The sequence below is a fragment of the Atlantibacter sp. genome, assembly GCF_032062175.1.
Taxonomy (GTDB): domain Bacteria; phylum Pseudomonadota; class Gammaproteobacteria; order Enterobacterales; family Enterobacteriaceae; genus Atlantibacter.
On the sequence record NZ_DAMBQK010000002.1, the window covers coordinates 265,806 to 323,476 of the forward strand.

At 56.1% G+C, this 57,671-nt stretch carries 49 protein-coding genes (1 of these 49 only partly in view); 32 read left to right on the forward strand and 17 right to left on the reverse strand.

What is annotated here, in order from left to right:
* The 4 genes from RT120_RS03525 to RT120_RS03540 all read left to right on the forward strand — a co-directional run.
* Positions 1–5,066 (forward strand): YadA-like family protein (locus tag RT120_RS03525; protein ID WP_312979427.1); only part of this gene is annotated, 5,066 nt, incomplete at its 5' end.
* A gap of 65 nt (positions 5,067–5,131) precedes the next feature.
* On the forward strand, positions 5,132–5,941 hold the full coding sequence (locus RT120_RS03530; RefSeq protein ID WP_312979430.1) for an OmpA family protein: 810 nt from the start codon (positions 5,132–5,134) through the stop codon (positions 5,939–5,941).
* 2 nt (positions 5,942–5,943) lie between these two features.
* Positions 5,944–6,936, forward strand: a complete 993-nt coding sequence (locus RT120_RS03535) for a hypothetical protein (RefSeq protein WP_312979433.1) — start codon at positions 5,944–5,946, stop codon at positions 6,934–6,936.
* Between the two features lie 93 nt (positions 6,937–7,029).
* Positions 7,030–7,764, forward strand: coding sequence for a hypothetical protein (locus RT120_RS03540; protein ID WP_312979436.1), 735 nt, complete (start codon positions 7,030–7,032; stop codon positions 7,762–7,764).
* Between the two features lie 7 nt (positions 7,765–7,771).
* Here the strand turns inward: RT120_RS03540 and RT120_RS03545 are convergent, their stop codons facing one another.
* Positions 7,772–8,353: a LuxR C-terminal-related transcriptional regulator gene (locus tag RT120_RS03545; protein ID WP_312979438.1), complete on the reverse strand. Its 582-nt coding sequence runs from the start codon at positions 8,351–8,353 to the stop codon at positions 7,772–7,774.
* A 469-nt stretch (positions 8,354–8,822) separates the two neighbouring features.
* Here RT120_RS03545 and RT120_RS03550 point away from each other — a divergent pair, with 469 nt between their 5' ends.
* Complete coding sequence (locus RT120_RS03550) at positions 8,823–9,692, forward strand: crotonase/enoyl-CoA hydratase family protein (RefSeq protein WP_312979441.1); 870 nt, start codon at positions 8,823–8,825, stop codon at positions 9,690–9,692.
* Positions 9,693–9,725: 33 nt separating this feature from the next.
* On the opposite strand, the gene RT120_RS03555 is transcribed toward RT120_RS03550, so the two are convergent.
* A complete protein-coding gene (locus tag RT120_RS03555) occupies positions 9,726–10,739 on the reverse strand; it encodes a LacI family DNA-binding transcriptional regulator (RefSeq protein ID WP_312979443.1) in 1,014 nt (337 codons plus the stop codon).
* 334 nt (positions 10,740–11,073) lie between these two features.
* On the opposite strand from RT120_RS03555, the gene ascF reads away from it, so the two are divergent.
* The 17 genes from ascF to RT120_RS03640 all read left to right on the forward strand — a co-directional run bounded on the left by ascF (position 11,074) and on the right by RT120_RS03640 (position 27,978).
* The gene (gene ascF, locus RT120_RS03560) at positions 11,074–12,531 is read left to right on the forward strand and encodes a PTS cellobiose/arbutin/salicin transporter subunit IIBC (RefSeq protein ID WP_312979445.1); all 1,458 of its coding nucleotides are present in this window, start codon (positions 11,074–11,076) and stop codon (positions 12,529–12,531) included.
* An 18-nt stretch (positions 12,532–12,549) separates the two neighbouring features.
* Positions 12,550–13,980 (forward strand): 6-phospho-beta-glucosidase, encoded by a 1,431-nt coding sequence (locus RT120_RS03565; protein WP_312979448.1) that lies wholly within the window; start codon positions 12,550–12,552, stop codon positions 13,978–13,980.
* A gap of 266 nt (positions 13,981–14,246) precedes the next feature.
* Entirely contained in the window at positions 14,247–15,218 is a 972-nt protein-coding gene (locus tag RT120_RS03570; RefSeq protein WP_312979449.1) for a phosphotriesterase, read from the forward strand.
* A gap of 8 nt (positions 15,219–15,226) precedes the next feature.
* Positions 15,227–15,958: a creatininase family protein gene (locus RT120_RS03575; RefSeq protein ID WP_312979451.1), complete on the forward strand. Its 732-nt coding sequence runs from the start codon at positions 15,227–15,229 to the stop codon at positions 15,956–15,958.
* The gene (locus RT120_RS03580) at positions 15,955–16,389 is read left to right on the forward strand and encodes a PTS sugar transporter subunit IIA (protein WP_125293281.1); all 435 of its coding nucleotides are present in this window, start codon (positions 15,955–15,957) and stop codon (positions 16,387–16,389) included. Before RT120_RS03575 ends, RT120_RS03580 begins: the two co-directional genes overlap by 4 nt.
* Positions 16,390–16,417: 28 nt before the next feature.
* Entirely contained in the window at positions 16,418–16,696 is a 279-nt protein-coding gene (locus tag RT120_RS03585; protein ID WP_312979453.1) for a PTS sugar transporter subunit IIB, read from the forward strand.
* 4 nt (positions 16,697–16,700) lie between these two features.
* A complete protein-coding gene (locus RT120_RS03590) occupies positions 16,701–18,011 on the forward strand; it encodes a PTS ascorbate transporter subunit IIC (RefSeq protein ID WP_312979455.1) in 1,311 nt (436 codons plus the stop codon).
* A gap of 11 nt (positions 18,012–18,022) precedes the next feature.
* The gene (locus RT120_RS03595; RefSeq protein WP_312979458.1) at positions 18,023–18,763 is read left to right on the forward strand and encodes an SIS domain-containing protein; all 741 of its coding nucleotides are present in this window, start codon (positions 18,023–18,025) and stop codon (positions 18,761–18,763) included.
* Between the two features lie 13 nt (positions 18,764–18,776).
* The gene (locus tag RT120_RS03600) at positions 18,777–19,529 is read left to right on the forward strand and encodes a GntR family transcriptional regulator (protein WP_312979460.1); all 753 of its coding nucleotides are present in this window, start codon (positions 18,777–18,779) and stop codon (positions 19,527–19,529) included.
* A gap of 236 nt (positions 19,530–19,765) precedes the next feature.
* Positions 19,766–22,153, forward strand: a complete 2,388-nt coding sequence (locus RT120_RS03605; protein ID WP_312979462.1) for a DMSO/selenate family reductase complex A subunit — start codon at positions 19,766–19,768, stop codon at positions 22,151–22,153.
* A complete protein-coding gene (locus tag RT120_RS03610) occupies positions 22,150–22,770 on the forward strand; it encodes a DMSO/selenate family reductase complex B subunit (RefSeq protein ID WP_312979464.1) in 621 nt (206 codons plus the stop codon). Before RT120_RS03605 ends, RT120_RS03610 begins: the two co-directional genes overlap by 4 nt.
* 2 nt (positions 22,771–22,772) lie before the next feature.
* The gene (locus RT120_RS03615; RefSeq protein WP_312979467.1) at positions 22,773–23,597 is read left to right on the forward strand and encodes a dimethyl sulfoxide reductase anchor subunit family protein; all 825 of its coding nucleotides are present in this window, start codon (positions 22,773–22,775) and stop codon (positions 23,595–23,597) included.
* Position 23,598: 1 nt separating this feature from the next.
* Positions 23,599–24,462, forward strand: a complete 864-nt coding sequence (locus tag RT120_RS03620; protein WP_312979469.1) for a 4Fe-4S binding protein — start codon at positions 23,599–23,601, stop codon at positions 24,460–24,462.
* Between the two features lie 9 nt (positions 24,463–24,471).
* Positions 24,472–25,074, forward strand: a complete 603-nt coding sequence (gene dmsD, locus RT120_RS03625; protein WP_312979472.1) for a Tat proofreading chaperone DmsD — start codon at positions 24,472–24,474, stop codon at positions 25,072–25,074.
* A 356-nt stretch (positions 25,075–25,430) separates the two neighbouring features.
* On the forward strand, positions 25,431–26,834 hold the full coding sequence (locus tag RT120_RS03630; protein ID WP_312979475.1) for a cytochrome ubiquinol oxidase subunit I: 1,404 nt from the start codon (positions 25,431–25,433) through the stop codon (positions 26,832–26,834).
* Positions 26,834–27,844, forward strand: coding sequence for a cytochrome d ubiquinol oxidase subunit II (cydB, locus tag RT120_RS03635; RefSeq protein WP_312979477.1), 1,011 nt, complete (start codon positions 26,834–26,836; stop codon positions 27,842–27,844). The genes RT120_RS03630 and cydB overlap by 1 nt, the downstream gene beginning before the upstream one ends.
* On the forward strand, positions 27,844–27,978 hold the full coding sequence (locus tag RT120_RS03640) for a DUF2474 domain-containing protein (protein ID WP_312979480.1): 135 nt from the start codon (positions 27,844–27,846) through the stop codon (positions 27,976–27,978). The genes cydB and RT120_RS03640 overlap by 1 nt, the downstream gene beginning before the upstream one ends.
* A gap of 128 nt (positions 27,979–28,106) precedes the next feature.
* Here the strand turns inward: RT120_RS03640 and ttrA are convergent, their stop codons facing one another.
* Genes ttrA through ttrB form a run of 3 tightly spaced genes read right to left on the reverse strand, consistent with a single transcriptional unit; the run spans position 28,107 to position 32,904 of the window.
* Positions 28,107–31,169: a tetrathionate reductase subunit TtrA gene (gene ttrA / locus RT120_RS03645; RefSeq protein WP_312979486.1), complete on the reverse strand. Its 3,063-nt coding sequence runs from the start codon at positions 31,167–31,169 to the stop codon at positions 28,107–28,109.
* Positions 31,162–32,166: a tetrathionate reductase subunit TtrC gene (ttrC, locus tag RT120_RS03650; protein WP_312979489.1), complete on the reverse strand. Its 1,005-nt coding sequence runs from the start codon at positions 32,164–32,166 to the stop codon at positions 31,162–31,164. Before ttrC ends, ttrA begins: the two co-directional genes overlap by 8 nt.
* Complete coding sequence (gene ttrB / locus RT120_RS03655) at positions 32,167–32,904, reverse strand: tetrathionate reductase subunit TtrB (protein ID WP_312979493.1); 738 nt, start codon at positions 32,902–32,904, stop codon at positions 32,167–32,169.
* A 164-nt stretch (positions 32,905–33,068) separates the two neighbouring features.
* Here ttrB and ttrS point away from each other — a divergent pair, with 164 nt between their 5' ends.
* Both ttrS and ttrR read left to right on the forward strand, forming a co-directional pair.
* Positions 33,069–34,796 carry a tetrathionate respiration histidine kinase TtrS gene (gene ttrS, locus RT120_RS03660; RefSeq protein WP_312979496.1) on the forward strand — a complete coding sequence of 576 codons (1,728 nt, stop codon included), beginning with the start codon at positions 33,069–33,071 and terminating at the stop codon, positions 34,794–34,796.
* Entirely contained in the window at positions 34,796–35,380 is a 585-nt protein-coding gene (gene ttrR / locus RT120_RS03665) for a tetrathionate respiration response regulator TtrR (RefSeq protein WP_312979498.1), read from the forward strand. The genes ttrS and ttrR overlap by 1 nt, the downstream gene beginning before the upstream one ends.
* 24 nt (positions 35,381–35,404) lie before the next feature.
* Here ttrR and RT120_RS03670 read toward each other — a convergent pair whose 3' ends face one another.
* The 3 genes from RT120_RS03670 to RT120_RS03680 form a co-directional block, all read right to left on the reverse strand.
* A complete protein-coding gene (locus RT120_RS03670) occupies positions 35,405–36,487 on the reverse strand; it encodes a malate/lactate/ureidoglycolate dehydrogenase (RefSeq protein ID WP_312979501.1) in 1,083 nt (360 codons plus the stop codon).
* A 70-nt stretch (positions 36,488–36,557) separates the two neighbouring features.
* Positions 36,558–36,974, reverse strand: coding sequence for a YeeE/YedE family protein (locus tag RT120_RS03675; protein WP_312979504.1), 417 nt, complete (start codon positions 36,972–36,974; stop codon positions 36,558–36,560).
* 10 nt (positions 36,975–36,984) lie between these two features.
* Entirely contained in the window at positions 36,985–37,413 is a 429-nt protein-coding gene (locus RT120_RS03680) for a YeeE/YedE family protein (RefSeq protein WP_312979507.1), read from the reverse strand.
* Positions 37,414–37,555: 142 nt separating this feature from the next.
* On the opposite strand from RT120_RS03680, the gene paoA reads away from it, so the two are divergent.
* The 5 genes from paoA to RT120_RS03705 are packed head-to-tail and all read left to right on the forward strand — an operon-like array spanning position 37,556 to position 42,876.
* Positions 37,556–38,239 carry an aldehyde dehydrogenase iron-sulfur subunit PaoA gene (gene paoA, locus RT120_RS03685; protein ID WP_312979510.1) on the forward strand — a complete coding sequence of 228 codons (684 nt, stop codon included), beginning with the start codon at positions 37,556–37,558 and terminating at the stop codon, positions 38,237–38,239.
* Entirely contained in the window at positions 38,236–39,201 is a 966-nt protein-coding gene (locus tag RT120_RS03690) for a xanthine dehydrogenase family protein subunit M (protein ID WP_312979512.1), read from the forward strand. Before paoA ends, RT120_RS03690 begins: the two co-directional genes overlap by 4 nt.
* Positions 39,191–41,380, forward strand: a complete 2,190-nt coding sequence (gene paoC, locus RT120_RS03695) for an aldehyde oxidoreductase molybdenum-binding subunit PaoC (protein WP_312979515.1) — start codon at positions 39,191–39,193, stop codon at positions 41,378–41,380. Before RT120_RS03690 ends, paoC begins: the two co-directional genes overlap by 11 nt.
* A 12-nt stretch (positions 41,381–41,392) precedes the next feature.
* Positions 41,393–42,331 (forward strand): XdhC family protein, encoded by a 939-nt coding sequence (locus RT120_RS03700; protein WP_312979518.1) that lies wholly within the window; start codon positions 41,393–41,395, stop codon positions 42,329–42,331.
* A complete protein-coding gene (locus RT120_RS03705) occupies positions 42,328–42,876 on the forward strand; it encodes a nucleotidyltransferase family protein (protein ID WP_312979521.1) in 549 nt (182 codons plus the stop codon). The genes RT120_RS03700 and RT120_RS03705 overlap by 4 nt, the downstream gene beginning before the upstream one ends.
* 9 nt (positions 42,877–42,885) lie before the next feature.
* On the opposite strand, the gene RT120_RS03710 is transcribed toward RT120_RS03705, so the two are convergent.
* Positions 42,886–43,350: a GNAT family N-acetyltransferase gene (locus RT120_RS03710; RefSeq protein ID WP_312979524.1), complete on the reverse strand. Its 465-nt coding sequence runs from the start codon at positions 43,348–43,350 to the stop codon at positions 42,886–42,888.
* 115 nt (positions 43,351–43,465) lie between these two features.
* On the opposite strand from RT120_RS03710, the gene RT120_RS03715 reads away from it, so the two are divergent.
* Positions 43,466–44,893, forward strand: a complete 1,428-nt coding sequence (locus RT120_RS03715) for a PLP-dependent aminotransferase family protein (RefSeq protein ID WP_312979527.1) — start codon at positions 43,466–43,468, stop codon at positions 44,891–44,893.
* 161 nt (positions 44,894–45,054) lie between these two features.
* Here RT120_RS03715 and RT120_RS03720 read toward each other — a convergent pair whose 3' ends face one another.
* The 3 genes from RT120_RS03720 to RT120_RS03730 all read right to left on the reverse strand — a co-directional run bounded on the left by RT120_RS03720 (position 45,055) and on the right by RT120_RS03730 (position 48,063).
* Positions 45,055–46,374 (reverse strand): glycoside hydrolase family 10 protein, encoded by a 1,320-nt coding sequence (locus RT120_RS03720; protein ID WP_312979691.1) that lies wholly within the window; start codon positions 46,372–46,374, stop codon positions 45,055–45,057.
* 119 nt (positions 46,375–46,493) lie between these two features.
* Complete coding sequence (locus tag RT120_RS03725) at positions 46,494–47,756, reverse strand: type II toxin-antitoxin system HipA family toxin (protein WP_312979532.1); 1,263 nt, start codon at positions 47,754–47,756, stop codon at positions 46,494–46,496.
* Positions 47,746–48,063, reverse strand: coding sequence for a helix-turn-helix domain-containing protein (locus tag RT120_RS03730; RefSeq protein ID WP_409515018.1), 318 nt, complete (start codon positions 48,061–48,063; stop codon positions 47,746–47,748). The genes RT120_RS03725 and RT120_RS03730 overlap by 11 nt, the downstream gene beginning before the upstream one ends.
* Before the next feature lie 192 nt (positions 48,064–48,255).
* On the opposite strand from RT120_RS03730, the gene RT120_RS03735 reads away from it, so the two are divergent.
* Entirely contained in the window at positions 48,256–49,050 is a 795-nt protein-coding gene (locus tag RT120_RS03735) for an OBAP family protein (RefSeq protein ID WP_312979537.1), read from the forward strand.
* Between the two features lie 14 nt (positions 49,051–49,064).
* Positions 49,065–49,229 carry a hypothetical protein gene (locus RT120_RS03740; RefSeq protein WP_312979540.1) on the forward strand — a complete coding sequence of 55 codons (165 nt, stop codon included), beginning with the start codon at positions 49,065–49,067 and terminating at the stop codon, positions 49,227–49,229.
* 141 nt (positions 49,230–49,370) lie between these two features.
* On the opposite strand, the gene RT120_RS03745 is transcribed toward RT120_RS03740, so the two are convergent.
* The 5 genes from RT120_RS03745 to RT120_RS03765 all read right to left on the reverse strand — a co-directional run.
* Entirely contained in the window at positions 49,371–50,402 is a 1,032-nt protein-coding gene (locus RT120_RS03745; RefSeq protein ID WP_312979543.1) for an HlyD family secretion protein, read from the reverse strand.
* 65 nt (positions 50,403–50,467) lie between these two features.
* A complete protein-coding gene (locus tag RT120_RS03750; RefSeq protein WP_312979546.1) occupies positions 50,468–51,487 on the reverse strand; it encodes an NADP-dependent oxidoreductase in 1,020 nt (339 codons plus the stop codon).
* A gap of 57 nt (positions 51,488–51,544) precedes the next feature.
* On the reverse strand, positions 51,545–52,168 hold the full coding sequence (locus RT120_RS03755; protein ID WP_312979548.1) for a hypothetical protein: 624 nt from the start codon (positions 52,166–52,168) through the stop codon (positions 51,545–51,547).
* Positions 52,169–53,779, reverse strand: coding sequence for a DHA2 family efflux MFS transporter permease subunit (locus RT120_RS03760; protein ID WP_312979551.1), 1,611 nt, complete (start codon positions 53,777–53,779; stop codon positions 52,169–52,171).
* On the reverse strand, positions 53,776–57,671 hold the 3' portion of the coding sequence (locus RT120_RS03765) for an amino acid adenylation domain-containing protein (protein ID WP_312979554.1). The gene runs 169 nt beyond the window's last position; 3,896 of the gene's 4,065 nt are visible here — the last part of the coding sequence; the start codon falls outside the window, past its right edge — the gene reads right to left on this strand; the stop codon is at positions 53,776–53,778. The genes RT120_RS03760 and RT120_RS03765 overlap by 4 nt, the downstream gene beginning before the upstream one ends.

Below are 57,671 nucleotides of genomic sequence, written 5' to 3' on the forward strand. Positions count from 1 at the left end.
TTCAGGGTGATATCACCACTATCCAGGGTGACGTGACGGATCTGGGCGACACCGTAAACAACATCTACAACACCGGTACCAAGTACTTCCACGCCAACTCCACCGGCGCGGACTCTGAGGCGCTGGGTGCGGATTCGGTGGCAATCGGGATGGGCGCAGTGGCGAACAATGCGAATGATATCGCGCTGGGCGCAGGCTCGGTCACGGGCGCAACCACCGGGACGGCGGGCGTCACCATCAACGGTGAGGACTTTGCCTTTGCGGGTGCGGCTCCGGCCAGCCAGGTGAGCGTGGGTTCGGAAGGGAATGAGCGTCTGGTCACCAACGTGGCAGCCGGTCACCTGTCTGCCGACAGCACTGACGCGGTGAACGGTTCGCAGCTGTTTGCCACCAACACGGCCATCAACAGCCTGGGCGACCAGGTCGACACCAACACCACCGACATCACCAACATTCAGGGTGATATCACCACTATCCAGGGTGACGTGACGGATCTGGGCGACACCGTTAACAACATCTATAACACCGGTACCAAATACTTCCACGCCAATTCAACCGGCGCGGATTCACAGGCGCTGGGTGCGGATTCGGTGGCAATCGGGATGGGCGCGGTGGCGAACAACGCCAATGATATCGCGCTGGGCGCAGGCTCGGTTACGGGCGCCACCACCGGGACGGCGGGCGTGACCCTGCAGGGCGTGTACTACACGTTTGCGGGTGCCAATCCGGCCAGCCAGGTGAGCGTAGGCTCGGAAGGGAATGAGCGTCTGGTCACCAACGTGGCAGCCGGTCATCTGTCTGCTGACAGCACTGATGCCATAAACGGCTCGCAGCTGTTCGCCACCAATCAGGCTATTAACGGGCTGGATCAGGGGGCGGTGAAATACGACACCCATGCTGACGGTACGGTGAACTACAACAGCGTGACGCTGGGCGGGGATACCTATGACAACAGCACTCACACGGGCGGCACCACCATCACTAACGTGGCGGACGGCGTGGCACCGAGTGATGCGGTGAACTTCTCGCAACTGACCGAGACCAACAACAACGTCACTGTTCTGGGCGATACCATCAATAACTTTGCTGGTGACCAGAGCGAAACCAACACCACCATCAATGGCCGCGGCATTCGCTATGTGCGCACCAATGATACCGGTCTGCCGCTGGCTGATGCCTATGCGACAGGCGCGGGTTCAACGGCGGTGGGTTACGAAGCGCAGTCTCAGGGCGACAAGTCCCTGGCGCTGGGTAACAAGGCCGTGGCAAGTGCGGCGGACGGCGTGGCGTTAGGCAGCGACTCTGTAGCTGATACCCTCGCAGGCATCTCGGGTTACGATCCGGAAACTGGCGCGGCCAGCCTCAGCACCTCTGCAACCTGGAGAAGCACCCTGGGCGCGGTAAGTGTGGGTGACGCAGCTAACGGCAAGACCCGCCAGATCAAGAGCGTGGCGGCTGGCAGCGATGACACCGATGCGGTGAACGTTGCGCAACTGAAGAACGTCTCTCAGGCCACTACCGATCTGGGCGATCGTGCTGTGAAGTATGATCTTAACGGCGATGGTACGGTGAACTACAACCACGTCACGATGGGCGGCGATACTTATAACAGCGCTACCCATACTGGCGGTACGCGTATCACCAACGTCGCGGATGGTATTGTCGACAGCGACGCGGTCAACGTATCACAGTTGAAAGCGGTGGCTGGCCACTACTACAGCTTCAATGATGATGGTAATCCGGAACACAACTATGTGAACGAAGGGGCTATCGGTCAGCGGTCAATGGCGGCAGGTATTGGCGCCAGTGCCGTGGGTGATAACTCTATTGTTATGGGTGTCGAGGCTCAAGCTAACGGGACGAACTCCCTGAGCGTGGGTTATGGCACGATTGTTAATGGCGACCGTTCCGGCGCGTTTGGTGATCCTAGCATCGTCAACGGCAACGACAGCTATTCACTGGGCAATGACAATACTATCGATGCCAACAGTGCGTTTGTGATCGGCAATAACGTCAGTGTGGCAGCAGGGCTTGATGGCACGGTTGTTCTTGGTAACAACTCGACCGCCAGCGCGGCAGTGGCGACCACGGGCACCACCATCGGCGGCGTTGACTATAGTTTCGCAGGTACCGCTCCGCAAAGCACTGTAAGCATCGGCGCGGCTGGCGCAGAACGTACGCTGACCAACCTGGCAGCAGGCCGTATTTCGGCTGAAAGCACTGATGCTATCAACGGCTCGCAGTTGTTCGCAACTCATTCAGCCATCAATACGCTGGATCAGGGCGCGGTCAAATACGACATCAACGTTGACGGTACGGTGAACTACAACAGCATCACGCTGGGCGGGGACACCTACGACAACAGCACCCACACGGGCGGTACCACCATCACTAACGTGGCGGACGGTGTGGCACCGAGTGATGCGGTTAACTTCTCGCAGCTGACGGAAACCAACAACAACATCACCAACGTGACCAATACCGTGAATAATTTCGCGGGCGATCAGGGTGATGATTACACCGAGATCAACGGTCGTGGTATCCGCTATGTACGTACCAACGATGCCGGTCTGGCGCTGGCTGATGCTTATGCCAACGGTCAGGGCAGCACGGCGGTGGGTTACAACGCACGCTCAACCGGTCTCGACAGCCTGGCGCTGGGCCGCGATGCGCAGTCCATCAACGACGGCGATGTGGCGCTGGGCTCCGGCTCGGTAACCGACGCTGCGGTAGCAACCACGGGTGTGCGTATTCAGGGCGTTGACTATGAGTTCGCAGGTATCAATCCGCTGAGCACCGTGTCTGTGGGCAGCCTGGGTCATGAACGCACCATCACCAACGTGGCGGCAGGTCGTATCACCGCTGACAGTACCGATGCCATTAACGGCTCGCAGCTGTTTGCGACCAATACGGCAATCAACGGTCTGGAGCAGGGCGCGGTGAAATACGACACCCATGTTGACGGTACGGTGAACTACAACAGCATCACGCTGGGCGGGGACACCTACGACAACAGCACCCACACGGGCGGTACCACCATCACTAACGTGGCGGACGGTGTGGCACCGAGTGATGCGGTTAACTTCTCGCAGCTGACGGAAACCAACAACAACATCACCAACGTGACCAATACCGTGAATAATTTCGCGGGCGATCAGGGTGATGATTACACCGAGATCAACGGTCGTGGTATCCGCTATGTACGTACCAACGATGCCGGTCTGGCGCTGGCTGATGCTTATGCCAACGGTCAGGGCAGCACGGCGGTGGGTTACAACGCACGCTCAACCGGTCTCGACAGCCTGGCGCTGGGCCGCGATGCGCAGTCCATCAACGACGGCGATGTGGCGTTGGGCTCCGGCTCGGTAACTGAAGCCGCAGTGGCCACTACGGGTGTACGCATCAATGATGTTGATTACGGCTTCGCGGGCATCAATCCGCTGAGTACCGTCTCTGTGGGCAGCCGCGGTCATGAACGCACCATCACCAACGTGGCGGCGGGTCGTATCACCGCTGACAGCACCGATGCCATCAACGGTTCTCAACTGTTTGCTACCAATTCAGCGATTACTTCGCTGGATCAAGGCACGGTGAAGTATGAGATCAACGAAGACGGCACGGTGAACTACAACCACATCACCCTGGGCGGCGACACGTATAACAGCGTGACCAAAACCGGCGGTACGCGTATCACTAACGTAGCTTACGGTAGCGATCCGAGCGATGCGGTTAACGTGCAGCAACTGACTGATGCCACCACCAATATCTACAACAACGGGACCAAGTACTTCCACGCCAATTCCGATAAAGCGGATTCAGTGGCAAGCGGCATGGATTCCATCGCGGTAGGCCCTAACGCCCAGTCTCTGGGTGATGGCTCCATCGCAATGGGTGACGATGCCAAATCTACGGGCAAAGGCAGTACAGCGATTGGCCAGGGGTCTCAGACCAATGGAGAGAACAGTGTAGCCGTGGGTACGGGTTCTATCGCAAACAACGCCAACGATGTGGCGCTGGGTGCAGGCTCGGTCACTCAGGCAGCGGTAGCAACTACCAGCGTAACCATCAATGGTGAAGCCTATGCAGTTGCAGGCACTACGCCGACCAGCACTGTCAGTGTGGGTAGCGAAGGCAACGAACGGACTATCACTAATGTCGCTGCAGGCCGTATTACGGCTGACAGCACCGATGCGGTGAACGGTTCTGAGCTCTACGCCACCAACCAGGCAATTGAGAAGATCTCTGGCAACATCAACAATATTGATGCCGGAAGCGTGAAGTATGAGACTAACTCTGACGGTACGGTTAACTACAACAAAGTGATTATGGGCGGGGATACTTACGACAACTCCACTCACACCGGTGGTACTACCATCACTAACGTCGCGAATGGCGAAGCCCCAAGCGATGCAGTGAACAAATACCAGTTGGATCAGGTTAACCAGAGTGTAACCAACATCTCTAACGGTACGGACGGCATGTTCCAGGTGAATAACACCAGTAATCTGCCGAAACCGAAACCGACCGGGAAAGATGCTGTCGCCGGCGGCGCTGGCGCAATTGCCAGTGCGGATCACAGTACTGCAATCGGTACTCACTCGAAAGCAACCCATACCAACTCTGTTGCATTGGGTTACAACTCGGTAACCGATCGTGACAACAGCGTCTCAGTGGGCTCTGTCGGCAATGAGCGTCAAATTACAAACGTTGCAGCGGGGACTCAAAACACCGACGCCGTGAACGTGGGTCAGCTGAAAGATGGTGTTAACAACTCTTATCAGTACACCAACAAAAAGTTCAACGATCTTAAAAACATGGTCGATGACCAGAAGGATAAGTTGAGCGCGGGCGTGGCGGGTGCAATGGCCATGGCGGGACTACCGCAGCCTTATCAACCAGGCGCAAGTATGGTTGGTCTGGCTGGCGGCACCTACCAGGGTGAATCTGCGATTGCACTGGGTGTTTCCACTATTTCCGATAACGGTAAGTGGGTAACGAAAATTTCTGGTACCACCAACAGCCAGGGCGATGTCGGCGCGGCTGTAGGTGTAGGCTACCAGTTCTAATTTTCGCATAAATCATGCCCCCGGTAATGTCCGGGGGCCTGTTACCCCTTTATAGAGAATTGATTATGAATTATTTAAAAACAGCTCGTCTGGCGCTGGCGATGGGTGGCATGGCGTTATTATCTGCCTGTACTCACTCTATTAGCGATGTTGACGCTCAAGGCAAAACCGCAAAGCCAGTTTTCCCGGAGCAGTCCAGCGCAGTAAGGGAAGAGGGCAGCTTTGTTAATCTCGATAACCTGAAGCAAATGCGTCCGGGTTTAACCAAACCGCAGGTTTACGAGTTGATTGGCGTGCCACATTTCAAAGAAGGCGTTATTCGTGTGAAAGAGTGGAATTATATTTTCCATTTCACTCAGCCGGATAAATCTATATTAACGTGCCAATACAAAGTTTTATTTGATTCGCAGATGACCGCGCAGAGTTTCTATTTCTTGCCAGAAGATTGTCTGTCAAGACTGAAAGCGCCCGCAGCCCCGCAGGTAAAAGCGCCAGTGCATAAAGAACTGAGTGGTTCAAGTCTGTTTGCCTTTGGAAGCCCTACACTGAGCGCTGAAGGGGTATTACAGGTGAGCCGTCTTGCCACTGAGTTAAAAGGTGAATCGCTTGCTGGCAAACATGTTGTTGTAACCGGTCATACCGATCGTATTGGCAACCCGGTAAAAAACCAGCAGCTGTCACTGGCACGTGCTGAATCAGTCAAACAAATGCTGATTGAGAACGGTATTACGGGCTCAGCGATTGAGACCCGTGGAATGGGCGATGCGATGCCACGCGTAAATTGCCCCGGTAAAAAATCTCCGGCTGTTATTGAGTGCCTTGCACCAAACCGTCGAATGACTTTTGATGTTGTAGATATTAATTCAGGTAAATAAGCATGTCCGTTTCAAATGTAATTAAGACCGCCGTTGGCGGTCTTCTCCTCCTGGCTGTAGAACAGGCTGTCGCCGCACCCCAGGATTTGCCGGTTAAAACCATCAGTGTACCGGCGTATAATATGATCACTGATACCCTCCAGTCGATCATGCCGACGATTGAAGGAAAGCGTAATGATTTTGCGATGCAGCAGATCTGTGCGCTGGCGAGAGGCGAAAAAACTCAACAAGACGTTATTACCACGTTAAAAGAAAAAGGCGTTGATACCGCGAAAATCCCCCGTAGTGGCAGCGTGGCATCATTGCTGGTTAATGGCGATAAAGAGCAGCAGCAGATGACCTGTGCTGTTTATCTGGCAAATTCTGTATTCGCGCCTGTTAATAATGGAGGTTATTTCTCTAAACAGCCCACGAAAGAAAAGGCGGATAAAAAAGAGGCAAAATCAAGTGGCTGGAGTTTCTGGAAGTCTGATAAACAACAGACTACTTCTGAGAAAACCGAGCAGATTGTATTTAACCAGCCGCAATTCATTCATGATGCGCAGGTTAAAATGGCCATTGTTCAGGCTACTGCGCAGATGTATGCCGTAATCGCTGAAAATATTCAGAATGAGAAGGATCAGTATTGGGCTGGCTACCAACAAAAAATCGCCGGTATCGTTTATAACTATGCGCCTGAATATTTACGTAAAATCACAATGTTTTATAAAAGTAACTCCGCGAAATCACTGGTGCCAGTGAATGTGACGTTGAACAGCTTTACTGTGGCAAACGCAACGGGTGACGTGCTAACCCAGCAAGCGGGCAATGTGATGTTTACTTCCAAAGGGGTTCCGTGGTTTGGTAGTGGTAAAATATTAGGTAAAGAATATTTTTCTGATGTTATGGTAATTAATGATGCTCAGGCTCAAGTCCAGCCACAGCAACAGACTACAACGGAAGAAAATGATAAAGCGACCCCCGTTATAAATAACAAAAAAAGCAGTAACAAATAGTAGCCCCCTTAGCGCCTGCAATTCCTGTGGTATTCAGGCGCTCTTTTACTCAACCAGATGTTAATGAAAACGACCTCCAACAGGGACCGTAAAATGCCAATGAAAATTAATCAACCCTATGATTCAGCTGTGAATATTATTATAGATGAATGTTGTTATAGTCGGGCCGCCATGACCTCTATATTGAAATCACCGGTTCCGGCATTACGATGCTGTGTTTTCGAAGATGTGAATGAATTTATTACCTGGCGGGAGAGTTTCGCCGGGGAGATTAATTCTATCATTATCCATATCCATGACCAAATTAACATGATGCGTGCGGAAATAGTAAGATTTTTAGTAGAGGATATTGAGAGGCTTAAACTGGATAGCCACAAAGTCATTATCGTATCGGATGCAATTTCTAAGTTGAAATCGATTTTTGTCAAGGAACTGAATATCGTACATTTTGTAGATGGCAGAAGTGATATTGAGATCCTTAAGCTACAGTTGAAAGACTATGTTGGGCAATGTAAAGGGAGCAGCAAAGCGCCATTTACGGCAAAAAGGACCCTCCATCCTGCCCACAGAAGAAACTACCGAGCCAGGAGTTTATCTCCGGCAGAGCTTATTGCCGTAACCAATGTTTTCACTGGAAGAGGCGTTAAAGAATCCAGCAAAGAATATAGCGGACACTATAAAACTCTTTATAATCAAAGAATGTCCGCCATCAGGAAACTAGGGATGCATACTGTACAGGATCTTATTAAGTATCGTCATTTAATCAGTGCATTATATCTCATTGAGAATGTTGCAGTAAAAAACCACTTTCCCGACGCATATTGCTAATATAGTTTCAGCTCTGTTTATGGAATAAAAAATCAAGGAAATTTTTTGGCAAACCTACCACGCTGCGTGGCCTGTCCATTCCAATTTTATTCAGTGCATTGCGCTGATGCTGGTAAATTGTTTTTTCGGATATTTCCAGGTATCTGCTCATTGCACTAACGGAATGCCCTTTATACGTATAGAACAACACCTTTTTCTCTTGTTTTGTGAATTTCGGGTACTTCGCATAAAAATTTTGATTGCTTTTACTGTAGATCGCAAGCAAGAGGTCGCTCAAATAAAAATGAGTATTTATCATGGCAAAGTTAAACATAATATTGAGTAACCAGTTTTGCTCGTTGCTTGCCATTACGACCTTGCATTGACACTTGCAAAGCTTGATTAGAAAATAGAAATCAATCATTTTTGTCTCTGTTAGCAGAATGACAATATCTTGTTGCCGTAGCGCATTCAGAACAAAAGAAGATTTATTATCAATATCACTCACCCATACGAAATGGCAGTTTACTCTTTCTGAAAGAGAGCAAACGATGCCTTTGTACAGGTAATAATTCTCGGTACATATAAAGACTTTTACCAGAGTATCCATATCACTTCCATTCCATTAAACTATCACGTCTATGACTATTAAGCTTAACCACAGGCGGGGACGGTACAATTAATTATAGGATTATCTTAAGGGTTTACAATCCGCAGCCAATGACGGTTGTGTCGGCCTTACTTTTTTAAATAACCTTATAAAGCACTAATATTTTTATTACTCCGGATTTTTCCACTGACAATGCTATTCATTTTACTTGTTTAACCTGAAATGGATAAATGTTTGTGACATCAATATTTTTTGTTGTTCATGAGCAAGTGCTAGTATATTGTGCTGATATTTTTACTGCTCGGACCATTAATGGTTAATAGCACGTTATGTATTACTCCGCTTTTCTTCTTTTTCAAATGCATAACACTCTTGTTAATTGGCGATAGGGTTGTTGATGTATTGCAGGCTTAACGTCTGAAGTAGTCTTTCCCTGCGATTTTCGCATAATGTTTAATAAGGAAAGACTATGACGATAATAACTCATCCTGATTGCCATTTATTTACTGATAGCGCGCAATACACCCAACTTTCGGCCTGGTATGAGGAAAAACGCAAAACCATCTGGATGATGTTAAATGCGCAACCCCGGCCATCGTTTAATCATCAATTAATCGAGGAAATCATGAACCTGCAATATCTGGTTCAAAAAACCGGCTTTGCGGTGAATTTCTGGGTAACCGGATCGCTGGTCCCTGGCCTGTATAACGCGGGTGGGGATTTGGCCTTTTTCGTCGAGGCGATAAAAAACGGTCGGCGGGAAGCATTACGCGCCTATGCCCGGGCCTGCGTTGACTGTGTCCACGCTGCGTCGCGGGGGTTTGACGCGGGCGCGATCAGCATTGCCATGGTTGAGGGCAGCGCGCTGGGTGGCGGGTTCGAGGCCGCGCTGGCGCATCATTTTATTCTGGCGCAGCACGACGTTCGGCTCGGTTTCCCGGAAATTGCCTTTAATTTATTCCCCGGCATGGGGGCTTATTCCCTGGTGGCGCGACGCTCGGGGATGAAGCTCGCAGAGGCGTTAATCTACAAAGGCGAGGCGCATCCGGCGCAGTGGCATGAGCAGCATGGCCTGGTGGATATGTTGTTCGAACCGGGGCAGGGAACCGTGGCGACACGCACGTTTATCGATTCGCTGACGCTTAAGCTGAACGGCGTCAGGGCCATGCTGCGTACCCGGCAGCGGGTGCTGAGCCTGCCGCGTGCGGAGCTGATGGACATCACCGAAGACTGGGTCGAGGCGGCATTCAGTCTCGAACCGAAAGACATTGCCTATATGGAACGACTGGTGCTATTGCAGCAGCGGCATATGGCGAGTTCAACCCGTAAAGCAGGCTAACCGTTAATAACCCGTCCTGTTGCAGGACGGGTTTTAGCGAAACGGCCCGTCCTGTACCGAATCCCGTTCCAGCAGCCGTGAAGAAAACAGGCTTTTGGCCGACAAATATCCGCCATCAAGCATCGACATCAGCCGCTCGATCACTTCGTTAATCATCTCACTAACCGGATCTTTAATGCTCGACAGTGCAGGCTGCAAGAACGGCGCGGTGGCGATGTTATCGAAACCCACGATCGAGACATCGCCCGGCACCGTCAGACCCGCACCGTGCAGGGTCTTCATGGCCCCGATCGCCATATCATCATTACTGACCACCAGCCCGCTAAAGGGTAATTTTGCACTCAGCAGTTTATCCGCCGCCTCCGCGCCGCTGGCCGGGGACCATTTGCCGAAGGCGATCAGCGCATCGCGCACCGGCAAGCCGCTGGCGGTCAGCGCCGCTTTGTAACCCGCCAGACGGTCAATCGCAGTTGGAGAGTCCATCGAACCGGTAATAAACGCGATATCTCGATGCCCCCGGTCAATCAGGTGCTTCGTCGCCATAACACTCGCGCCGTGGTGATCGCAGCAAATGCAGTGGCTGTGATGCTTACGCAGCTTACGGTTCATCACCATAATCGGCTGTTTGTGCTTTTCGACGATAGCGTCCATTTCATCCACGTTGAGGAAACGCGGGTAGATGATGATGGCATCACAGCGCAGGTCGAGCAGAAAATCGATGGCGGCTTTCTCTTCTTCAGCACTGTGTTTCCCATCGACGAGGATCAACTGCCGCCCGTTGGCTTCGAGTCTTTTCGCCGCCTGGGAGAGCAGTTCGCTAAAGTAGCTGCCGGTATACAGGGTATTGGTCACCACCAGGCCGATGCATTGCGATTTATTGGTCGCCAGGTTGCGCGCCAGCAGGTTAGGGCGATAGCCGGTTTCCTCAATCGCTTTGTACACCCGTTCTTTGGTCTCTTCGCTGGTGTACCCCTTGCCGGAGAGCACCCGCGACACCGTCGCCTTTGATACACCCGCTTTTTTTGCCACTTCCTGCATTGTTGACATGAATCGATCCCGGACGGTGAGTACGCCAGCCATTCTACACAGTTTTCCCCGAATGGCAGCGGCAGTTTTCACGTATGAACACGCCACGCCTGCGGTTTTAGGCGATCTGAATCACAGATTAAACATCGTTTTTATTTTTGTGTTGAAAACAATAGCTGATTTAACCACCCTTATGTGGAACCGGTTACCTATGGTGTTTCACCAAAAACGGCGTTTCGTGAAGTTCTTGTCTAACCCTATGAAAGTAATGACCTTACCGCTATAAACGCGCCGATTTTGTCGGCCAGCAAGCACGGCGATAAAAATACAGTAAGGCATTACGCGAGAATCAGTCATGTCAAAAAATTATGCAGCAGTATCCCGCTCGATAGTGGATGCCATTGGCGGTGCGGACAATATCGCGTCGGTGACGCACTGCATGACCCGTCTGCGCTTTGTGCTGAAAGACGACAGCGCGGCGGACATCGCCAAACTGAAAAGCATCAGCGGCGTGCTGGGCGTTGTGAATAACGATACCCAGTGCCAGGTGATCATCGGTAATACCGTATCCCAGGCCTATGCCGACGTGCTGAAGCTGCTGCCGGAAGGCGCGGTGGCGCATAAAGACCTGCCGCAGAAAAACAAAATTACTCTGCGGCGCATCGGCGCGGGCATTCTCGATGCGCTGATCGGCACCATGTCTCCGCTGATCCCGGCGATTATCGGCGGCTCGATGCTGAAGCTGCTGGCGATGATGCTGGATATGACCGGCGTGTTCGAGAAGGGCTCCTCAACGCTGATTATTCTCAATACCATCGGGGACGGCGCGTTCTTCTTCCTGCCGATCATGGTGGCGGCCTCGGCGGCCCTGAAATTTAAAACCAACATGTCGCTGGCGATTGCCATCGCAGGCGTGCTGGTACACCCGAACTTTATCGACCTGATGGCAAAAGCCGCTCAGGGCCAGCACGTTGAATTTATGGGCCTGACGGTTACGGCGGTGAAATACACCTATACCGTGATCCCGGCGCTGTGCATGACCTGGATCCTGTCGTACATCGAACGCTGGGTCGACAGAATCACCCCGGCGGTCACCAAAAACTTCCTGAAACCGATGCTGATTGTGCTGATCGCCGCACCCATTGCGATCATGTTTATCGGCCCGGTGGGCATCTGGATCGGTAGCGGGATTTCCAGCGTGGTTTACACCATTCACAGCCATCTGGGCTGGCTGTCGGTGGCGATTATGGGTGCCATCTGGCCATTGCTGGTCATGACCGGGATGCACCGCGTATTTACGCCAACCATTATCCAAACCATCGCGGAAACCGGCAAAGAGGGCATGGTGATGCCGTCTGAGATCGGTGCCAACCTGTCGCTGGGCGGCTCGTCGCTGGCGGTGGCGTGGCGCACCAAAAACCCGGAACTGCGCCAGACGGCGCTGGCCGCAGCGGCATCGGCGATTGTCGCCGGGATTTCTGAACCTGCCTTGTACGGCGTGGCGCTGCGCCTTAAGCGCCCGCTGATCGCCTGCTTGATTACCGGCTTTATTTGCGGCGCGGTAGCGGGCATTGGCGGGCTTGCCAGCCATTCGATGGCGTCGCCGGGGCTGTTTACCAGCGTCCAGTTCTTTGACCCGGCAAACCCAATGAGCATTGCCTGGGTGGTGGGCGTGATGATCCTTTCGGTGGCGATTTCGTTCTTCGTCACGCTGCTGCTGGGCTTTGAAGATATCCCGGTAGAAAAGCCGGTGGAGGCTGAACAGCCCGCACCCGCCAATCCACAGATCGAACCGGCAGTAAAAGTTAATTAATTCAAGGAGTCGTGCTTTATGTCTGTTTCACAATTTCCGGACGGTTTCCTATGGGGCGGCGCACTGGCCGCCAACCAGGCGGAAGGCGCTTACCTTGAAGGCGGGAAAGGGCTGACAACCGTGGATATGATCCCCCACGGCAGCCAGCGGATGGCGGTCAAACTGGGCCTCGAACCGCGCTTTACCCTGCGGGACGATGAGTTTTATCCCAGCCACCAGGCTATCGATTTCTATCATCGTTATAAAGAAGATATCGCCCTGATGGCGGAAATGGGCTTTACCGTGTTCCGCACGTCTATCGCCTGGAGCCGTATTTACCCGCAGGGCGACGAGATAACGCCCAACGCCGAAGGCATTGCGTTTTATCGCGACCTGTTCGCCGAGTGCAAAAAGTACGGCATCGAGCCACTGGTGACGCTGTGCCATTTCGACGTGCCGATGCACCTGGTGCGCGAATACGGCTCCTGGCGCAACCGCAAAATGGTCGAATTCTTTACCCGCTATGCGCGCACCTGCTTTGAAGCGTTCGACGGGCTGGTGAAATACTGGCTGACCTTCAACGAAATCAACATCCTGCTGCACAGCCCGTTCTCCGGGGCCGGGCTGGTGTTTGACGAAAGCGATAACAAAGAGCAGGTGAAGTACCAGGCGGCGCACCATGAGCTGGTGGCCAGCGCCCTGGCAACTCAAATCGCCCATGAAGTCAATCCGGCGAACCAGGTGGGCTGCATGCTGGCGGGAGGCAATTTCTATCCGTGGTCCTGCAAGCCGGAAGACGTATGGGCAGCGCTGGAAAAGGACCGCGAGAACCTGTTCTTTATCGACGTGCAGGCGCGCGGTGCCTATCCGTCTTATGCGGCGCGCATGTTCCGGGAGAAAGGCATCAACATTGTCAGCGAGCCGGGTGATAACGAAATCCTGAAAAACACCGTGGATTTTGTCTCCTTCAGCTATTACGCCTCGCGCTGCGCCTCTGCCGATATGAACGACGGCAACAGCAGCGCCGCCAACGTGGTGAAATCCCTGAAGAACCCGCATATCCAGGCCAGCGAGTGGGGCTGGGGCATCGACCCGCTGGGGCTGCGCATCACCATGAATATGATGTACGACCGCTACCAGAAACCACTGTTCCTGGTCGAAAACGGTCTCGGCGCGAAAGATGAGTTCAACGAGCAGGGCGAAATCAACGACGATTACCGCATCAGCTACCTGCGCGAACATATCAAAGCCATGGGCGAAGCCATTGAAGACGGCATCCCGGTGATCGGTTACACCACCTGGGGCTGTATCGATCTGGTGTCGGCGTCTACAGGCGAGATGAGCAAACGCTACGGTTTTGTTTATGTCGATCGGGATGACAGCGGCGCGGGCACCCTGGCGCGCAGCCGTAAAAAATCGTTTTACTGGTATACGAAAGTCATATCCAGCAACGGCGCAGATTTGGATTAACGCCGTCAGTCGGGAATGCGCCTGCTGCGTTCCCGATTAGCTTTTCACCTTCCCATACGCCCGATTTCTACGGCTTGTTATCACGCCAACTGTCTTGCACGCTTTCCAGGTGCTTTTCCTGAATTATCGACATTTCCTATGAAAGTGTGCGTTGCTTCGCAGCAATGGGCTTTTTGCTGGTTGTTTTGCGACCATGATCACTTGACCAGTCAGGTAGACAAGTTCTAAGTTGAATACACCAACTCACTGATAACAAGGCGTATCGTATGGGGTTTATTCGCACACTCACCGGTGACATCGCACCGCAGCAGCTTGGGGTGACTTACAGTCACGACCACCTTTACTGCATCCCGCCGTACTGGCAGGAGCGCAACGAAGAGGATCTGTTGCTTGACGACAAAGCCGCTTCCGAGCGGGAACTGGCGGATTTCCGCGCCGCGGGCGGCCAGTCGATTTATGACGCCACCGCGCCGGATTATGGCCGTCACGTCGAGGTAGTGGCGGAAATCGCCAGCCGTCAGCAGGTGCAGATCGTCGCCACCGCCGGGTTTAACAAGGGCTTCCTGTGGAGTTCGAAACGCCCCGGTACCGACCAGACCTTCGCCGACTGGATTGCCAACACGCCGCTCGATGCGTTGGTGGAACACGTCAGCCGGGAAGTGACCGACGGCATCGACGGCACCGCCTATCGCGCCGGGATGGTGAAGTGTGGCACCGGCTATAACGCCATTTCACCGCTGGAGCGGAAAACCATGGAAGTGGTGGTGCGCGCCCAACAGGCGACTCACGCGCCGATGCACAGCCATACGGAAATGGGCACCATGGCCCTGGAGCAGGCCGCGATTTTTAAACAACTGGGCCTTGATTTGTCCCGCATCTGCTTTGCACATATGGATCGCAATCCCGATCCGTGGCTACACCGTCAACTTGCCAACACCGGGGCATTCATCTCGTTTGACGGTATCAGCCGGATCAAATATTTCCCCGAGCACGTGCGCACCGAAGCCATTCTGGCGCTGTGCAAAAAGGGGTATCAAAAACAGATCCTGATCGGCGGCGATTTCGCCCGCAAAAGCATGAGCGCCCATTATGGAAAAGGCGGGCTGGGGTTGAAGTTTATCCTGGCGGACTGGCGCCCACGGTTCCTTGAAGAAGCGCGGGAAGCGGGTTTTGACGGCGACGCATTGCTGCATGACTTCTTCGTCGAAAACCCGGCGCGCTACTTCAGCTTCGGTTAAGGCAGCCTATGAAACTGCATCAGCTTAACGAACAGCAGGCGAAGCAGGCACTCCCCCGCGCCAAAATCGCGCTGCTGCCCTTAGGCGCGGTGGAGCCACATGGCGATCACCTGCCACTGGATACCGATAACCTGCTGGCTGAACGCTTTTGCGAACGGCTTGATTGCGCGCTGGGCGAAGACGCCATTACCCTGCCGGTGATGTGTTACAGCCAGGTGTGGTCGTTGCGCGGCCATGCCGGGGCGATTGATATTGGCAACGCGCTGCTGGGGGATCTGCTGGTGAGCCTGGCGCGCAATATGGCGGGCTACGGCATTACCACCACGGCGGTGATCAACGCCCATTACGGCAATTTCGACGCCATCAAGGCGGCGGCGCGCACGCTTCGGGAGGAGGGCATCACGCTGCTCAGCTACAGCTGGGCCGGGATGGACTGCTGCGTGGCGAAACTGCGCGAATCGGCGGTGGCGTATCCGGGCTATATGCATGCCGATGAAATCGAAACCTCGTTGATGCTGGCACTCGCCCCGGAGACGGTGGACATGTCCCAGGCGCGGGAGCATTACCCCGCGTTCCCGGAAGATTTCCGCTACCGCCCCGCGCCCTGGACCGCGTTTTCCGATTATTCGGTACTGGGCGATCCGCGCTGCGCCAGCGCAGAGAAAGGCGAAGCTTTCGTTCAACAGGCGCTGGAAACCACACTGGCGTCCATTACGCGCATTATCAGGGAGGTGCAATGATCAGCCCGAACGCAATCCATCTGGATTACCCGGCCACGTCTGCCGACGAGGCCATCCGCAAATCCGGCGACGCGCTGTGCGCCGCCGGAGCCTGTAGCGAGCAGTACACCCAGGCGATGATCGACAGTTATCACCAGTTCGGCCCCTATTTTGTGATTGCGCCAGGCCTGGCGATGCCCCATGCCCGCCCGGAAAACGGGGCGATTGCGCCGCAAATCAGCCTGGTGCGGTTGCGCGAGCCGGTAGAGTTCGGCCATGCGGAAAACGACCCGGTACAACTGGTGCTGGGCCTTTCCGCGACCAACAGCGATCAGCATATTCAGTTGATTCAAAAAATCGTCACCCTGTTGGGCGATGAAGAAAATTTGCAAACCTTAATGAATTCCCATGATGCGCAGCAGATTTATCGTCTGATGATCGATGCGGAATAAACCACTACGTCCGTCTGGAGAACTAACAATGAAAATTCTAACTGTGTGCGGTTTGGGAATGGGGTCGAGCTTAATTTTGCGGATGAACGTGGAAACGGTGCTCAAAAAGCACGGCGTGGACGCGAACGTCGAGCATATGGACGTGTCTGCCGCCGCGTCGGCGAATGCCGATCTGGTGATCACCAACGCCGAGCTGGTGGGCAATTTACAGCATCTTTCCTGCCCGGTGGTGGTGGTGAATAACTACATCGACACCAATGAAATCACCCAGGCGCTGGTCAACGCAGGCATTCTTACTCAGGGGTAAGACCATGAACGAATTTATCGGCGTACTGCGTTGGATCACCGTCAATATCTTCGGCGAAGCGTCCATCCTGATTGGCCTGATCGTACTGCTCGGGCTGGTGCTGCAAAATAAACCGCTGGCGGATATTGTCTCCGGCACGCTGAAGGGGATTTTAGGCTTCCTGATTATCGGCGCCGGGGCAGGGATTATCGTCTCCGCGCTGCTGATCTTCCAGCCGATCTGGACCGAAGTGTTCGGTTTAAGCTCCATGAACCTGACCAATATTATCGGCCAGGTGAAGTTCAGCGAGCGCTACGGCAGCAGCGTCACCATCGCCATCGCGGGTGGGTTCGCCTTCAACCTGCTGCTGGCGCGCCTGACGCGCTTTAAATACATCTACCTCACCGGGCACATGATGTTCTGGACCACCATGATCTTCGCGGGCGTGATGGTCAACAGCAACCCGGCGATCTCCGGCTGGCAGCTAACGCTGATGCTCACCGTGATCATGGGTCTGTACTGGACGCTGCAACCGGCGCTGGTCCAGCCGTGGGTGCGTAAAATCACCGGCAACGACAATATCGCGCTCGGCCATACTTCGGCCTCGGTGGCGCTGCTGGGGGCCATTTTCGGCAAACTGTTCTCCCGCAACAGCATCAGTTCAGAAGATATCCAGGTACCGAAAAAACTCGGCTTCCTGCGTGATTCCAACGTAGTGACTGCCCTGACCATGACGCTGCTGTTTTTTATCGGCACCTTTATTCTGCAAATTAAAGGCACCCCGAAAGCGGCGGAAATCCTGGCGCAGTCCGGCGATTTAAGCTTCTACATCTATGCCCTGAAACAGTCGCTGATGTTTACCGGCGGGATTGCGGTGGTGCTGCTCGGCGTGCGGATGTTTATCGGCGAAATGGTCCCGGCGTTTAACGGTATCGGTTCGCGGCTGGTTCCCGGCGCACGTCCGGCGCTGGATTGCCCGATCCTGTTTAACTTCGCGCCCAACGCCGTGGTACTCGGCTTTGTGGGCGCGTTTGTCGGCTCGCTGCTGTGGCTGACGCTGATCGGTCATTACACCGGCTACGTGTTTATCCCCAGCATGATCGTGATTTTCTTCCATGCGGGCACCGCCGGGGTATTCGGCAACGTCACGGGCGGGTATAAGGGCGCGCTGCTGGCGGGCTTTATCACCTCGACGGTAGTGGCCTGGGGGCAATACTTCTGCGTCAGCTACTTCGTTAATAACACCGTGCCGGACACCGCGCTGTGGGCCGGAGACAGCGATATGTTCGTGCTGTCGCCGCTGATTAGCGCCTTAACCCGTCTGCTGACGTTCTGAGGGAGATAACCATGAGTCACGCAGTTAACGCCTATTTTGATCAAATCAAGCAAAAGCTGGCGCAGCTGGCGGCGCAGCAGGCGGTTATCGACCGCGCCGCGCAGGCGATGCTCGACACGGTGCTGAAGGGCCGCAATCTGTTTGTGTTCGGCGCCAGCCACGCGGGGATTCTGGCGGAGGAGATGAGCTATCGCGCAGGTGGGCTTGCTATCGTCAACCCGCTGTTTTCTCCGGCGCTGATGCTCAACGTGCGTCCGCTAACGCTCACCAGCGCGGTAGAAAATGTCGAAGGGCTGGGGAAAGTCATGGTGGAAAGTTCCCCGCTGGCGGCGGGGGACACGCTGATTATTCATTCGGTTTCCGGGCGCAACGCGATTACTCTCGACGTGGCGCTGGCGGCAAAAGCCTGCGGGGCGACGGTGATTGCCATTACCAGCCTGGAGACGGCAAAGCGCGTCACCTCGCGCCACTCCAGCGGCAAACTGCTGGCAGAGGTCGCCGACATTACGCTGGATAATCAGTGCGACTACGGCGACGCCTCGGTCAACCTGCCAGGGCTGGCGCAAAAAGCCGCGCCGCTGTCGACCATCATGGGCGCGACCCTCGCCAACAGCCTGGTGCTGCGTTTGTGTGAGCTGATGCAGGAGAACGGCGTAACGCCGCCAATCCTTGCCAGCGCAAACATAGACGGCAATCAGCAGATAAATCGGGATATAATGGACGCTTACCGGAGCCGAATTTTCTACCTCTGAGTGGAGCAATTGTATGTTCGAGTCTGATGGACTCCCGCTTTACCTCAAAATCAAAAACATCATTTTGCAGCGCATTCTGTCGTGTACCTATACCGACAGGCTGCCCGGCGAGTTGATCCTTGCCGATGAGTTTAATGTGGCGCGCGGCACCATTAAGCAGGCGATCGATTCACTGGTTAGCGGCGGGATGGTGTATCGCGAACAGGGTAAGGGCACGTTCATCAATCGCGACGCGCTGCATAAGCACTATGCAGACCTGCCGGATGTGCTGGTGGCATTTCACCACCCGCATCCGGCTCAGGCCGAGGTAGTGTCGCTGCTGGCGACCATGGCGGACCACGAGGTTGCCACCAAAATGGGGCTTGAAGTGGGTAGCCAGGTGATGCGCCTTGAACGTCGCATACAGCAGGGCGATAAAATTGTCGGACATACCCTGAGTTGGCTTAACGGACGCTTTTATAACGATCTTAGCCATATTGATGATGAAGGCTCGTTGTATTCCCAGTTGCGGGAAGCGTTCGGTTATTCGCCCACCCAGGCGCAGGAAAGCTTCACGCCGGTTGTCTGCGACGCCAGGCTGGCGCGGCTGCTGAATATCGAACCGGGAGGCGCGCTGTTCAAAATCGAGCGTATCGCCCGCAATCCTGACGATGTGGTGCTGGAGTACAGTATTTCGCATGTCAACGACGCCGTGCTCACCCTGCAAATCGCCGCCAGCCAGAATGCCGCCGATGCCCACTGGCACTGCAAAATCGTGTCCCGGTAACCCTCGCCGGGCAACGCCGCGGTGGGTTGCACTTTCTTAAAAACAGATACCCTTTTTCATTTACTGGTTAACATTTAGAATAAAATGCTGCTTTAGATAATAAGGATTATCATTCCATTCCGAAAAATACCCCTTAATTTCCGTTAATCCATGATTTGCTGCGTTGTGTCAATTTTGCCTTAGCATAAATTTCCAAAAATACACACTTTCTTCACGCCACTAAAGAGAGTGATGTCATGCCAATCATGGAAGACGAAAGCGGGATAACGACCGTCAGCCGTCGCCGCTTTATCCAGGCCAGCGCCGCACTGGCAGCCGTACCCCTGGTGGTGCCGCAGTTTGTTTCTGCGGCAACCGAATCGCCCGCCTCCTCAACATCACCCGTTACGCCGCAGGATACCGGGCGTGTGGTGCCTACCTGCAGTACCTTCGACTGCGGCGGCAAATGTGATATTCGCGCCCATGTCGATCAGGGCGTTGTTACGCGTATCACCACGCTCCCCGATGGGGAACTGGATGAAGCCATGCCGATTATGCGCGCCTGTATTCGCGGCCGTGGTTATCGTAAATTCGTTTATCACCCGGACCGCCTGAAATATCCGATGAAGCGCGTCGGTAAGCGCGGTGAAGGGAAATTCGAGCGGATTAGCTGGGATGAAGCCACCACGCTGATTGCCGATAACCTCAAGCGGATCACGGCCAAATATGGCCCGGCCTCGCGCTATGTGCATGTGGGCACCGCCGTCAGCGGCGGCACCTTCTCCGGTGATAAAATGGTGCGCCGCCTGCTGAACCTGACCGGCGGCTATCTGGAGTACTATCACTCCGTCAGTATGGGCAATACCGCCGCCGCCACGCCGTACACCTACGGTACGCCAGCGACCGGCAGTTCGCTGGATACGCTGCTGGAGACCCCGTTGGTGATTTTGTGGGGCCACAACATCAACGAAACCATTTTTGGTCACGCCAATCACTACTTCCAGCAGATGAAACGCAACGGTACGCGCTTTATCGTTATCGATCCGCGCTATTCCGATACCGTGGCCTCGCTGGCGGACCAGTGGATCCCGCTGCTGCCGACCACCGATAACGCGCTGATGGACGCGATGATGTACGTCATCATCACTGAAAATCTGCACGATAAAGACTTTATCGCCCGTTACACCCTGGGCTTTGACGAAGCGAGCATGCCGGAAGGCGTACCGGCGAATGAATCGCTGGTGGCGTACCTGACCGGAGCCAAAGATGGCGTGGCGAAAACACCGGAGTGGGCGGAGCCGATCACCAAAGTACCCGCTAACACCATCCGCCAGTTGGCGCGTGAATACGCGACGGCCAAACCGGCGGCATTAATCCAGGGCTGGGGCCCACAGCGCCATATCTGCGGCGAGCGTACCGCGCGCGGCTCTACGCTGCTGGCGACCATTACCGGCAACGTCGGCAAAAAAGGCAGTTGGGCGGCAGGCTACGGCGGGATCGGCAACCGTAAGTTTATGAGCGAGCCGGAAAGCATCGAGAACCCGATCGCGGCGAAAATTTCGGTGATGAGCTGGATGCAGGCGGCAGAAGACGCCAGTAAAGTCACGCCGGAGCAGGGGCTGAAAGGGGCTGAAAAACTCGACAGCAATATCCGTATTCTGTTTACGCTGGCGGGCAACTATCTGGCGAACCAGAACCCGGACATCAATAAGGCGGCGAAGCTGCTGGAAGACGAATCGAAAATCGAGTTTATCGTCGCCAGCGATTTGTACCTGACGCCGAGCGCCAAATACGCCGATCTGCTGCTGCCGGAAACCAGCTTTATGGAGCGCTGGAACATCGGCGAAACCTGGGGCACCGGCAACTACGTGATCCTGTCAGAAAAACTGGTCGAGCCGGAATTCGAGCGCCGTTCAGACTACGAGTGGCTGCGTGAAGTCGCTGCGAAGCTGGGCGTGGAGCAAGCCTTTAGCGAAGGGCGCGATGAAAAGCAGTGGATCGAGCACATTGTCGAAACCACCCGCGCCGCGATGCCTGCTGAAAACATCCCGAGCTTTGAGCAGTTACAGGTTCAGCGCCGTCACCTGTTCAAGAGCGAGCCGTATGTGGCGTTCGCCGATAACCTTCGCGACCCGCAGAACAATCCGTTCAAAACGCCGTCCGGCAAAATCGAAATCTTCTCGAAACGGCTGTACGACATGAACAACCCGGAAATCCCGGCGTTGTCTCACTACGTGCCCGCGCACGAAGGGCCGCAGGATGCGTTAACCGAGAAATATCCGCTACAACTGATCACCTGGAAAGGGAAAAACCGCGCCAACTCCACGCAGTACGCCAACCCGTGGTTGCAGGAAGCCCAGACCCAGAAGCTGTGGATTAACCCGCAGGACGCTGCACGGCGCGAGATCAAGCAGGGCGACAAGGTACGCATCCATAACGATCGCGGTATCAGTATGGTGCCAGCCGAGGTCACGCCGCGCATTATCCCCGGCGTGGTGGCGCTACAGGCCGGCGCCTGGTGGCAACCGGACGCGTCAGGCGTGGATCACGGTGGCTGCGCCAACGTGCTGAGTTCCACCCGCATCACCCCCCTGGCAAAAGGGAATTCGCATCAAACTATGCTGGTCGAGGTTGAGAAAGCATGAGCCAATACACGGAGTTTCCCCCGGTAAGCGACAAGCAACTGGGTTTTTATATCGATTCGTCGCGCTGTTCAGGGTGCAAAGCCTGCCAGGTGGCCTGTAAAGACAAAAACAATCTGGAGCCGGGCCGTCGTTTTCGCCGGGTGTATGAAGTCAACGGCGGCGGGTTTACGCCTGGCGGTAACGGCGGGCTGGAAAACAACGTTTACGCCTACACGCTGTCGATTTCCTGCAACCACTGTGCGGACCCGATTTGCACCAAAAACTGCCCAACCACGGCAATGCATAAGCGCCCCGGCGACGGCATCGTGCGGGTCGATACCAGCAAGTGCATTGGCTGCGGCTACTGCGCCTGGTCGTGCCCTTACGGTGCGCCGCAGTTTGATAAAGAAGCGGGGCAGATGTCGAAATGCGATTTCTGCGTCGATTTGCAGGCAAAAGGCGAAGATCCGATTTGCGTGGCGACCTGTCCGCTGGGCGCGATTAAATTCGGCCCGATTGACGAACTGCGCAAACAGTATGGTTCGCTTTGCGACGTTCAGGGACTGCCGGATTCGGCGATCACCCATCCGAACCTGGTGGTGAAGCCGCATCAGGGCGCTGAAAAGGGAAGTAACTAATTATGCATGAATGGCCATTATTGATATTTACTCTGCTGGTTCAGGCGTCGGTAGGTTTAACGCTGTTCACCGCGCTGGGCGCATTTAGCCAGCAGGCGAATGCCCTTGCTTTGCGCATGGCGCTGGTCGTCAGCTGTGTGCTGGGCGGCGTCGGCCTTATCGCGTCAGTGGCGCATCTGGGCTATCCGCTCAATGCGTTTAACTCGCTGCGCCATATCGCCAGCTCCTGGCTGAGCCGTGAAATCGTCTTTGCCGCGCTGTATCTGGGCGTGCTGGGCGTGACGACGCTGCTGGCGCTGTTCGCCAAACGCATCGTCCCGCTGTTGGTGTTGCTGGCTGGGGTGATTGGGCTGGTGGATGTGTATTGCATGAGCAATATTTACATCAACGCCTCTGTTGTCACCTGGATGCATATCAACACGTACTTTATGTTCTACGGCTCGGTACTGATCCTCGGTGCGGTGCTGGCGATGCTGATGCTGGTAACCCGTGGGCGGCACGGCGAACTGCGCGGAGTGGCGAATGTCGCGGTGGCTGCGGTGGTGGTGGCCGTTGCTGCACGTCTGGTTGAACAACCGGCGTATATGAGCTTCCTGTCCGCATCGCGTTTGAGTGACACTGTCACGTTCCCGCTTCAGGCGCTGGCGGCATTTGATGCGCTTTCCGGCGTTCGTATCGCGGCCTGGTGCGTGATGGTGGTCGGTGCGGCGCTGTTTGCGCTGTCATTGCGCCAGCCGCGTATTGTCCGTGGATTAGCGCTAACTGGCGGCCTGCTGCTGGTGGTGGCTGAAATCATGGCGCGCTTCACTTTCTTTAGCCTGAACTGATATGTCATTGTTGTCGTTAAACCTGAACCCTGCGCCGCCCGGCGCAGGGTTTTTATGTGTCCGCTATAAGGTCAAGAAAAACGCCTGCCAGGCCTGTGTCGATGCCTGTCCGCTCCGGGCTATCAGCCTGACCGCGGGCCAGGTAGTGATTGATGAGAGCCAGTGTAACCAGTGCGGGCGCTGTCTGTTTGCCTGCCCAACGGATGCGCTGGAAAACATTCATCCGGTCAAACGCCACTGGCATGACGATCGCCTGACCGCGCCGCTCAGCGCTCAGCCTGCCTGTGTGGAAGAGTTGCTGATGTGGCATTTTCACTACGGTATCCGGGCCATTGAGCTGGATACGCCCCACCAAGGGTGGTTACGCGCGATTGCCGAACTTAATCTCACACTCAAACAACTGGACGAGCCTGTATGGCGGTTGGCGCAGCCAGCCTCCATCGCGGTGAATACTGCGCGCCGCCAGTGGCTAAGAATGAATAACCAAACTGACAGCGGAGAGGTGCCTTACGGTCGACGCGCCTTGCGTGACGCTGTCACTTTTGTTAATCATTATTCGATGACATTTACGGCGGAGCAGTGTTACCTGTGCGGTGCCTGCGCGCGCATCTGCCCGGAACAGGCGATTCGCCTGGAAGCCGATTGCCTCACCCTGGATAATGCCCGCTGTACCGGCTGCGGCCAGTGTGCGGCGGTCTGTTTCCCTGCTGCCATCGATAGCGTAAAAATGCCTAATACCCAGGCAGAACAGCGTTTGCCGGTGATGCAGCAGCATTGCGATACCTGCGGCCAGGCCTTTAGCGCCTGGACGGCTGAACAATCCACGTGCCCATTTTGCCGCCAGCACACCATTGGCATGCGATAAGGAATCATCATGAAAGCGGATTTACCCCACTGGGCCCGGTTACTCAATTTACTGGCGACCGCGTACCGTACCGCGCCGCAAACGGACGCATTCACTCCGATCGCCGAATTTTTCCAGACGCCGGACTGGCCGGAACTGTGGCCTGCACAAACGGCAGACATGACCGCGCTGCAACCTGAACTGGCACAGCCGGACAAGGTTCTGCTTCAGGAACAGTGGCAATGGCTGTTTGTCGGCCCGGCGAGTCTGCCCGCGCCGCCGTGGGGCTCGGTATGGCTCGATCCCGAACATGTATTGCAGGGCGACTCCACGCTGCGGCTGATGGATTTCCTGAATACGCACCGTATCACGCTGAATACCGACCACCCCGAGCCAGCGGATCATATTGGTCTGATGTTATTCCAGGCCTCATGGCTGGCGATGGAAAGCCAACCCCGGGCATTGCTGGAACTGCTGAATGCCCATTTTCTGACGTGGTTACCGCGCTATGTTGAGGCGCTGAGTCAGGCTCATCCGCAGGGCTTTTATCGCGCGTTGGGCGCGTTGACGCTGATGACCGTCAGGCAATTGTCTCTGCAACTTGATGAGACCCAGCCGGAAAGGATCATATAACCGTAACCGGTTATTTATCCTTATTTCACCCGAACAACGCTGCCGCTGCGAATTAATCTGAAACAGGCCCAGGAAAGCGGGAAGATTATTAACGAAGCGGCAAGCAATTATATTTATCCGCCAGGCCAGCTATGGCGAATAATTAATCTTCCTCTTGCGCTTCGTTACGGGCTATTGCCGGACAGGGCGCGCCACGCAAGGCGTCAAAAACCACAAAATAAACCCAACCTTTCAGGCCGATATTTTCCCTCCCCGCCGGGCTTACCCGTTACCTTCATTTTCTGCGTCTATACTCAAGGCGTTAAATAACTTACTGCCGGTTCGTTTAATACCGGTTTTTCGATGATGAGGCAGCCATGTTTGGTTTAGACGCGTTTATTCTTGCCAGGATACAGTTTGCCTTCACCGTATCCTTTCACATTATTTTTCCGGCTATCACCATTGGGCTTGCCAGCTATCTGGTGGTACTGGAAGGGATGTGGCTGAAGACCCACAATCCGCTGTGGCGTTCACTGTATAAGTTCTGGCTAAAGATTTTTGCCGTTAACTTCGGTATGGGGGTGGTGTCCGGTCTGGTGATGGCCTATCAATTCGGCACCAACTGGAGCGGATTTTCACAGTTCGCCGGCAGTATCACCGGGCCGCTGTTGACCTATGAGGTCCTGACCGCGTTCTTCCTTGAGGCTGGCTTCCTCGGTGTGATGCTGTTCGGCTGGAATAAGGTTGGGCCGGGGCTGCACTTTTTCTCAACCTGCATGGTGGCGCTCGGCACGCTGATGTCTACCTTCTGGATCCTCGCATCGAATAGCTGGATGCACACGCCGCAGGGCCACGAAATCATTAACGGCCAGGTGGTGCCCGCCGACTGGTTTGCGGTGATCTTCAACCCGTCGTTTCCCTACCGGCTGTTTCATATGTCAGTAGCAGCGTTTTTGAGTAGCGCCATGTTCGTCGGCGCGTCTGCCGCCTGGCATCTGCTGAAAGGCAACGACACCCCAGCGGTGCGTAAAATGTTCTCGATGGCGCTGTGGATGGCGCTGCTGGTTGCGCCCATTCAGGCGGTGATCGGCGATATGCACGGCCTGAACACGCTTAAGCACCAGCCTGCGAAAATCGCTGCCATCGAAGGCCACTGGGAAAACCCGCCCGGCGAACCGACGCCGCTGCTGCTGGTGGGCTGGCCGGATATGGAGCAGGAGCGCACCCGCTATGGCTTGGAAATCCCGGCGCTCGGCAGCCTGATCCTCACTCACAGCCTCGACCAACAGGTTCCGGCTCTGAAAGATTTCCCGAAAGACGAGCGGCCTAATTCCACCATCGTGTTCTGGTCGTTCCGCCTGATGGTCGGGATGGGCCTGCTGATGATCGGGCTGGGGCTTATCAGCCTGTGGCTACGCTATCGCGGACGGCTGTACCTGTCGCGACCCTTCCTGCATTTCGCGCTGTGGATGGGACCGTCGGGCTTAATCGCTATTCTGGCCGGATGGGTGACTACCGAGGTGGGGCGTCAGCCCTGGGTGGTCTATGGCCTGATGCGCACCCGGGACGCGGTCTCGGCGCACAGCGATCTGCAAATGTCCATCAGCCTATTGGTGTTTATCGTGGTGTATTCCCTGGTGTTCGGCGTCGGGTATCTGTACCTGATCCGGTTGATAAAAGTCGGGCCACAACCTGAAGACAATCTGTCGTCGAAAACCGATGGCCGACCTGCGCGGCCCATTTCCGCCGTGGGCGAGCGTCTGGAAGAGGAGAAAAGATAATGAACATCGACCTGTCGGTAGTGTGGTTCGTCATTATTGTTTTCTCGACGCTGATGTACATCGTGATGGACGGCTTCGACTTAGGGATTGGCGTGCTGTTTCCGTTTATCCGCGACCCGCATGACCGTGACGTGATGGTCAACAGCGTCGCGCCGGTCTGGGACGGTAACGAAACCTGGCTGGTGCTCGGCGGCGCAGGGCTGTTCGGCGCGTTCCCGCTGGCCTACGCGGTGATTGCCGACGCCCTGACCATCCCGATTACCCTGATGCTGATCGGCCTGATTTTCCGGGGCGTGGCGTTTGAGTTTCGCTTCAAAGCCACCGAATCGCACCGCCCCTGGTGGGACGTGGCTTTTCTGGCGGGCTCGATCCTGGCGACTTTCTGCCAGGGGATTATCGTCGGCGCGGTAATTAATGGCTTCCCGGTGGAAGGGCGCACCTTTGCAGGCGGCGCGCTGGACTGGCTAACGGCGTTTAATCTGTTCTGCGGCCTGGGGCTGGTGGTGACTTACGCGCTGCTGGCGGCGACCTGGCTGATAATGAAAAGCGAAGATCCGCTGTTTTCCCGGATGCGCCAGCTTACGCCGCCGCTGTTAATCCTGCTGTTGATCGTGATGGCGATTGTCAGTGCCTGGACGCCGCTCACCCACGACGATATCGCCCAGCGCTGGTTCTCGCTGCCTAATCTGTGGTTCTTCCTGCCGGTCCCCGTGCTGGTGCTGATTTGCAGCCTGGCGCTGTGGAAAAGCGTTTCGCGGCCTGGTCATCATGCCACGGCGTTTATCCTGACGCTGGCGCTGGTGTTCCTGGGCTTTAGCGGGCTGGGGATCAGCATCTGGCCAAACATCATTCCGCCGGATATCTCCCTGTGGGAAGCCGCCGCGCCACCCGCCAGCCAGGGCTTTATGCTGGTGGGCGCGCTGCTGATTATCCCGGTGATCCTTGCCTACACCTTCTGGAGCTACTACGTGTTTCGCGGCAAAGTGCGCCACGGGGAGGGCTATCATTGATGGAAAAACGGCAAAGCAAACTGAGCCAGATTTTATGGCTGGTGGTGATTTGGGCCGCGAGTATCCTGGCACTCGGCGCGGTGAGTATGGTGCTGCGTTTGTTAATGACCTCGGCGGGGCTGAAATCCAGCTAGCGCCGATTAGCGCCGATTAATGAATGGCACTCATAACACCATCCCGGTTTTATGCATAGATGTGGATGCCGGTGGCGATTACGCTTTTAGCTTAAAGCGCCGCTTTATTGATAAAACGGCGCGATAGGTCAGATACGCTCAATCTTCGCCGGTAACCCCTGGCGGACTGCCGAGCCGGATACCCAGTCGAGCCAGCTATTCGGCACCGTGCGGGTCGGGTCGGCAAAGCCCAGATCGTTCTGGTTAATGCCAGCGCCATTCTGGGGCGCGACAGCCAGCGGTGCGCCGTCCAGCGTGTGCGGGCTGGCACCCATTTCCCGGTGGCCATAGCCGTGCTCGATGGCTATCACACCGGGCATTACGCCTGCCAGCAGGCTGATCTGCGCGGTGGTACTGCCGCCCGGCGTGGTAATGCGCACTTCATCGCCGTGTTGAACGCCGAAGCGTTTGCCATCCTGCGGATTGAGCGCCACCAGGTTGACCGGCTTCACGTGGTGCAGGCGCGGGATCACGATGGTCGAACTGCTCATTACGTTGGACTTAAACGAGATCATCTTCAGCGGCCAGGCGTCGGGCTGATACACCTCGTCCAGCGCTTTACCGTCAGATAGCCGCGCCGGATACCAGGCCGGACAGCCGCTGTAGCGCTCGCCGGTAATGGCGTGGCGGTGCTTCGCCACCTCGGCGTTCCAGATTTGCAGCGGTTTATCCCAGCGGTTACCGATACTGCCGTTTTCCCGACCCGACTGATGCGGCGCAAAACGCCCGCCACGGGTGAAGATAAACGCTACCCGCTGGGCTTCGTCCGGTTTGAGCGTCTGGTTGATGGCGGGCATCAGCCGGTCAACGCCGGTGAGCGCTATATCCTGCTGGCTCGCGGCAGGTGCGGGGGCTTTCCCGGCATACGCAATATTGGCCGCCACCCGCAGGTAATACTGCTCTGCGCGATGAAGTGCCAGGGCGTTACCGTCGCTGTCCAGCATGGCGTTGTCACCGAAGCCGGGCAGGCCGATACGCTGCGCCACGGCGATACAGAACGCCTCCATCGAAATCGGTTCGCCCTCAGCGGTGCGGGCGGTAGCGGGTTTGACCACCGGCCAGCGCGCGGTAGTGGCTTTACTGGCGACGCCCGCCCAGGGGGCGCTGAACCCCCAGCTTTCAAAGTTATGGGTATCCGGCACCAGATAATCCGCCAGCGCGGTAGTTTCGTTGATAAACGCGTCAATGGCGATAAACAGCGGCAACCGCGCCGGGTCTTTTAGCTGTTCCTCGGCTACTGCCCGGAACCCGGCGATGCCGTACACCGGGTTAGTCATATTGGAAATCCACGCTTTCAGCGGGTAAGGGTAGCCGTTGAGCGCGGAGGGCAGCAGCTCGGTAAGCTGCCCGGCGACAAACGGATACCACGGCGCTTTGGCGGGCCACGGCGACTGCCCGGCGGCGACTTTCTGGCGGTATTCATCGGAGCTTTCATAGGCGGCTTTGCTGCGGCCAATGTTCAGCCCTTTGGGTTTTACCATACCGGGGAAACTCGCCAGGTTATAGCGCGGCCCGTCGGTGACGCCGTTAAACTTGCCGCCGCCGACAAACACGCCGCCTTCCAGACTGAGGTTGCCGATCAGCGCGTTAAGCATCATCACTGCCCAGGCGTTATAGAACCCGTTGCCGGACATCATCCCGCCGTGGGTAATCACCGCCGCCTTACGCCCGTGGCCGGTAAAGGCCTCCGCCAATTGCGCGATCCGCGCCACCGGCACGCCGCACTGGCGGCTGTATTCTTCCAGCGACAGTTTCTCCGCGCTCTCTTTGAGCAACTGGTACGCGCTTTTCACCGTGACCTCGCTGCCATCCTGCAAGGTTAGGGTGCGGGCCACTAACAGCGTAGCGGCAGGGCAGCTTTCCGCTGGCACCAGTTCACCCGTTTGATCGACCACCAGCACGCTGTCGCCGCCGCCGTTCAGCAGCGCGGCGGTAAGGTGTTGCCCGGCCTGGGGATGATCGTCGCTGGCGATCACCAGATGGGTGGCGTTAGTCCAGCTTTTCTCCTGCGTCTGCTGCATCGCCGCCACGCCCGGCAGGGAAAGATAACGCTCGTTGGCGCGCTGGTTGTCAATAATCCAGCGGATCATGCCCATCGCCAGCGCGGAATCCGCGCCCGGCACCACCGGCAACCACTGGCCGCGCGGGTCGGCCATCACCGTCGTGAGCGGCAGCGCAGGGGCCACCACCACGTAGCTGAAGTTATCCCGCAGCCGCGCAGTGGCAAGCTGGCTGGCCTGGCGCTTAAACGGGTTGCCGGATTGCGCCGGAGAGGTGCCCATAAACAGCGCGAACTCCACGTGCTCCCAGTCGGGCTTCACGTGCGGGTTTTTGTCCAGATCGTTCATCAACGCGCCTGACCCGGCACGGTAAGATAACCCGCAGTACGCCCCGTGCGCGCCAAAGTTTTTACTGCCGAAACTGTTCTGGGCGAAGCGGCGCATAAAGGTGTCGCGCCCGTCATCACTGGTATTGGTGACCAGTAACTGGTTGGCTTTGGGGCCAAAACCGGGATGTGCCGGGTCGATGGGGGTTTGCAGATCGCGAATGGCGCGTAACCCGTCAACATGGCCTTCGCCAAACAGATCGCCGCCGTCTACCACTTCGGCAATCAGTTGCTCGAAGCTGATGCGCTGCCATTTGCCTTCGCCGCGTTTCCCGACGCGCTTCATCGGCTCCAGAATGCGCAACGGGCTGTACAACGCCTCCAGGGTGGTCGCGCCACGGGAACAGACGGTAGAGCGGGCGTCGAGACCGCTTTCGCCGCCCATCTGCGCCAGCGCCTGCGCCACCGGGATTTTGGCATCGACGTGCTGTTCCTGCGACAGCGGGTGGTACGGGTTCCCGGCGATGCGGATCACTTTGTCGGTTTGCCGATCGACGCGCACCCGGATGCCGCACTGGGTCCAGCAGCCGAAGCACTGGGTCATCGACACCGCCTGCTGCGGATTGGCCTGCCAACCCGGAGCGGCATGGCCTTCCGGGATCAGCGCATTGCCGTAGATACGGTGTAGCGTCACGTTGCCGGAGGTGCCGTTCACCAGCCCGTCAAAGGTTCTTTTGACAACGTCCCGGTAGCTCAGCCCAAATGCGCCAACCCCTCCGAGTACCAGCCCCACTTTAAGCCACTGACGACGGGTTAATTCAGGCATGATGATTTCTCCGCATTAAGCCATTCACAATTTCACGCGCGATGATAAGCAGCGCCATCCACAGCCCGAAGGTGCCGACAATCGCCAGCAGCCCGTCGGTGCCCATCGGCAGCGAGTACGGGTTAAACAGCGCGTTATATTTCGGGAGGGTTTGCCCCTCGATGAGTAAGGTCCAGCGCATCAGCCAGCTAAGCGCCATAGATACCAGCGCCAGCGCGATGCCGCCCGCCAGCGGTAACGGGCGTTTAAGCGCGAACAACGCCACCATCAGCGTTAACAACCACAGTACCGCCCAGCCCGTTGCCAGCGTTTGCGCCTGGGGCCATGCCAGCCAGTGTCGCAGCGCCGCGCCGGACAGCGCATCGCCGGAAACCCACATCAGCACCACGATGGCCAATAAACCCAGCGTAACCAGCAGACCGCGCGCCAGCTTTTGTTGCAGCGGCTGAGTGCGGGTAGCGGCAATCAACAGCGCCAGCAGGGTCTGGAACGCGCTCAGGAACATCGCCAGCGGGAACCACCAGCTAAACCAGACGGGACGGGCGCGCACCACCGACACTTCGCGCCCGGTATACAGCAGCAGGCCAATCGCCGTCAGGGCGCAGGCAAAGGCAACCCAGCGGGTGAGGGCAAAGGTTTTGCCGTAAATCTTCTGTACGGTCGCGGCGATAAACCACAGGCCGATAAAGCCGGTAAACAGCGGCAGGAACAGCGCGCCCCAGGGCATCCACGACCACGGCGTCGGCCAGGCGTAAAAGTGCCAAACCCTGGCGGTTTGATGGAGATCCGCGGTCAGCGCCAGCGGCGCGGCGATGGCGCAGGTCAGGCCAATCAATAGCGTCAGCCGTTCCAGCGCGGGCTGACGGCCACGTAATCCGCAGGCCAGCAGCGCCGCGCAGGCGGCAATCCCAATAAAGAAGAAATACTGGACCGCCCAGGGCAGCCAGGTGACGTCCTGCGGGTGGGCGAGCACTTCATTAATCATCAGCGGCGACATTTACACCTCCTGCCAGAGCGCGGGCTGGCTGCGGCCCATTAACGGGGTAACAAACGCCTCGTCCAGGCCCAGGTAAAACACCTGCGGCGAGGTGTTATCTTCCGGTTTCAGCACCCGGATAGCGTCCTTGTGCTCATCCAGCAACTGGCGCAGACGGCTTTGTGGATTATGCAAATCGCCGATAATGCGTGCGCCGCCAACGCAGGACTCCACGCAGGCGGGCAGTAAACCCGCTTCAAGACGGTGAACGCAGAACGTGCATTTATCGGCGGTCTGGGTTTCATGGTTGATAAAGCGCGCGTCATAGGGGCAGGCCTGTACGCAGTAGGCGCAGCCCACGCAGCGCTGATTATCAATAACCACGATGCCGTCTTCGCGCTGGAAGGTGGCCTGTACCGGGCAAACCGGCACGCAGGGCGGGTTATCGCAGTGATTGCACAGGCGCGGCAATAGCACGTTAGTGACAACGTCACTGTCTTCCCGCCGTACCTGGTACTGGTTCACCGTGGTACGGAATTCGCCCTGCGGCGTCTGGTTCTCAATCGCGCAGCTTACGGTGCAGGACTGGCAGCCGATGCAGCGGCGCAGATCGATCAACATGGCATAGCGATGGGCGGCGGACCCTTCGCGGCGCGTCGGGCCAAAAGACAATTTAGCCTGCGCCAGCGGAAGGGTGGCCGCGCCCGCCGCCGCCGTTACCCCCAGTTGCCTGAGAAAAATGCGTTTACTGATATCCATACTTATCTCCGTCGACGCCGTTACAATCCATGCGTCACAGTGTTGTTAACAGCGTGATGAATAAACAATCTGTATGATTTACAGTGTAAAAATTGGCGAGGGGCAGGGACTATTGTGGTAAACCACATACCCGGCGGGTTGTTGATCTAACGCAACCCGACGCGGTGGGAGACAGTGTGAAAAGGGCATTATTACTGATTTTTTGCCTCGGTTTCGGCTCGCCAGCCGTGGCCGGGGAATCGACTATCGGCGTGCTGGCAATGCGCGGCGATGCCGCGACCCTGCGGCACTGGCAGCCGCTGGCGGATTCTCTGAACCAGCAGGTGCCGGGTGAGCGTTTTCGTATTCAGCCGCTCGATCTCAGCCAGATGCGTGAAGCGGTGAATCAAAAATCTATCCAGTTTGTGGTCACTAATCCGGCGCAGTTTGTCCAGCTTAACAGCCATTACCATTTGCGCTGGCTGGCGTCGCTGCGTACCCGGGACGGCAATAACATTATCGGCAGCGTTATCCTGGTGAATCGTGAAAGTAAATTACAGGATCTCCAGGATCTGACGAATAAAACCGTTGGCGCTATCGATCCTCTGGCCTTTGGCGGTTATCTCACGGGTTATAAGGCGTTAGCCGATCGCGGCATTCAGCCAGAGAAAGATCTCCGGCTGCGTTTTACTGGCTTTCCGGGCGATGCGCTGCTCTATCTGCTGCGCGAAAAGGCGATACAGGCGGCGATTGTGCCGGTGTGCTTGCTGGAGCAGATGGACGCCGAAGGGTTAATCGACAAAAGCGCGTTTCGCCCACTGTTGGTGAACCCGGTTGCCGCGCCGTGCGTCACCAGTACACCGCTATATCCAAACTGGTCGTTTGCCGCGTTGCCGGACGTCGATAACGCGCTGGCGGATAGCGTGGCCAGAGCGTTGTTAAACAACCAGCAGCCGCCATTTTTATGGGGCGCGCCGGTCTCCACCAACGATGTCGAGAGCCTGCTGCGGGCGGTAAACCAGCATCCGGAACAGCGGCGGCTGTGGCAGGACGTGCGTCGTTGGCTAATGCAAAACCAGTTTGCGGTCGGGGTGTCGATACTGGCCCTGCTGCTGCTGACGGTGAATCATATCTGGATCGCTCTGCTGGTGCGCCGACGCGGCCGACAGCTGGCAAAAGCCAGCGAAACGCTGCGCCAGCAGGAGAAAGCGCTGGAGAATGCCCGTCAGCTCAGCGTGTTGGGGGAGATGGCGTCGGGTTTTGCTCATGAACTTAATCAGCCGCTGTCGGCCATTCGTCACTACTCCCAGGGCTGCCTGGTGCGCTTGCGTAAAACCGATGCGCACCATTTTCTGATCCCGGCGCTGGAGCATATTGATGCTCAGGCGCAGCGCGGCGGCGATACGCTGCGTAATTTGCGGCACTGGGTGCAGCCGCCGTCGGCCTTTGATGCTGATGAACGCGAGTCTGTTACGGTTCCTGTCAGAGAGACGGCCCAGCGCGTCGCGGATCTACTCCGGCTTGGGCAGCATTATCCAATGCTGACGCTGTTTAACCCGTTACCGGGATCGTTCACCCTGACGCTGCCGCCGATGGTGCTGGATCAACTGCTTGCTAACCTCATTCTTAACGCTGCCCAGGCAGGAGCCAGCGCCGTCTGGCTGATGGAGCAGGATGGCGGGATAGTGGTGCAGGATAACGCCGGCGGAATAGAGGACGAGCAGCTGTTCCACGCGTTTCGGCCCTTTAACACCACCAAACCCGACGGTATGGGGCTGGGGCTGGCGATCTGCCAACGGCTGATCCGCGATGCTTACGGCGAAATCACGCTGGATAATCATCCCGCGCCGGACGGGAAAACCGGGTTGCGGGTGGTGCTGCAATTTTCAATTCATGAATTTAAGGATGCCTGATGTCTGTTGTTCATCTGGTCGATGATGATGTCGCCGTGACCGAAGCCTGTCAGTTTTTACTGGAGGGGGTGGGTTATACCGTTCAAAGCTGGAACGAGAGCCTGCCGTTTTTGGCGCAGGCCGCGCTGCATGAAGAAGGGGTCGCGCTGCTTGATTTGCGGATGCCACATCTGGACGGTCACGGGCTGTATGGGGAATTAATAAAGCGCCGCAGTACCCTTGCGGTGATTTTTCTCACCGGTCATGGGGATCTGCCGGTCGCGGTGGAGCAAATGAAGCGTGGCGCGGTGGATTTCCTGCAAAAGCCGGTATCCGCCGAAGCGCTGGTCGTCGCGATTGAACGGGCGCAGGCGGTGTCCGCAATGGCCTTTGAACGCCGTTGTATCCGCCAGCGCTATGAAAGCCTGACGCCGAAAGAGCGGGAAATCGCGCAGTTTATCGTGCAGGGCCTGATGAACCGTGAAATCGCCGGGCGGCTCAACGTGGCGTTGCGAACGGTGGAAGTGCATCGCGCCAGGGTGATGGAAAAGATGGCGGCGGTGAATATCGCCGAGCTGGTGGGAAAGATGCGGGCAATGGAATAACAGGCCCGGGCGGGCCTGAATAATTTACCCCAGTTGCGTCTTAAACCGCGCCAGCTCCGCGTCCGGCATGCCCGCCTCGCGCGCCGCCTGGCAAATGGCGTTCCAGCTACTTTCATCCAGCGGGATCCCCTGGGCGAGGCGCGTTTCCCGGTTATGCATTTCCCATTCACCCGGCACCTGAACGGGCTGCGCCGGGTCATGCGGCGACTGTTTTACCCACTCCACAAAGGCATCGGTTTGCTGCTGCATATCCGGGGCGTCGAACAGTTCCGGATTGAGGATTATCGTGGTCATGCAGTTGAAGATGGCGTCCACACTCGTCTGTAGCGTCTCCTGATGGGTAGTTTTGCCACCGGACAACGCGCCGCCGAGAATTTCGCACATCGCCGCCAGCGCGTAGCCTTTATGCTGGGCGAAGGTGAGTAATGAGCCTAATGGCGCGACATGCATAACCGCCGGATCGTTGGTCGGCAGGCCGTGTACATCAATCAAACAGCCCTCCGCCACCGGCTCGCCTTTATGCCAGGCGACGCGGGTTTTGCCAAAGGCAATGGCGCTGGTGGCGTAATCCAGCAGCAGGGGCGGCGCGTCTTTGCGCGGGAACACCACGCACAGCGGATTGGTGCCGAAACGGCTGTCTTTGCCGCCAAACGGTGCCACCATCGGGTCGCCAACCACATTCACAAAGTGAATGGAGACAAACCCGGCGGCGGCACATTTTTCTGCCCAGTAGCCAATGCGGCCAATGTGGTGTGAGTTATGCAGCGCCACGGCGGCGAGGCCAAACTGACGCGCCTTTTCGATACCCAACTGGATAGCTTCATGCGCCGCCACCTGACCAAACGCGGCATTGCCTTCCAGCGTGACGACTGCACCCGCGTCTTTTACCACGCTGGCATGTTGATTGAGCTGCAAATGTCCCTGCGCCAGCGAGCGGATATAGCTGGGGATCATCCCTACGCCGTGGGAATCGTGGCCCGCCAGGTTAGCGGAAACCAGATGATCGGCGACCAGCCGCGCTTCTTCCGGCTCACTGCCCGCATAGCCCAGCAGCGCCTCGACAAACCCCTGAAGCTTTGCCGCCTGAAAACGTAACCCTGTCTGCATTTATTGTTCTCCGTTATAGGTTGTGTGCGTTTTCATGCTGCGCTTTGCGGGAAGTGAGGTCAAGCCGCCGCTATTTGCCTCTGTTTTCAAGCCACTGGAAAATCAACATCCCGGCAATCATCGCCGCCACGAATACCCTCCCATTCGTCATCCCCGCGCCCAGCAGCACCAGACCAGGGCCAGGGCAGATCCCCGCCAGACCCCAGCCGAGGCCGAACAACGCCGAGCCGCCAATCAGGCGCTTATCAATTTGCTGTGAATTCGGCAGATGCATTTCCGTCGCGCAGACGGGACGCGTACACTTTTTCGCCATCCGAAAAGCAAAGAAGCCGACGCCGATTGCGCCGCCCATGACAAACGCCAGAGACGGGTCCCAGAGCCGGGTGATATCCAGAAAACTCAACACTTTCGCCGGGTTCGCCATGCCGCTGACGATCAGCCCAATCCCGAAAATCAGTCCGGCCAGTAATGAAACGATAATATTCATGCTGTTCTCCTTAACGCCACAAGCCGGTCAGCCAGACGGTGGCAAATGCCACACCCATAAAGGTGGCGGTTGCCGCCAGTGAACGGCGCGATAGCCGCGACAATCCGCAGACGCCATGCCCGCTGGTGCAGCCGGATGCGTATCGGGTGCCGATGCCGACCAGCAGACCGGCGACAATCAGCAGCCACCACGGGGTAACGAGGGTGATTTCCGGGAGCGGCGTTACCAGACGGTATAGCCACGGCGACAGTACAATCCCGGCCAGAAACGCCAGCCGCCAGGCTTTATCCGGGGTTTTCAGGTTTAACACACCGCCAAGAATGCCGCTGATCCCGGCGATGCGTCCGCAAAATACAATCAATACCCATGCCGCGCCGCCGATGAGCAATCCGCCGATAAAACTCGCCAGCGGCGTAAAGTTCGCCATATCAATGTTCACGTTTATCTCCTTATCAGCACCATCAGGATTTAAGAATAATCCTGCCGCCAGTGCTGACTATGCTTAATGTTCAAAAACTTCCAAAACAATTGTGGTAAGCGCCCATTGTTACCCGTTTATTTTTTAAGACTGGAGGCCTGGTATGAGCAACCAAGGCAATAACCAACAACAACCGCATTCTGACGAAGACCACCACCATTTTAACCTGACGCGGCGCGATCTTTTAAAAGTGGGTGCGGCGACGGCGGCAACCGCGGCAGTGCCTTCTGGCGTGGCGTTGGCGAGTGAGCCGCCGGTCACGCCGCCACCGGAAATCATCCCGGTACGTTTTACGGTAAATGGCGAGGTCCGTGAACTGAACGTGGACACCCGTACCACCTTGCTGGACGCGCTGCGCGAAAACCTGCATCTCACCGGCACCAAGAAGGGCTGCGACCACGGTCAGTGCGGGGCATGTACGGTGATTGTCGACGGGCGGCGTATTAACGCCTGCCTGACGCTGGCGGTGATGCACCAGGATGCTGACATCACCACGATTGAAGGGCTCGGCACGCCGGATAATTTGCACCCGATGCAGGCGGCGTTCGTTAAACATGATGGCTACCAGTGCGGTTACTGTACGCCGGGACAAATTTGCTCGTCGGTGGCAATGCTGGATGAGATCAACGCGGGTATCCCGAGCCACGTTACCCTCGATCTGGTTTCGCCGCCGTCAATGGCCGCCGATGAAATCCGTGAACGGATGAGCGGCAACATCTGCCGCTGCGGTGCCTATTCCAACATCCTTGCCGCGATTGAGGATGTCGCCGGAGGGCAGAAACCATGAGGGCGTTTACCTATCAACGCGTGAATACGCCTGCCGAAGCGGCATCCAGCGCCCAGGGCCACGCCGGAGCAAAATTTATCGCCGGCGGCACCAATCTGCTCGACCTGATGAAGCTGGAAATTGAAACCCCGACGCATCTTATCGACGTTAACGGTCTGGGTTTGGACAAAATCGACGCCACAGCGGAAAGGGGGTTACGCATCGGTGCGCTGGTGCGCAATACCGACCTGGCGGCAGATGAGCGGGTGCGGCGCGATTATGCCGTGCTGTCTCGCGCGCTGCTGGCTGGCGCGTCCGGGCAGTTACGCAACCGGGCGACCACGGCGGGCAATTTGCTGCAACGTACCCGCTGCCCCTATTTCTACGATACCAATCAGCCCTGCAACAAGCGTTTACCCGGCAGCGGGTGCGCCGCGCTGGAAGGCTTTAGCCGTCAGCATGCGGTGGTGGGCGCGAGCGAAGCCTGCATTGCCACCCATCCCAGCGATATGGCCGTGGCGATGCGTTTGCTGGATGCGGTAGTCGAAACGGTGAAACCGGATGGCAGCGAACGCAAAATCCCGCTGGCGGATTTTTATCGCGCGCCGGGTAAAACCCCGCATCTGGAAACCGTGCTGACCGCCGGGGAGTTGATTACCGCCGTCACGCTTCCGCCGCCGCTCGGTGGGACGCATATCTACCGCAAAGTGCGCGATCGCGCTTCTTATGCGTTTGCGCTGGTTTCTGTGGCGGCGGTGGTACAGCCAGATGGCACCGGGCGCGTGGCGTTAGGCGGCGTGGCGCATAAACCCTGGCGAATGGACGAGGCCGACGCGCAACTGACTCACGGGGCGCAGGCGGTCTACGACAAGTTGTTCGCCAGCGCGCAACCGACTCCAGAAAACGAATACAAGCTGATCCTGGCGAAGCGCACGCTCGCCTCAGTGCTGACGGAAGCGAGGGCATACGCTGATGAAATTTGAAAATCCGGCTCAGGATAACCCAGTCGACCAGCTTAAGGTGGTGGGGCGCCCGCATGACCGTATCGACGGCCCGCTCAAAACCACCGGCACCGCGCACTATGCCTATGAATGGCACGATGAAGCGCCTAATGCAGCGTATGGCTACGTGGTGGGTTCCGCTATCGCCAAAGGGCGTATTACCTCAATGGATGTGCAGGCTGCTAAAAATGCGCCGGGCGTGCTGGCTGTGATCACCGCTGAGAACGCAGGTAAGCTGGGCAAAGGCGAAAAGAATGCCGCCACGCTGCTGGGTGGCCCGAAGATTGAGCATTATCACCAGGCCATTGCCGTGGTGGTCGCAGAGACGTTTGAACAGGCGCGGGCGGCGGCTGAACGGGTGCAGGTTGAGTATCAGCGCGAGCGCGGCGCTTACGATCTGGCAGATGAAAAGCCTACAATTACCACGCCGCCGGAAGAAACCCCCGATAAAAAAGTGGGCGATTTCGACAGCGCGTTTGCTTCCGCCGCCGTTAAGCTGGACGCGACCTATACCACGCCGGATCAGAGCCATATGGCGATGGAGCCTCACGCCTCAATGGCGGCCTGGGAAGGAGACAAGCTGACGCTCTGGACCTCTAACCAGATGATCCACTGGTGCCAGACCGATCTGGCAAAGACCCTGAATATCCCGGAAGAAAACGTTCACGTTCGTTCGCCGTATATCGGCGGCGGCTTCGGCGGCAAACTGTTTTTGCGTAGCGACGCCTTGCTGGCGGCGCTTGGCGCTCGGGCTATTAAACGGCCTGTTAAAGTGATGCTGAGCCGACCGCTGATCCCGAACAACACGACCCATCGTCCGGCGACTATCCAGCGTGTGCGCATTGGCGCGGAGAAAGACGGGCATATCACCGCGATTGCCCATGAAAGCTGGAACGGTAACGTGCCGGGCGGCCCGACGGAAACCGCGACCAACCAGACCGAGTTTCTTTATGCCGGAGCCAATCGCCTCACCGGCCTGCGGCTGGCGAAACTCGATTTACCGGAGGGTAACGCCATGCGCGCCCCAGGCGAAGCGCCGGGGATGATGGTGCTGGAAATCGCTATTGATGAGATGGCGGAAAAGCTGGGTATCGACCCGGTTGAATTTCGCATACTTAACGATACCCAGGTTGACCCCGCCGATCCGAAACGTCCGTTCTCGCAGCGCCAGTTAGTGGAGTGCCTGCGGCGCGGCGCAGAGCATTTCGGCTGGAGCCAGCGTAACCCTAAGCCCGCCCAGGTACGTGAAGGCCGCTGGCTGATAGGCATGGGGATGGCGGCGGGCTTTCGTAACAATCTGGTGATGACATCCGGGGCGCGGGTGCATCTGGACCCGCAAGGCACGGTGATGGTGGAAACCGATATGACTGATATCGGCACTGGCAGCTATACCATCATCGCCCAGACCGCCGCGGAGATGATGGGCGTGCCGCTGGAAAAAGTGGTGGTTAAACTTGGCGACTCGACATTCCCGGTTTCTGCCGGGTCCGGCGGGCAGTGGGGCGCAAACAGCTCGACGGCGGGTGTCTATGCGGCCTGCGTGAAATTGCGCGAGGCGATTGCGTCTACGCTGGGCTTCAATCCTGATACGGCGGTATTTGCTGAAGGGCAGATCCGCGAGGGGGATCGCAGCGTCGCGCTAACCGACGCCGGTGCGCTGAGTGCGCAAGACAGTATCGAGTTCGGCGATCTGGATAAGCAATACCAGCAGTCTACTTTCGCCGGGCATTTCATCGAAGTCGCTGTGGATACGGCAACGGGAGAAGTGCGCGTGCGCCGTATGCTGGCGGTCTGCGCAGCGGGCCGTATTCTCAACCCGAAAACGGCGCGCAGCCAGGTCATAGGCGCGATGACGATGGGGCTTGGCGCGGCGCTGATGGAAGCGTTAGCCATCGACACCCGGCTGGGTTATTTCGTTAACCACGATATGGCGGCCTATGAAGTGCCTGTTCATGCCGATATCCCGCGCCAGGAAGTGATCTTCCTTGACGAAACGGATCCGATTTCATCGCCGATGAAGGCTAAAGGGGTGGGCGAGCTGGGGATTTGTGGCGTCAGCGCCGCTATCGCCAATGCTATTTATAACGCCACGGGCGTACGGGTGCGTGATTATCCCATCACGCTGGATAAGCTGCTTAAAGGGCTGCCCGACCTGGTCTAAGGAAGGTGAACCGTGTTGCAACACGCGACGTTAATTGAACCTGGCTTGCTTAACCCTGAGCAGGCGTTTTTAACCGATGACAGCCAGACGATTTTGCGCTTCGCCGCCGATGCCCTGACGGCGGGCATGGCGGCGGCGCTGGTGACGCTGGTGGAGATCCGCGGGGGCGCGGCTCGACCGCTGGGCGCGCAGATGGCGGTGCGCGAGGACGGTTTGTATTGCGGCTTTGTATCTGGCGGCTGTGTGGAATCTGCGGTGGCCTATGAGGCAATGGAGGCGATGCGCTCAGGTCATGACCGCACGGTGATGTATGGTGAGGGTTCGCCGTATTTCGATATCGTGCTGCCCTGCGGCGGTGGAATTACGCTGACCGTTCATAATTTACGCGCCGTGCAGCCGTTGCTGGCGGTACTTAACAGCCTTGAGCAGCGTAAGGCAGCCGGGCTGCGCTATAGCCCAGGCTCGCAAACGCTGGTCAGTACCCATAACGGGCAAACCGGCTGGGTCGGCGGAGATTTTGTGGTGAACTATCGGCCCTGTACCCGGGTTATTGTTTATGGACATTCTCTTGAGGCGCACGTCACCGCTCACGTCGCAAAGGCCGCAGGGTTTGATGTGCATACCAGCGACAGCGTGGATCCAAAAACCGCCTTACTGCTGATTGATGACGACACGGCGGTGCTGCTGCTGTATCACGATTTGCACCGGGAACTGCCGCTGCTCCAGTGCGCGCTGGCGGCACAGCCGTTTTATATTGGTGCGCTGGGTAGCAGCCGCACTCACGAGAAACGGGTGGCGGCCCTGGCCGGGGCGGGCTGGAGCCCCGAAGATATCGCGCGCATCAAAGCGCCTGTCGGGATTTTCCCCAAAGCCCGCGATGCCCATTCGCTGGCGCTGTCGGTACTGGCCGATATTGCCGCCGTGCGCCATGCCAGGCTGTCGGCGCGATGACTGCGCCGGTGGTGATTGTGCTGGCCGCCGGAAAAGGGCAGCGGTTCCGCGATTCCGGCGGCGCCGTTCACAAGCTGGATGCACCGCTGCATGGAAACACGGTGTTAGGACATGTGCTGCAAGCTGTTACTGCGTCGGGTCTGGCGTGGCATCTCGTCAGGCCAGAAGGCGGAACCGCCGGTATGGGGGAGTCTATTGCGATGGGCGTAAGGGCGACGGCAGATGCCGCGGGTTGGCTGATTCTGCCGGGCGACTTACCGCTTATTCAACCGGATTCCCTGCGGCGCGTGGCACGTGCGCTTTCGCAAAAGCCAGTGGTCGTGCCGTATTTTCACTTGCAGCATGGTCATCCGGTGGGGTTCAGACGTGATTATTTTAGTGCGCTAAGCCTGCTCCACGGTGATAAAGGGGCGAGCGTTATCGTCCAGGATGCCCGCAAGCGAGACGATATCCTGCAACTCTTCCTTAATGATCCAGGAATTGTGCAGGATGTCGATACGGTTGGGGATTTGCACACTATCAGGGTGAAAACTTTCTCAGTATGACGCTTTTGGTCACCTCACCGGCATACGGTATTCAATCATGCCGCTTTTCTTTGCAATCCAGTCATACAACCGCTGCCCGCGCAGGTTGGTCTCATGGGTATGCCAGTAAAGATGCGCTGAGTGGCGCTTGCGGGCCTGCTGCTGTACGTACTCAATAAGCTGCTTGCCAATCTGTTTACCGCGTATCTCCTCGCTAACGAATAAATCCTCCAGGTAGCAGTAGTCCGTATCTGCCCAGGTTGAACGATGGAACAGATAATGAACCAGCCCGACGATTTTGCCGTCGCATTTCGCCACTGCGCAGAATATCGGTTCAATAGGGTTCAGAAAACGATTCCAGGTCAGGCGGGTAATATTTTCCGGGATATCGACGCGGTAAAACACCTGATAATTTTTCCATAACGGCAACCAGTCGGCGTAATCCTGCTCCGCGACCGGTTCGATTGTGACGCGGGAAATGTGTGGGTTATTCATAGTCATCCTTTTTTCATTGGCTTTGATAACGGGAAGGGTAAAGGTTATTGTGGCCCCGGATAAGTGACACTTTATTTATTTTTAATAGATCCACTTTTTGCCTGGGAGTCTCGCCATGAAAAAGAATGTCGCTCCGGTGTTTCAGGAGTTATTGCTGGAAAAAGGCGTGATTAAGGACCAGGTTTATCACGCGCTGCGTAATGCCATTCTTGATGGCCGGCTTGCAGGCGGCTCGAAGATACCCTCGAGCCGCGCAATGGCAGAAATGATGGCGATTTCCCGCAACTCGGTGATTGCCGGATTCGATCGGCTGATGGATGAAGGTTATCTGGAGACCCGCAAAGGGGCAGGGACGTTTGTTACGCACACGATCCCGGACCGGCTTACTGGCGATCAATATCCGCATCTGTTCCAGGAAAATATCCCTGTCGGAAACCACATTACAGAAGGCGCTGGCGGTATGGAGCGGCTCTTTGCCGTGGGAGTAGGATGTACCGATCTTTTCCCGCACGACGTATGGGGACGGTTGCTTGGCCGCGTGTGGCGGCAATCCCGGCGCGAACTGGATTTACACACCAGCCCGTACGGCTATCGGCCCCTGCGGCGGGCGATCACACGCTATATTCAGGCTACGCGCGGGGTTAACTGTCACGAAGAACAGGTGATTATCACTAACGGTATTCAGCAGGCGCTGGACATTACCGCGCGAAGCCTGTTGTCTGGCGGAGATAACGTCTGGCTGGATGATCCTGGTTACAATGGCGCGCGTGGGGTTTTCGCCGCTGTCGGCGCGACGGCATGCCCGGTTAGGGTCGACAGCGATGGAATGGATATTGACGATGGCATAACGCATTATCCTGACGCGAAACTGGTTTATACCGCGCCATCGCATCAGTTTCCGTTAAGCGGGACGCTGAGTTTGCCACGACGGCTGGCGCTGCTGGAATGGGCGCATTCGCATCAGGCGTGGATATTCGAGGATGACTACAATAGCGAATTCCGTTACGCCGCCCGCTCATTGCAGGCTTTACAGGGCCTGGATAACCATCACCGGGTGATATACGCCGGCACCTTTTCCAAAATGATGTATCCGTCCTTTCGGGTGGGGTTTATGGTGGTTCCCTTACCGTTACGGGAGCGGTTTATCGCCACCCGCTATTATGCCGATTTGTGCAATGGTTATCTTGAACAGGCTGTACTGGCCCGTTTTATCGAAGAAGGGCATTACGCCACCCACGTTCGCCGGATACGTAAAGCTTGTTTCGAACGTAAATCCGCGCTGGTGGCCGCAATTGAAGACTATTTCCCACAGCGAATGACGGTACACCCAACGGATTCCGGGGTTCATCTGGTGTGTTGGTTAAACGGCGGGTTGAAGGCGGAAGTGGTTCAGGATAGCGCCCGCCAGCTAGGTATGGGGATTCAGACGTTTGAACGCTACTGCCAGCGGCCCATGTTACGGGAAGGGATATTGCTGGGGTTTGCTAACCATCCGTCTGAGGTCTTAAGAGAGGGAATTCGCCGTCTGGCAGAGGCTATTTAACCTGTTATCCCCGGATGAAAATCGATCATGAATGCCTTTAGTTACAACATACAATGTAGCGCAATTAAACACAACGAACGTAAACACCGTGGCTTATTGGTCAATCAGAACAGAAAAGGGGAAATGAGCCGGTTTATGTCGGCTCATTCGGTTTAGTGGAATCAGCGGCTACTCCAGCGGTGTTTCAGGTATTCAACGGCCTGGCGCGTTTGAGGTTGTTCCAGATAACCTTCGCGAAACAGAATAGTGCCGTGGATATTGGGCTGCGATTCATTCATATCGAGCTGTTTTTTCAGTTCTGGCACGCCGCCTTGCACCGTCCAGTCAGGCTCGTTCTTTGACGGTTCACCCACTTTATACAGCGCCACGCCAATATACAGACGGGTGTTGGTCGGTTTAACCACATCTGCCCACCATTTTGCCAGCACGCCATAGCGAGCCGCGTCACGCGCGAAGGGCCAGTAAATCTGCGGAGCGATATAATCCAGCCAGCCTTTTTGCACCCAGAGGCGGGTATCAGCGAACGACTCATCATAGGCAGCCGCGCCACGGGTATCGGAACCGGCGGGATCGTGTGAACGGTTACGCCATACGCCCGCAGGGCTGACTCCAAACTCGACGTTCGGGTTCAGTTGCTTAACGGTACGGGAAACTTGCTCGATCAACTGTGAAGTGTTATGCCGCCGCCAGTCCGCTTTCGAGGCAAAGGCCTGACCGTACTGGCGCCATGTCTGGTTATCGTTCAGCGCTGAACCGGGTGTTTCGGTATAGAAATAATCATCGAACTGCACGCCATCTACGGGATAGCGTGCAACCACTTCCGCCACGATGCTGGTGATCCAGTCGCGAACGTCCGGAATGCCGGGATCAAGCACAAAGCGATCGCCCGAGGTGCGTATCCAGTCGCGATGCAGCACAAAAATGCTGGCGGGATTTAAGGGAAGGGTGCGGTTAAGTTCGTTGACTGTCGAACTGCGGGTATTGGTCGACACCCGATACGGGTTGAACCAGGCGTGCACTTTCATCCCGCGCTTATGTGCCTCATCGAGAATAAACAATAGCGGATCGTAGCCCGGATCTTTACCGATCTCACCGGTCAGCATATCCGACCAGGGCAGAATTTTTGATGGCCAGAGCGCGGTGCCGTCAGGTTTAACCTGGAAGAACACCGTGTTGACGCCCATGTTTTTCAGGTTATCCAGTTTGTCAGTTAGCGCTTGTTTTTGTTGGCGAATACGTGCATCAGGGCTCAGATTGACCGAATTCACCGGTGGCCAGTCGAGACGGGAAACGGTCGCCAACCAGACGCCGCGCATCGGTTGCTGGTTTTGCCCTGGCTTATCAGGCAGCGGCTGTTTTGCCACTGGCGGCAACGGCGTGACCAGAGATTTTGGCGGTTCTGAGGAACAACTGGCGAGAAACAGCGCGGCGACAATGATTTTTATGCTCGCGAAACGAGGAAAGCAACGAGTATTGATGATGAGACACTCCCTTTATTCTAATCGTCATTTACGTGGCTTCAGTCTGTACGGAACCAGCCAGGCGACTAAGTATATACCTGACTTTCACGCAGCGGCAGCTTATCGCTTATCGTTGGAATTTACCTTATGGCTTTGATGTTCTCATCCAGCTGCGCCTGGATATAGCGAAGCGTATTACGGGTAATTTGATCCGGCAAACTCTGTTTGGCCAGCGTTGAGAACCGGTTCGCAACGTCACACATTCGTTCAATCATCCGGCTGATGTCAGGTTCTGATAGCTCGGCCTCCTGCGTGCCCAGGGCGAGAAGGTGTTCGCGGTTAATATTCAATGCTTCACCCATCACATCCATTTGATGATATCCGCCAAGCCCATCGCAATACGTGACATCGAAAGCGGGCGCCAGTTGCCACGCGCCGGTTGACGACATTCTGTACGCGAAGTTTTTAGGATGATCGTCCCGGTTATTAAAGAGCACGTTGAACACGATGCGCTCAAAGGCGCGTGCTTTTTCACGCACATCGTTAGTACAGAAATGCGTGGCACGTAAAAAATTACCGTAGTCCAGCGAGCCGGAAACCTGATAGTTGGCACCGGTAAACGCCGCCAGGCTCTGCATCGGCACCCGCATTCCCTGGTCTCTGTCAAACCTTCGGGTAGCAAACGCCGATTGGCCACCAGGTAATACAAAATATTCGCTTTCCGATGTGTCGATGCTGCACTCGCGAAGACAGTGGGCATAGATCATCTCAATCGCGCACACTTCGGGATGTTCGTGCCGGGCGGGGAATTTAATCAGCCAGGGTTCCAGTTTGTCGGCTAATGCCGTGGTGAAGCGGCCCGTTGCGCTATCGCGGTATAACAGCGCTTTCGGTCTTGCGCCCTGAGGAGAACCGCCCATCTGTAGCAATCTGGACAGGAATTCTCCGCCTTCGCCATCCAGCACCTCCTGCACTTCGCTGACCAATTGGCTAAGTGGAATGTCTTCCGTTGTCGACAGCGCTTCAGGCTGAACAGGCACAAAAGACATCGCACCCATTGCGTTGCCGCCAATGTACGTTAGTCTTTCCAGCGGGCTAATTCGCGCAGGGTTTAAACCCCGTTGCCGGAATAATCTGTCCATCAGCAACATACCCCAGCCGTCCGGCAAAGCATCATACACCGGGCCAGGCAGGCCAAGCTGATGTGAGGGGAAATCGCGCCGTAACCGGGGGCCTTTTAACGGCAAAGAGAGAAGGGAAAGTTCCAGTCCTTTTTCACTGGCGGCCTGGCTGTACTCGAACATAATCAGCGGACGGCCAGTGAGGGCGGTAGTGTTAACCAGCGTACCCCAAAGCCAACGCTCGCCCCATCCTTCGTAGTACACCTCAACGCTATTCAGCATCATGGCTCCTTTTCTTAATTCGTTGACGGCTCAGGCTTTCTTCATAGCGGCGAAGATCGTCCAGGCTTTCCAGCTTCGGTTTAAACAGCGCTTCAAGTTCCTGGCTGCGGCCTAATACCATTGCCACTCTGACCAGACTCTCGAAGCCGATGTTTTTGCCGGATTCCAGATTGGATACCGTATTGACGCCAATGCCTGCTCTGGCAGCCACATCCGCCTGGGTCATTTGCAGAGTGATGCGTTCCTGCCGCAGGCGTTCGCAAATCAGGGCGACAATTTCGCTGGGTTTTTTGAGATATAAATCCATCATAATACTTGTTAAGTAGCTTTTAAGTAGATAAAACACAGTATAATAGATTTATAGCCCTGAAGCAGGAGTATAAATGGTGTTAATGAACCGCCTAAATGAAAAATTTGCCAGAGGGCTCAGTAAAAATTCTCCTGGCGGGTCTGCGGGAGTGTACTACGTTCAGTAAAGTGACTTTTACGGGGAGGGCCAATGAAACCATTATCGCTTTTATTCTTGTCGAGCCTGGCTTTAGCGGGCTGCGGCGCGAACAATACGCCTTCCAACACTCCTGTTCCCGGTGAAAAAACTTCCTCCAGAATGAGCACGCTGGAAACCGGCGCTCAGCTTATCCAGTCCCGTCCGCCCATTGATGCAATCAGCGCCTATCTTGACGGTTTCCATTTTTATAGCGGTGATAAAAATGGCCAGATGGAAGCCCATCACTATGTCACGGTGCTGAATGAAGACGTAATGCAGGCGGTGATTTACGACGGCAATACGAAAGATGCCCGGCTGATGGGCGTTGAGTACATCATTAGCGAGCGTTTGTTTAACACATTACCGCCGGAAGAAAAAAAGCTGTGGCACAGCCATCAGTATGAAGTGAAATCCGGCAGTCTGATTGCCCCGGGTTTACCTGCGGTGGCTGACAAGGCGTTGATGAGCAAAATTGTGAATACCTACGGCAAGACCTGGCACACCTGGCATACCGACCGCGATAAAACACTGCCGCTTGGCATTCCGGCGCTGATGATGGGCTTTACCGGCGAAGGGCAGTTGGATCCCAAACTCCTGGCAGACAGAGATCGACGCTTTAACGTGAGCACCCAGGCCATCAAACAAGAACGTGAGGATATTGTGGCGCACCCGGTTGCTAAAGGAGCCAACGCCTGGCAGCGCGGTGAGGTGATCCAGCTTAAGCGGGTAGAAGGCTCGGGCGAACATGGCCACGGAGACACGACCCATTTCGGAACATCGGAGCAAACCACAGACGCCAGAGATTGACCGGGAGAGCAATTATGAAAGTTCATCATCTTAACTGCGGTTGTATGTGCCCGGTCGGCGGCGTGTTATTTGATAGTTTCAGCAAAGGTATTTATGCACACCTGGTGTGCCGTTGTCTGCTGATTGAAACTGACCGGGACGGCCTGGTCCTGGTGGATACGGGTTTCGGTCGTGAATAAGCACAGGATCAGCGTGATGCTTTCCGTGCTGTTGTCAGCTCGGGAAAATGAGGCAGTCGCTGATATCCTCGGGGAGCAGGTTTTGAGCAGGGCGATAAGACAGGGTTATCGCCCTGAGGGGGTGATGCTCGTAGCGGGAAATTATCCCTGTTGCGTGGCGTCCGATTCGTGACGGGTATCAACCGTCACTTCACAAGACAGCCCGCTTGCCATGGCGATCGGTTGGTTGAACACAATTTTAACCGGTAGACGCTGGACAATTTTGGTAAAGTTGCCTGTGGCGTTATCAGCAGGCAACAGAGCGAAAACCGAACCGGTTGCCGGCGCGAGACTTTCAATATGACCTTTAAAAATTTTGCCGGGATAACTGTCGATGGCGATATCCACCGCTTGTCCCGGCTTCATCCCGCCGCGCTGCGTTTCCTTAAAATTAGCCACCACCCACGGATGCTGTTCAGGAACGATGCTGGCGACCGTTTGCCCGGCCTGGGTAAACATCCCCACCCGCAGGTTGCGATTTCCGATCACGCCTGAAACCGGGGCAACAATCCGCGTATAGGTTAACTGCAACTGCGCATCCGCGAGACTGGCCTGGGCCTGTTTAAGTTGTGCCTGATCCTGTTCAATGGTGGTCTTTAGCACTGCAAGTTTTGCCTGCTGCGTCTGTAGGCTTGCCTGCGCCTCGGCAACACCCGCTACCGCGACTTTGTGGGTGCTATCCGCTTTATCCATATCGCCCTGGGCAATATAGTGTCGGGAGTTAAGCTGGCTGAAGCGGCTTAGCTCCTGGCCCGCATATTTTTCGCTGGCTTGTGCTGAAAGCAGGCTACTGCTGTACTGACTAATGATGCTTTCCTGCATTTTTGCGTTTGCCTGCGCATTGCTCAGCGCCGCCAACGATTTCGCCACATCAGCTTCGGCTTTCAGGATCGCGACCTTATAAGCGCGATCGTCGAGAATGGCCAGCAATTGCCCTTGCTTCACCTCATGGTTATCAGTGATACAGGACACCATTACCTGCGAGCTAATACGGGCGCTGATATTGGTGATATCACTTTGGGTATATGCATTATCGGTAGTCTCGATATAACGCCAGTGAAATAACCAGTACAGAAATCCACCCAGCAGTACCACTAACATCAGTGGAATCACAATTTTTTTAACATACTTCATTGGCAATCACCGCGTAAGAAGGAGCTGTGGCCGGGAATATTGTTAAGCCAACTCCCGGCTATCCATTAGTTAATCCTGACAATCTGTTTGCCAAAATGTCTGGCGTTTAACAGATCGATAAACGCCTGGGGCGCTTTTTCCAGTCCTTCCACAATGGTTTCCCGGTATTTGAGCTTGCCCTCGCGCAGCGCGTTAATCAGCCACGCGTCTGATTCCGGGTAATCCTTAAACCATTCCGTGACCAGGAAAAACCGGTTCGCCGGAGGATTGGGCAGGGAAGAGAAAAAATCAGCCGGGCTGGACGCCGCAATTCCTGATGCCTGATCGTAACTGGCCGCATTGCCGCAGACCGGGACGCGCGCACCTTCATTGAGCAATTGCGCGACCAGCACCGAAATGCGCCCGCCGACATTTTCAAAGTAAATATCAATGCCGTCCGGACAGGCCTGACGCAACTGATGTTTAAAATCGCTGTCGTGATAGTTTATGCAGACATCAAAACCCAGCTCATCCACCACATAGCGGCATTTCTCCTCGCTGCCCGCAATGCCCACCACCCGGCAACCCGACATTTTGCCTATCTGGCCGACGGTTGATCCAACCGCGCCGGAGGCTGCCGATACCACTAAGGTCTCGCCCGCGCGCGGTTTAGCGATCCGCGTCATGCCAAAATAGGCGGTGCGTCCGGGCGTCCCGACGGTATTCAGAAAAACGGTGTCGGGCAGGTCAACCTGCGGCAACGTGTGGACAATGAAATCGCGCTCGTTGCTGATGTGGTATTGCTGCCAGCCTGAATAGGCGAAGACTTTATCGCCTTCGCTAAAGTTCGGATGACGTGAAGCCACCACCACGCCCACGGTCTCCCCGGCGACCACGTCGCCGCAATGGACTGAACTGACATAATCTGTACTGTAATTCAGGCGCGAACGGATATAAGGGTCGAGGGATAACCACTGATTCGCGATAAGAAATTCCCCGGGCTCCAGCGCCCTGACTGGGGTTGTCTGGCTGCGGAAATCGCTCAGTTGCAGCGGGCCTTCCGGGTGTCTGGCTAATACGATGGCGTTGTTTTCGTAATACGTCATGTTCTGCTTACCTTTCAATAAATGGATGAGTTCAGTCGCTCAGTGCAGGATAAATGTTCAGGAGTGCTGCGTTTTTGTCTGCCAGCGATAGTGTGGCCACCGAACACTAAAAAATATCATCGCCAACGTTAACGGCCAGCCGACCACGAGCAGTGATGTATTTAATAATGGGCTGTGGAAGTGATACAGCAGGTAAACCAGTAGCGCCTTGCTGAGATACACGAAAATCCACGTCAGTGATATCTCTTGCCAGACCCGTCGGTAGGCCGGTGTTCCATAAATATTCAGCGTGGTGAGTTGGGGTCTTGCCTGTTCGGCAAACGTCTGGATAACGGGCGCGCCGCGAAGCGAATAGAACAGGAAAACCACCGCGACGGTTAACGCGCCAGTGAGTGATAAGAACACATCCTCCCGCAGCACTGGCAGCCACGTGGGCTGGCGCAGGAAAAGGTAATGGCAGCAACCGGAAAGCAGGAGCATTAGCACTACGGCAAGCGTAGCCTTACGATTGTTGCTTTGTAATGCAAGGAGGGTGGCCCAGACTGCACTGGCTATCAGCGCCGCGCCAATGCCCACGCGGTACAACGCCCCATAATAGAGCGCTAACGGAATAACGATATTTAATATCGCCGCGCGGGAGCGCAGATAATGCAAAAAAGTATAAGGGGTATTCTGGGTCATTTAGTGTTTCTCCGCTGAAGGCTGGAACAGCCGGAAATTTTTAGTGGCGAATAGCGCCAGAATCGCCGTGGCCAGCATCATTACACCCATCACATTAAAAATGTCGTTAAAGGCGATGATCTGGGCCTGGGTTTTGATGTCATTGGTCAACATGGCATATGCTGTCTGTTGAACGTTGAGGTTGTTCAGCGAACCGCCATGATTGATCAACAGCGTTTTGACATTTTCCACGTAGCGATTAAACGCATCGCTACCGGAACTTATAGTCGACTGGATTTGGTCGGCGTGCATCCACGCATGGTTGACGTAAAGGGTGGACAGTATCGCGGTCCCCATGGAGCCGCCGATGCTGCGGGTAATGTTAATCAGAATGGCGGAAGAGGCGCTGTCTCTGGCCTGGACATTACGGGTGGCGATCATCGAAAGCGGCACCATGATAAATGGTTGCCCCAATGCTCTTATCAACAACGAGAGTTTCATCTGCTGCCCGGCGAAATCGCTGTCCATATGACCATTCATAAATGAGCTGATAGCGAGTCCCATAAAGCCAATGAAAATCATGTACTTTACATTAAAAATCTTCAGTAGTTTCGGGATGAAGGGCAGGATCGCCAGTTGCGGCAACCCCATCCAGATCAACACATTACCAATTTGTAAAGCATCATAGTTATGCACGCTGGTCAGATAAAACGGCACCATAAACAGCGTGCCGTAAATCGCAACGCCCAGCATGAAGAACATGATGCAGGCATGGGAAAATGCTGCGTCCCTGAACATACGGATATTGATCAACGGGGACGGGTGAGCAAGCTGATCGTAGATGAAAGCGACAAACGCCACTCCCGAAATGGCGAGCAGCGAGCAGATCAGCGAGGAATCCAGCCAGTAGAGACTACGTCCCTCTTCCAGCACCACTTCCAGGCAGCCCAGCCAGAGCATTGCGGTGAGGATGCCGATGAAATCGCCGTTGCGGATCACCTCCCATCGAATGGGTGGCCGTTGCATTCCATAATTAATCAGTGCGCAGGCAAATGCCGCAGGTACGGCATTGATGTAAAAAATCGCGTGCCAGGAGAAAGTTTCCGTCAGCCAGCCGCCCAGGGTGGGTCCGATGGCCGGGGCAAATGTACCCACGATACTGAATAACGACATCCCGAAGGGGCGTTTTTCGCCTGGTAATACCTCAATGATTAAGCGAAAGGAGAGAGGGATCAGCGCGCCGCCGCCGAATCCCTGCAAGGCGCGAAAGACAATCATGGAATTCAGATCCCATGAAAGCGAACACAGGATTGACGCCGCGAGAAAACTGCCGATACACCATAGCGCATAGCGGCTTGTGCCCAGCGCCTGCGCCAGCCAACCGCACAACGGTATGGCAATGATTTCTGCGGTAAAGTAGGACGTCATCAACCACGAGCTGTCATCCAGCGTGGCGGATAACGCCCCCTGAATTACCTTCATCGACGAGTTAGTAATCTGAATATCCAGAATGGCCATAAAGCCACCGAGCAGGCCGCCGATAACGGCGCACCAACTGCGCAGTGATACTCCGGCGCTTTGGCTGTGAGTTCCCTCATTACTGAGGGTATTAACCTGCCCGGTTACGCTCATGGCAATACCTTTTTAACTCGCTGAATAAGTTCAGTGATGAAAGGTTCATTCATCATAGAGATGTGATTGCCCTGGGCGGTCAGAAGGGTGACGGGTTTCTCTGACAAACGCTGCCAGCCCAGCCCCGGCGCAGGCAACTTTATCCTGCCCGGCATCGTCTCCTGCGCTTCGGCCACCACGATATCTCCCGCATAGGGCGCACCGACGTAACGATCGCTGGCGCTGATATGCGCCCACAAAATCACCAGGAAATGACGGAAATGCGCAAAGCTCAGCGAGGCGGGGACCAGCCCGGCGCGGCGGAACTCCTGCATAAACAGTTGAGTGCGTTCGTCTTCACTCATCGCCGCCAGTTTCTGCCCGGAGATATCGAATTTCATACCGGTAAACAACGCGACTTTACGGGCAAAATAAGCCAGACGCTCGCTTTCACTCATCTGTTCCGCGTTATCGACGCGCACCTGCGGCGCGGGTTGATCAAACACCAGCAGTGTCGGCGCCCGGCCCGTGATGGCGGTGATTTGTTGTCCCAGCTCAAACGCAATTGTCGCGCCCAGTGACCAGCCGCCCACGATTAGCGCCTCGCGATGGATCAGGTTGCCTGCCTGTTGCAGGTAGAAGGCAGCCAGCGCGGTGATATCGCGATCGCGATCGTGCACCTGGCTGAAATCGGCGACCTGGAGGCCATAAACCGGATAGCGTGATTCCAGCGGTTTCAGCATCGGGTAATAGCAGAGCACGTTGCCGCCCGCCGGGTGCACCATCAGGAAGGTAGGCAGGCTCTCGTCGCCTTTATTCATCGTCACCAGCGAGGTTAACGCCTGCGGTGCGCTGATTTGGCCGATAAACTTCGCCAGCTCTGCAATACTGCTGTGTTCCAGCAACTGCCCCAGCGACAGCGCGGTGCCAAAATGTGGGTTAACTTGCATCACCAGTTTTAGCGCGTTGATGGAGTTGCCGCCCAACTGGAAAAAGCTGCTATGGGTATCGACCGCATTGAGACTGAGCACATCGCAATAAAGCTGATGTAACTGGCGCTCTGTCTCATTTTGCGGCATGTGACTGGCGGCCTCGTGCGGCAATGGCAGGGCATTCAGTGCGGTATAGTTGATCTTCCCGCTGGCGGTCAGCGGCATCGATTCAAGCCATACCCAGCGATCCGGTAGCATAAAGTGCGGCAAGCGGGCGCGGGCATAATCCTTAATTTCGTCCTGTTGGTGCCCGGTTAGCGTTGCAAAAAACACCACCAGGTGCTGCTCATCGTCACCGTTCGGCTTAACCAGTACTCCCGCCTGAGTCACACCCGGACACTGATGCAGCACATGTTCGATTTCCGCAAGCTCCACGCGGAATCCACGGATTTTCACCTGCCGGTCGATACGCCCTAAGTATTCGATATTGCCATCCGCCATACGGCGGCCTTTGTCACCGGTACGGTACAGGCGTTCGCCAGTCATAAACGGATGGGGAATAAAGGCGCTGGCGTTTTTGTGCGCATGACTCCCGATGTAACCCGCGCTGAGGTGCGCGCCGCCTATACAAATTTCCCCCGGCAGGCCGTCGGCCACTGGCTGGCATTGAGAATCGACAACCAGCAACTGCACGCCGGGGAAGGGTTTCCCGATAGGCAGATAGCTGCCTTGCGGCAATACGGTGTCGGGCATTGCTTCCCAGGTCGCCACTCCGACGGTACTCTCGGTAGGGCCATAGTGATTTACAATGCGGCATCGGCCATTTAGAGCACGCACCCGCTCAATCAGAGACCAGGAGGCGCGCTCGCCTCCCAGTACCAGTAAAGCGGTAGGAAGCAGCGCCGCCGCGTTTTCTCCCTGGAGCAATGCGCTCAGATGAGAGGGCGTGATTTTGATACATTCTAGCGGTTGGCGCGTCAACTGCGCGGTCAGTAATGTCGGGTCCTGTAGTGCGCTGTTGCTGATAATATTTAAACAGCCGCCCTGGGTCAGGGCTGGATAAATCAGGGTATGCGCCAGGTCGGTGGTGAAGCCGGAGAACATGCCGTAATGCGCTCCGGCGGGTTGTTGCAGCACCTGGCTTGCATTCGCGCAATAGCGTGCCAACTGGGCGTGATTAACCTGTACGCCTTTAGGGGTGCCGGTGCTGCCAGAGGTGTAAATGAGGTAGGCGGGCGCATCCGGGTCGACATTCGGCAGCGCCTGACGGGTCAGCGATGACGGGATGACGCGCATATCAAAGCGCGTTGCACCCTCAAAGCTCATGTCATCGTTGTCAGCGATCACCCAGCGCGCGGCTGCGTCATCCATCATATACGCAAGGCGCTCATACGGCAGAGTCATATCCAGCGGCAAATAGCAGCCGCCCGCGCGCAGTACCGCCAGTATTGCGACCAGGCAGTCAATCCCTTTCTCCATGGCGAGACCCACCACATCCCCCGGTTGCAGGCCCGCCGCCAGTAGCCATTGCGCGAGCTGTTCCGATTGTCCGGCGAGCTGTTGATAATTGAGCGCCCGATCATCGCATCGCGTCGCCAACGCGTGCGGGGCGTTGTCAGCAACCCTGGCAAACTGTTGGTGCACCGGCGTGAAGTCAGCCTGTGGCTGCGCGGCCTCTGTCTGGCTCCGGCGGCGCTCTTCATCGCTCAGCAGCGAAATTTGCGCAAGGGTGATCTGCGGATTGTTCACGAACTGGCGCAGGATACGCTGGAAATGCGCCAGCATCCGCACGGCAGTGCTTTCATGGAACAGGGTCGAGTTGTAATAGAGCGTGAACAGGAGCTTATCGCTGTCTTCTTCAATCCAGAGGTTAAGATCGGTTTTTGACACGCCATAATCCACCTTTAGCGGCTTAACCGACGCCTGACTGTCGTCATAAAAATGGGGGAAAACCTGGTAGCTCAGCATGGCCTGGAAAAGCGGGTTCATTTGCGGTGAGCGAACGAAACTGATGTTGTCGAGGATCATGTTGAATGGCACATCCTGATACAACATCGCTTGTGCGCACTGGGTGCGCGCCTGTGATAACAACGCCTCGAAGCGAGAATCTGCGTGAACTTGCGCGCGAAGCGGCAGGGTATTCATAAACAACCCCAGCAAATCCCGGCTTGCCGCCTGATTGCGGTTGGCAAACGGGATCCCGACGATGATGTCATCCTGCCCGCTGTAAAAGTAAAGCAGCGCCTGCCAGGCGGTTAACATGGCATGGAACAGGGTGGCGTTATGATGGCTGCACAGGGTGCTTAACGCCTTTTGCAGATCGCGATCGAGAGTCTGGCTGACGATACCGCCCGCTGAACGCATGCGCTCAGGGCGCGGCGCGTCGGTGGGCAGCTTTAATATCCCCTGAGCGCCGTCCAGGTGTTCTTTCCAGTATGAGATGCCCCGGTCGTAATGGCCGTTACTTTGCCACTGGTTTTCCGCCAGCGCGTAATCAGAGAATTGCAGGAAACCTTCCACCTCAGGCGTCACGCCATTTTCTAGCTGGAAATAGATGCCCATTAATTCCCGGAAAAACAGGTTCATGGTCCAGCCGTCTGAAATAATATGGTGAAGTGTCAGCATCATCACATATTCATTATGCTGCGTTTTAATAACCCGCCAGTGAGAGAGTGGCCCGCGCGCCAGGTCAAAACTGCGGCGGCCTTCTTTAAGCGCCTGTTTGTCGATGTGGTTTTTTTTATCCTCATCCGCCATGGCGACAATATCTTCATAGACGAAGTCAAATATAATTTCGTCGTTGATACACTGCATCACATCGCCATTCTCTGTCTGAAAGGTGGTACGTAAAATGGTGTGCTTACGGGTTAACAACGTTAATGCCTGACGGGCCTGCTCCTGATTAAATTCGAGCGCCATATGACACACAAAAGCATAAGGATTGTTATAGGCTCTTTTATCTTCAAGATATTGATCGAGTA

Excerpts from the sequence above, each read along its gene's own strand:
- paoC (WP_312979515.1), top strand. The coding sequence starts at position 39,191 with ATGAAATTTGAAAATCCGGCTCAGGATAACCCAGTCGACCAGCTTAAG.
- RT120_RS03675 (WP_312979504.1), bottom strand. The coding sequence starts at position 36,974 with ATGAATATTATCGTTTCATTACTGGCCGGACTGATTTTCGGGATTGGG.
- RT120_RS03630 (WP_312979475.1), top strand. The coding sequence starts at position 25,431 with ATGTTTGGTTTAGACGCGTTTATTCTTGCCAGGATACAGTTTGCCTTC.
- ttrR (WP_312979498.1), top strand. The coding sequence starts at position 34,796 with ATGTCTGTTGTTCATCTGGTCGATGATGATGTCGCCGTGACCGAAGCC.
- RT120_RS03545 (WP_312979438.1), bottom strand. The coding sequence starts at position 8,353 with ATGGATACTCTGGTAAAAGTCTTTATATGTACCGAGAATTATTACCTG.
- ttrA (WP_312979486.1), bottom strand. The coding sequence starts at position 31,169 with ATGCCTGAATTAACCCGTCGTCAGTGGCTTAAAGTGGGGCTGGTACTC.
- RT120_RS03745 (WP_312979543.1), bottom strand. The coding sequence starts at position 50,402 with ATGAAGTATGTTAAAAAAATTGTGATTCCACTGATGTTAGTGGTACTG.
- RT120_RS03725 (WP_312979532.1), bottom strand. The coding sequence starts at position 47,756 with ATGCTGAATAGCGTTGAGGTGTACTACGAAGGATGGGGCGAGCGTTGG.
- RT120_RS03585 (WP_312979453.1), top strand. The coding sequence starts at position 16,418 with ATGAAAATTCTAACTGTGTGCGGTTTGGGAATGGGGTCGAGCTTAATT.
- RT120_RS03740 (WP_312979540.1), top strand. The coding sequence starts at position 49,065 with ATGAAAGTTCATCATCTTAACTGCGGTTGTATGTGCCCGGTCGGCGGC.
- RT120_RS03750 (WP_312979546.1), bottom strand. The coding sequence starts at position 51,487 with ATGACGTATTACGAAAACAACGCCATCGTATTAGCCAGACACCCGGAA.
- RT120_RS03600 (WP_312979460.1), top strand. The coding sequence starts at position 18,777 with ATGTTCGAGTCTGATGGACTCCCGCTTTACCTCAAAATCAAAAACATC.
- ttrC (WP_312979489.1), bottom strand. The coding sequence starts at position 32,166 with ATGTCGCCGCTGATGATTAATGAAGTGCTCGCCCACCCGCAGGACGTC.
- RT120_RS03730 (WP_409515018.1), bottom strand. The coding sequence starts at position 48,063 with ATGGATTTATATCTCAAAAAACCCAGCGAAATTGTCGCCCTGATTTGC.
- RT120_RS03610 (WP_312979464.1), top strand. The coding sequence starts at position 22,150 with ATGAGCCAATACACGGAGTTTCCCCCGGTAAGCGACAAGCAACTGGGT.
- RT120_RS03755 (WP_312979548.1), bottom strand. The coding sequence starts at position 52,168 with ATGACCCAGAATACCCCTTATACTTTTTTGCATTATCTGCGCTCCCGC.
- RT120_RS03580 (WP_125293281.1), top strand. The coding sequence starts at position 15,955 with ATGATCAGCCCGAACGCAATCCATCTGGATTACCCGGCCACGTCTGCC.
- cydB (WP_312979477.1), top strand. The coding sequence starts at position 26,834 with ATGAACATCGACCTGTCGGTAGTGTGGTTCGTCATTATTGTTTTCTCG.
- RT120_RS03595 (WP_312979458.1), top strand. The coding sequence starts at position 18,023 with ATGAGTCACGCAGTTAACGCCTATTTTGATCAAATCAAGCAAAAGCTG.
- RT120_RS03535 (WP_312979433.1), top strand. The coding sequence starts at position 5,944 with ATGTCCGTTTCAAATGTAATTAAGACCGCCGTTGGCGGTCTTCTCCTC.
- RT120_RS03615 (WP_312979467.1), top strand. The coding sequence starts at position 22,773 with ATGCATGAATGGCCATTATTGATATTTACTCTGCTGGTTCAGGCGTCG.
- ttrB (WP_312979493.1), bottom strand. The coding sequence starts at position 32,904 with ATGGATATCAGTAAACGCATTTTTCTCAGGCAACTGGGGGTAACGGCG.
- RT120_RS03690 (WP_312979512.1), top strand. The coding sequence starts at position 38,236 with ATGAGGGCGTTTACCTATCAACGCGTGAATACGCCTGCCGAAGCGGCA.
- RT120_RS03540 (WP_312979436.1), top strand. The coding sequence starts at position 7,030 with ATGCCAATGAAAATTAATCAACCCTATGATTCAGCTGTGAATATTATT.
- RT120_RS03555 (WP_312979443.1), bottom strand. The coding sequence starts at position 10,739 with ATGTCAACAATGCAGGAAGTGGCAAAAAAAGCGGGTGTATCAAAGGCG.
- RT120_RS03715 (WP_312979527.1), top strand. The coding sequence starts at position 43,466 with ATGAAAAAGAATGTCGCTCCGGTGTTTCAGGAGTTATTGCTGGAAAAA.
- RT120_RS03570 (WP_312979449.1), top strand. The coding sequence starts at position 14,247 with ATGGGGTTTATTCGCACACTCACCGGTGACATCGCACCGCAGCAGCTT.
- RT120_RS03550 (WP_312979441.1), top strand. The coding sequence starts at position 8,823 with ATGACGATAATAACTCATCCTGATTGCCATTTATTTACTGATAGCGCG.
- RT120_RS03565 (WP_312979448.1), top strand. The coding sequence starts at position 12,550 with ATGTCTGTTTCACAATTTCCGGACGGTTTCCTATGGGGCGGCGCACTG.
- RT120_RS03705 (WP_312979521.1), top strand. The coding sequence starts at position 42,328 with ATGACTGCGCCGGTGGTGATTGTGCTGGCCGCCGGAAAAGGGCAGCGG.
- RT120_RS03575 (WP_312979451.1), top strand. The coding sequence starts at position 15,227 with ATGAAACTGCATCAGCTTAACGAACAGCAGGCGAAGCAGGCACTCCCC.
- RT120_RS03760 (WP_312979551.1), bottom strand. The coding sequence starts at position 53,779 with ATGAGCGTAACCGGGCAGGTTAATACCCTCAGTAATGAGGGAACTCAC.
- RT120_RS03710 (WP_312979524.1), bottom strand. The coding sequence starts at position 43,350 with ATGAATAACCCACACATTTCCCGCGTCACAATCGAACCGGTCGCGGAG.
- RT120_RS03590 (WP_312979455.1), top strand. The coding sequence starts at position 16,701 with ATGAACGAATTTATCGGCGTACTGCGTTGGATCACCGTCAATATCTTC.
- RT120_RS03670 (WP_312979501.1), bottom strand. The coding sequence starts at position 36,487 with ATGCAGACAGGGTTACGTTTTCAGGCGGCAAAGCTTCAGGGGTTTGTC.
- RT120_RS03605 (WP_312979462.1), top strand. The coding sequence starts at position 19,766 with ATGCCAATCATGGAAGACGAAAGCGGGATAACGACCGTCAGCCGTCGC.
- ascF (WP_312979445.1), top strand. The coding sequence starts at position 11,074 with ATGTCAAAAAATTATGCAGCAGTATCCCGCTCGATAGTGGATGCCATT.
- RT120_RS03735 (WP_312979537.1), top strand. The coding sequence starts at position 48,256 with ATGAAACCATTATCGCTTTTATTCTTGTCGAGCCTGGCTTTAGCGGGC.
- paoA (WP_312979510.1), top strand. The coding sequence starts at position 37,556 with ATGAGCAACCAAGGCAATAACCAACAACAACCGCATTCTGACGAAGAC.
- RT120_RS03620 (WP_312979469.1), top strand. The coding sequence starts at position 23,599 with ATGTCATTGTTGTCGTTAAACCTGAACCCTGCGCCGCCCGGCGCAGGG.
- dmsD (WP_312979472.1), top strand. The coding sequence starts at position 24,472 with ATGAAAGCGGATTTACCCCACTGGGCCCGGTTACTCAATTTACTGGCG.
- RT120_RS03640 (WP_312979480.1), top strand. The coding sequence starts at position 27,844 with ATGGAAAAACGGCAAAGCAAACTGAGCCAGATTTTATGGCTGGTGGTG.
- RT120_RS03530 (WP_312979430.1), top strand. The coding sequence starts at position 5,132 with ATGAATTATTTAAAAACAGCTCGTCTGGCGCTGGCGATGGGTGGCATG.